Annotated in this window: 46 protein-coding genes and 4 pseudogenes; 19 read left to right on the top strand and 31 right to left on the bottom strand. The window is 42.6% G+C overall.

The genetic code is table 11. The features are described from left to right. Window positions 1-36: 36 nt before the first annotated feature. Window positions 37-489, bottom strand: a complete 453-nt coding sequence (locus tag HWQ40_RS29035; RefSeq protein WP_292785098.1) for a caspase family protein — start codon at window positions 487-489, stop codon at window positions 37-39. A gap of 177 nt (window positions 490-666) precedes the next feature. On the opposite strand from HWQ40_RS29035, the gene HWQ40_RS29030 reads away from it, so the two are divergent. After that, window positions 667-1,209 (top strand): hypothetical protein, encoded by a 543-nt coding sequence (locus tag HWQ40_RS29030; RefSeq protein ID WP_292785097.1) that lies wholly within the window; start codon window positions 667-669, stop codon window positions 1,207-1,209. Further along, a complete protein-coding gene (locus HWQ40_RS29025) occupies window positions 1,206-1,592 on the top strand; it encodes a hypothetical protein (protein WP_292785095.1) in 387 nt (128 codons plus the stop codon). The genes HWQ40_RS29030 and HWQ40_RS29025 overlap by 4 nt, the downstream gene beginning before the upstream one ends. Here the strand turns inward: HWQ40_RS29025 and HWQ40_RS29020 are convergent. The 5 genes and pseudogenes from HWQ40_RS29020 to HWQ40_RS29000 all read right to left on the bottom strand — a co-directional run bounded on the left by HWQ40_RS29020 (window position 1,582) and on the right by HWQ40_RS29000 (window position 6,536). Further along, a complete protein-coding gene (locus tag HWQ40_RS29020; RefSeq protein ID WP_292785093.1) occupies window positions 1,582-1,731 on the bottom strand; it encodes a hypothetical protein in 150 nt (49 codons plus the stop codon). The two genes, HWQ40_RS29025 and HWQ40_RS29020, sit on opposite strands and share 11 nt — an antisense overlap. A gap of 140 nt (window positions 1,732-1,871) precedes the next feature. After that, window positions 1,872-2,873 (bottom strand): annotated as a pseudogene (locus tag HWQ40_RS29015) (GH25 family lysozyme). Between the two features lie 389 nt (window positions 2,874-3,262). Next, window positions 3,263-3,451, bottom strand: a complete 189-nt coding sequence (locus HWQ40_RS29010; RefSeq protein WP_292785091.1) for a hypothetical protein — start codon at window positions 3,449-3,451, stop codon at window positions 3,263-3,265. A 229-nt stretch (window positions 3,452-3,680) separates the two neighbouring features. Then, on the bottom strand, window positions 3,681-4,358 hold the full coding sequence (locus tag HWQ40_RS29005) for a hypothetical protein (RefSeq protein WP_292785089.1): 678 nt from the start codon (window positions 4,356-4,358) through the stop codon (window positions 3,681-3,683). 183 nt (window positions 4,359-4,541) lie between these two features. After that, window positions 4,542-6,536 (bottom strand): heavy metal translocating P-type ATPase, encoded by a 1,995-nt coding sequence (locus tag HWQ40_RS29000; RefSeq protein ID WP_292785087.1) that lies wholly within the window; start codon window positions 6,534-6,536, stop codon window positions 4,542-4,544. A gap of 721 nt (window positions 6,537-7,257) precedes the next feature. Between HWQ40_RS29000 and HWQ40_RS28995 the strand changes: the two genes are divergently transcribed. Then, window positions 7,258-7,638 carry a hypothetical protein gene (locus HWQ40_RS28995; protein WP_292785085.1) on the top strand — a complete coding sequence of 127 codons (381 nt, stop codon included), beginning with the start codon at window positions 7,258-7,260 and terminating at the stop codon, window positions 7,636-7,638. A gap of 450 nt (window positions 7,639-8,088) precedes the next feature. On the opposite strand, the pseudogene HWQ40_RS28990 reads toward HWQ40_RS28995, so the two are convergent. From HWQ40_RS28990 to pipX, 8 genes and pseudogenes are all read right to left on the bottom strand, one after another. After that, window positions 8,089-8,901 (bottom strand): annotated as a pseudogene (locus tag HWQ40_RS28990) (AMIN domain-containing protein); the annotation flags it as partial. A gap of 18 nt (window positions 8,902-8,919) precedes the next feature. Then, window positions 8,920-9,459, bottom strand: coding sequence for an AraC family transcriptional regulator (locus HWQ40_RS28985; RefSeq protein ID WP_292785083.1), 540 nt, complete (start codon window positions 9,457-9,459; stop codon window positions 8,920-8,922). A 207-nt stretch (window positions 9,460-9,666) separates the two neighbouring features. Continuing rightward, a complete protein-coding gene (locus tag HWQ40_RS28980) occupies window positions 9,667-9,966 on the bottom strand; it encodes a hypothetical protein (protein WP_292785081.1) in 300 nt (99 codons plus the stop codon). 546 nt (window positions 9,967-10,512) lie between these two features. Further along, window positions 10,513-13,188, bottom strand: coding sequence for an RNA helicase (locus HWQ40_RS28975; RefSeq protein ID WP_292785079.1), 2,676 nt, complete (start codon window positions 13,186-13,188; stop codon window positions 10,513-10,515). Between the two features lie 145 nt (window positions 13,189-13,333). After that, entirely contained in the window at window positions 13,334-14,152 is an 819-nt protein-coding gene (gene proC, locus HWQ40_RS28970; RefSeq protein ID WP_292785077.1) for a pyrroline-5-carboxylate reductase, read from the bottom strand. Between the two features lie 120 nt (window positions 14,153-14,272). After that, window positions 14,273-14,878 carry a cell division protein SepF gene (locus HWQ40_RS28965; protein ID WP_292785075.1) on the bottom strand — a complete coding sequence of 202 codons (606 nt, stop codon included), beginning with the start codon at window positions 14,876-14,878 and terminating at the stop codon, window positions 14,273-14,275. A gap of 367 nt (window positions 14,879-15,245) precedes the next feature. Continuing rightward, on the bottom strand, window positions 15,246-15,914 hold the full coding sequence (locus tag HWQ40_RS28960) for a YggS family pyridoxal phosphate-dependent enzyme (RefSeq protein WP_292785073.1): 669 nt from the start codon (window positions 15,912-15,914) through the stop codon (window positions 15,246-15,248). Next, a complete protein-coding gene (gene pipX, locus HWQ40_RS28955; protein WP_069068710.1) occupies window positions 15,911-16,189 on the bottom strand; it encodes a transcriptional coactivator PipX in 279 nt (92 codons plus the stop codon). Before pipX ends, HWQ40_RS28960 begins: the two co-directional genes overlap by 4 nt. Before the next feature lie 48 nt (window positions 16,190-16,237). Between pipX and HWQ40_RS28950 the strand changes: the two genes are divergently transcribed. Then, window positions 16,238-16,408: a hypothetical protein gene (locus tag HWQ40_RS28950; protein WP_292785071.1), complete on the top strand. Its 171-nt coding sequence runs from the start codon at window positions 16,238-16,240 to the stop codon at window positions 16,406-16,408. A 614-nt stretch (window positions 16,409-17,022) separates the two neighbouring features. Here the strand turns inward: HWQ40_RS28950 and HWQ40_RS28945 are convergent. Continuing rightward, window positions 17,023-17,943 carry an energy-coupling factor transporter transmembrane protein EcfT gene (locus HWQ40_RS28945; protein ID WP_292785069.1) on the bottom strand — a complete coding sequence of 307 codons (921 nt, stop codon included), beginning with the start codon at window positions 17,941-17,943 and terminating at the stop codon, window positions 17,023-17,025. Window positions 17,944-18,101: 158 nt separating this feature from the next. After that, on the bottom strand, window positions 18,102-19,472 hold the full coding sequence (der, locus tag HWQ40_RS28940) for a ribosome biogenesis GTPase Der (protein ID WP_292785067.1): 1,371 nt from the start codon (window positions 19,470-19,472) through the stop codon (window positions 18,102-18,104). A gap of 464 nt (window positions 19,473-19,936) precedes the next feature. Here der and HWQ40_RS28935 point away from each other — a divergent pair, with 464 nt between their 5' ends. Then, on the top strand, window positions 19,937-23,425 hold the full coding sequence (locus HWQ40_RS28935) for a caspase family protein (protein WP_292785065.1): 3,489 nt from the start codon (window positions 19,937-19,939) through the stop codon (window positions 23,423-23,425). A 336-nt stretch (window positions 23,426-23,761) separates the two neighbouring features. Then, window positions 23,762-28,351 (top strand): caspase family protein, encoded by a 4,590-nt coding sequence (locus HWQ40_RS28930; RefSeq protein ID WP_292785063.1) that lies wholly within the window; start codon window positions 23,762-23,764, stop codon window positions 28,349-28,351. A gap of 170 nt (window positions 28,352-28,521) precedes the next feature. Here HWQ40_RS28930 and HWQ40_RS28925 read toward each other — a convergent pair whose 3' ends face one another. Then, the gene (locus tag HWQ40_RS28925) at window positions 28,522-29,718 is read right to left on the bottom strand and encodes a site-2 protease family protein (RefSeq protein ID WP_292785061.1); all 1,197 of its coding nucleotides are present in this window, start codon (window positions 29,716-29,718) and stop codon (window positions 28,522-28,524) included. Window positions 29,719-30,045: 327 nt separating this feature from the next. Beyond that, on the bottom strand, window positions 30,046-30,303 hold the full coding sequence (gene psaK / locus HWQ40_RS28920) for a photosystem I reaction center subunit PsaK (protein WP_292785059.1): 258 nt from the start codon (window positions 30,301-30,303) through the stop codon (window positions 30,046-30,048). A gap of 121 nt (window positions 30,304-30,424) precedes the next feature. Between psaK and HWQ40_RS28915 the strand changes: the two genes are divergently transcribed. Next, the gene (locus HWQ40_RS28915) at window positions 30,425-31,069 is read left to right on the top strand and encodes a phosphoribosylanthranilate isomerase (RefSeq protein WP_292785057.1); all 645 of its coding nucleotides are present in this window, start codon (window positions 30,425-30,427) and stop codon (window positions 31,067-31,069) included. A 50-nt stretch (window positions 31,070-31,119) separates the two neighbouring features. On the opposite strand, the gene folE is transcribed toward HWQ40_RS28915, so the two are convergent. From folE to HWQ40_RS28890, 5 genes are all read right to left on the bottom strand, one after another. After that, on the bottom strand, window positions 31,120-31,827 hold the full coding sequence (gene folE, locus HWQ40_RS28910) for a GTP cyclohydrolase I FolE (RefSeq protein ID WP_292785055.1): 708 nt from the start codon (window positions 31,825-31,827) through the stop codon (window positions 31,120-31,122). A 115-nt stretch (window positions 31,828-31,942) separates the two neighbouring features. Further along, a complete protein-coding gene (locus tag HWQ40_RS28905) occupies window positions 31,943-32,668 on the bottom strand; it encodes an SDR family oxidoreductase (RefSeq protein ID WP_292785054.1) in 726 nt (241 codons plus the stop codon). Between the two features lie 355 nt (window positions 32,669-33,023). Continuing rightward, window positions 33,024-34,004 carry an acetyl-CoA carboxylase carboxyltransferase subunit alpha gene (locus HWQ40_RS28900; protein WP_094349744.1) on the bottom strand — a complete coding sequence of 327 codons (981 nt, stop codon included), beginning with the start codon at window positions 34,002-34,004 and terminating at the stop codon, window positions 33,024-33,026. A gap of 157 nt (window positions 34,005-34,161) precedes the next feature. Beyond that, on the bottom strand, window positions 34,162-35,181 hold the full coding sequence (locus HWQ40_RS28895; protein WP_292785053.1) for a long-chain acyl-[acyl-carrier-protein] reductase: 1,020 nt from the start codon (window positions 35,179-35,181) through the stop codon (window positions 34,162-34,164). A gap of 159 nt (window positions 35,182-35,340) precedes the next feature. Next, window positions 35,341-36,039, bottom strand: a complete 699-nt coding sequence (locus tag HWQ40_RS28890) for an aldehyde oxygenase (deformylating) (RefSeq protein WP_292785052.1) — start codon at window positions 36,037-36,039, stop codon at window positions 35,341-35,343. 180 nt (window positions 36,040-36,219) lie between these two features. Here HWQ40_RS28890 and HWQ40_RS28885 point away from each other — a divergent pair, with 180 nt between their 5' ends. The 3 genes from HWQ40_RS28885 to HWQ40_RS28875 all read left to right on the top strand — a co-directional run bounded on the left by HWQ40_RS28885 (window position 36,220) and on the right by HWQ40_RS28875 (window position 40,212). Then, window positions 36,220-37,047, top strand: a complete 828-nt coding sequence (locus HWQ40_RS28885; RefSeq protein ID WP_292785051.1) for a carbohydrate ABC transporter permease — start codon at window positions 36,220-36,222, stop codon at window positions 37,045-37,047. 207 nt (window positions 37,048-37,254) lie between these two features. Continuing rightward, the gene (locus HWQ40_RS28880) at window positions 37,255-37,581 is read left to right on the top strand and encodes a hypothetical protein (RefSeq protein WP_292785049.1); all 327 of its coding nucleotides are present in this window, start codon (window positions 37,255-37,257) and stop codon (window positions 37,579-37,581) included. Between the two features lie 168 nt (window positions 37,582-37,749). Continuing rightward, window positions 37,750-40,212: a filamentous hemagglutinin N-terminal domain-containing protein gene (locus HWQ40_RS28875; RefSeq protein WP_292785047.1), complete on the top strand. Its 2,463-nt coding sequence runs from the start codon at window positions 37,750-37,752 to the stop codon at window positions 40,210-40,212. Window positions 40,213-40,254: 42 nt separating this feature from the next. Here the strand turns inward: HWQ40_RS28875 and HWQ40_RS28870 are convergent, their stop codons facing one another. Further along, window positions 40,255-40,722, bottom strand: coding sequence for a hypothetical protein (locus HWQ40_RS28870; RefSeq protein ID WP_292785045.1), 468 nt, complete (start codon window positions 40,720-40,722; stop codon window positions 40,255-40,257). 52 nt (window positions 40,723-40,774) lie between these two features. Continuing rightward, the gene (cobU, locus tag HWQ40_RS28865) at window positions 40,775-41,350 is read right to left on the bottom strand and encodes a bifunctional adenosylcobinamide kinase/adenosylcobinamide-phosphate guanylyltransferase (protein ID WP_292785043.1); all 576 of its coding nucleotides are present in this window, start codon (window positions 41,348-41,350) and stop codon (window positions 40,775-40,777) included. A gap of 402 nt (window positions 41,351-41,752) precedes the next feature. Between cobU and HWQ40_RS28860 the strand changes: the two genes are divergently transcribed. From HWQ40_RS28860 to HWQ40_RS28830, 7 genes are all read left to right on the top strand, one after another. Next, window positions 41,753-42,562 carry a hypothetical protein gene (locus HWQ40_RS28860; protein WP_292785041.1) on the top strand — a complete coding sequence of 270 codons (810 nt, stop codon included), beginning with the start codon at window positions 41,753-41,755 and terminating at the stop codon, window positions 42,560-42,562. Window positions 42,563-42,784: 222 nt separating this feature from the next. After that, a complete protein-coding gene (locus tag HWQ40_RS28855; RefSeq protein ID WP_292785039.1) occupies window positions 42,785-43,717 on the top strand; it encodes a glycosyltransferase family 2 protein in 933 nt (310 codons plus the stop codon). Window positions 43,718-43,741: 24 nt separating this feature from the next. Next, window positions 43,742-44,698, top strand: coding sequence for a glycosyltransferase family 2 protein (locus HWQ40_RS28850; RefSeq protein WP_292785037.1), 957 nt, complete (start codon window positions 43,742-43,744; stop codon window positions 44,696-44,698). Between the two features lie 45 nt (window positions 44,699-44,743). Then, window positions 44,744-45,322 carry a hormogonium polysaccharide biosynthesis acetyltransferase HpsU gene (hpsU, locus tag HWQ40_RS28845; RefSeq protein WP_292785035.1) on the top strand — a complete coding sequence of 193 codons (579 nt, stop codon included), beginning with the start codon at window positions 44,744-44,746 and terminating at the stop codon, window positions 45,320-45,322. A gap of 219 nt (window positions 45,323-45,541) precedes the next feature. After that, the gene (locus tag HWQ40_RS28840) at window positions 45,542-45,706 is read left to right on the top strand and encodes a hypothetical protein (RefSeq protein ID WP_292785033.1); all 165 of its coding nucleotides are present in this window, start codon (window positions 45,542-45,544) and stop codon (window positions 45,704-45,706) included. Window positions 45,707-45,753: 47 nt separating this feature from the next. Continuing rightward, window positions 45,754-46,637 (top strand): IS630 family transposase gene (locus HWQ40_RS28835; RefSeq protein WP_292785031.1). Its coding sequence is split into 2 segments (ribosomal slippage): window positions 45,754-46,092 and window positions 46,095-46,637, totalling 882 coding nucleotides; the frame shifts between segments, so codons are not numbered across the junction. Between the two features lie 212 nt (window positions 46,638-46,849). Beyond that, window positions 46,850-47,326 (top strand): hypothetical protein, encoded by a 477-nt coding sequence (locus HWQ40_RS28830; RefSeq protein WP_292785029.1) that lies wholly within the window; start codon window positions 46,850-46,852, stop codon window positions 47,324-47,326. A 258-nt stretch (window positions 47,327-47,584) separates the two neighbouring features. Here HWQ40_RS28830 and HWQ40_RS28825 read toward each other — a convergent pair whose 3' ends face one another. The 5 genes and pseudogenes from HWQ40_RS28825 to HWQ40_RS28805 all read right to left on the bottom strand — a co-directional run. Beyond that, a complete protein-coding gene (locus tag HWQ40_RS28825; protein ID WP_292785027.1) occupies window positions 47,585-47,983 on the bottom strand; it encodes a nuclear transport factor 2 family protein in 399 nt (132 codons plus the stop codon). A 2-nt stretch (window positions 47,984-47,985) separates the two neighbouring features. Beyond that, window positions 47,986-48,388, bottom strand: a pseudogene (locus HWQ40_RS28820) (hypothetical protein); the annotation flags it as partial. A gap of 21 nt (window positions 48,389-48,409) precedes the next feature. Next, window positions 48,410-48,709 carry a protealysin inhibitor emfourin gene (locus HWQ40_RS28815; protein ID WP_292785025.1) on the bottom strand — a complete coding sequence of 100 codons (300 nt, stop codon included), beginning with the start codon at window positions 48,707-48,709 and terminating at the stop codon, window positions 48,410-48,412. 169 nt (window positions 48,710-48,878) lie between these two features. Then, window positions 48,879-49,958, bottom strand: coding sequence for a M4 family metallopeptidase (locus HWQ40_RS28810; RefSeq protein WP_292785023.1), 1,080 nt, complete (start codon window positions 49,956-49,958; stop codon window positions 48,879-48,881). A 415-nt stretch (window positions 49,959-50,373) separates the two neighbouring features. Further along, window positions 50,374-50,544, bottom strand: a pseudogene (locus HWQ40_RS28805) (SAM-dependent methyltransferase); the annotation flags it as partial. Between the two features lie 153 nt (window positions 50,545-50,697). On the opposite strand from HWQ40_RS28805, the gene HWQ40_RS28800 reads away from it, so the two are divergent. After that, window positions 50,698-50,970, top strand: coding sequence for a BrnT family toxin (locus HWQ40_RS28800; RefSeq protein ID WP_292785102.1), 273 nt, complete (start codon window positions 50,698-50,700; stop codon window positions 50,968-50,970). Continuing rightward, window positions 50,957-51,262, top strand: a complete 306-nt coding sequence (locus tag HWQ40_RS28795) for a hypothetical protein (protein WP_292785022.1) — start codon at window positions 50,957-50,959, stop codon at window positions 51,260-51,262. Before HWQ40_RS28800 ends, HWQ40_RS28795 begins: the two co-directional genes overlap by 14 nt. Here the strand turns inward: HWQ40_RS28795 and HWQ40_RS28790 are convergent. Beyond that, window positions 51,240-51,488, bottom strand: coding sequence for a type ISP restriction/modification enzyme (locus HWQ40_RS28790; RefSeq protein ID WP_366934033.1), 249 nt, complete (start codon window positions 51,486-51,488; stop codon window positions 51,240-51,242). The genes HWQ40_RS28795 and HWQ40_RS28790 overlap by 23 nt on opposite strands. Window positions 51,489-51,560: the final 72 nt, after the last annotated feature.

Genomic DNA, 51,560 nt, shown 5'->3' with positions numbered 1-51,560 from the left:
TAGCCTACATCTAGACTGGGTTTTACCTTCTTACCTTTAACCCGAACTCAGGTTAACTACTTTACCAGCCTCAATAGCTACAGCTTTCTTTATCTGCTTTAACTTCTCACTGCGGATGTCAAATTCTGCCTGAAATGCGTCTAGTTTTTGTTGCGATCGCCGTCGCCCTCCAGCAGTTAAACTAGTAGCAGGTACAAGGAAGTATTCATTGGTGCGCTGGATGCGTCCACCGTGACCAGAGTAGTAAATGATGACAGTTGCATCAGGATTTTGATTTACCTGGGCGATGATTTGGTCAAAAGCTGCGAGGATCTTTTGCCGAGTTGCAGAGGTTTCGGTTAGCAGTGTAACCTGTTCTGATGGATAGGCGGCGTGATCGCCATCAATTAGTATATCTCGTATAGCCGTTGCATCTTTGACTGTGACAGGTAAATCAGCACCTACGCCAATAAGTAATGCATAACCGTTGGTAAAAGTTTGGTTTGTCATACGGTGGGTGAGGAATGCGATCGCCTTTTATACTCTATAACGTGCAAAGAGGTGCTATGTCTACGACGGGCTATTTGGTGATGCACTCTAGCTCACTGATGTGCTAGTTTCAATAATTAGGCGATTACTTTTCTTTTGACTGCTCCACAATCTAATGGGGTACAAAAGGTCTATTCAATGAATTCAAACTCGAAGGAATTGGTAATTACCAAACTTGAGCAAGGATTACCCGCTATCACCCCAGCATTTGGTGCAGCATTAGCAGAAGCCTGTGCTGTCTGCTTAACCGACCAAGGTTATGTTCAAGGTGTACAACTCAAAATTAAAGGAGACCTTACGGCTGTTTTTCAATTATATTGGCAAGAAGTCACCGACCAAATGCTGCGCTGTTGGAACGATAGTGAATATACTACAGAACAAGCTGCCTATGGAATTGCTTTTTTAGTGATACAAGAACTCACAGACTACACAGTTATCGAACGTTCTCGCAAAGGAACAGGATTTGATTACTGGTTGGGCAAAAAAAGTGAGAATAATGAACTACCATTTCAAAATGCAGTTCGGTTGGAAGTTTCAGGCATACGTAAGGGCGACGACAGCCGAGTCAAAGCTAGAGTTAAACAGAAACTTGAGCAGGTAAGTCCCACAGATGGCACACTCCCAGCATATATCGTGGTTGTTGAGTTCAGTAACCCTTTAGCGTTCATAGTGAAAAAATGAGTCAAATTCAAGAGTTACATCAACAGGCAATGGATTTGGCAGAGATGGCACAGGTTGCAAAACTTAGAGGTGACTTCACTTCAGCTTCGCAATTATCCAGGGAAGCGTTTGAAAAAGAACGATTAGCAGCAGAATTAATCGCAGGTGATCTTGAGGCAGAACCAACCCGTTCCGTGTTGCATCGTAGTGCGGCAACTCTCGCGATTGAATGTGGTGAAAATCACACAGCAGAGCGTTTAATTGCGATCGCTTTATCAGGAAATCCGCCGACTGATATTGCCGAAGAACTCAAAGATTTATTTGTGCAAATAAACATTGATAAATATTTTGCGCGTCGGGGTCTTGCATTTGATGAAGCTAAACTTCAAAGCTTCATGGGGTGATTTGTATTAGTGGATAGGCGGCGCGATCGCTATCAATCAGTATATCTTTTAAAGCAGTTGCATCGAGGACTGTGACTGGTAAATCTGCACCTACGCCAATAAGTAATGCATAACCGTTAGTAAAAGTTTGGTTTGTCATGCGTTACATGAGGAATGCGATCGCCTAGCCTTTTGTTGTTTAACACGAGTTACAGTTTCCCGCAGTGATTTTTAATTACACCCACTTAGAGAATTTTAAAGCTTTTAATGACCAAAAATATTAGTATTGACTAGTTTTAGCTATTTTACTTGTGTGGAAGTTGGGCTAACAAAAGGCTCTGTAGTTTTTGTAACTTTTTGTCCAGATATGAGATTACGTAATTGGGATGTCACTTGGAATAGGGATGGCGACTTTACAAAACATTTAAGGTCTTGTACTGAGCCGTTGAAGTAGTTCAAATCAGATTTACCGCTAACGCCAGGTACACCTGATATATCAGTAGCAAATTGATATAATAGATATTTACCGTGCCAAGGGCTACGAATGGATGTTGGCGGCGGCTGAGTTTGGTTTTCGCGACCAATCCATAACGGATAACTATCAAAATCAGAAGGATTACCAAGCTCTTCCCAAAAGTTAGGGTAAGTATAAATAATTGGTTTGATTGTTCTTCCTGTCTGTTGTTTTAGATCTTTTTCTACCTCTGCTAGCCATTGCTTCGCTCCATTAATTACTGCTTGGCTATTTCCTCCTTTATCTATTACTTCTATATCTAAAACTGGTGGTAAATCTCCTGGTTAAAATTTACCAACAGTTTTTAAGAATTCCTTCGCTTGCTCAACCGGGTCAGATGTATGTGGGTGAAAGAAATGATAAGCACCCCGAATCATACCAACAGCTTTCAGAGTGCGCCAGTGTTCAGCAAAAGCAGAATCTTTAATGGAAACACCTTCTGTAGCTTTAGCAAAAGCAAAAGTTTTACCAGAGTTTTTCACGGTTGTCCAATCTACTGTGCCAGATAGGTCATAAACATCAATACCAAGCGCTTTGTCATTGCCTTGTGGCTCAACGAGAGACTGCATACACATTGGAATTGCTTTTGCTGGCTCGTAAAGATACCAAAAACTGACATTAACCAGTGCTAAAGCCACTCCAGAAAAAATTAAAGACTTAGGAAATTTATTTTTTACCAATGGAGGCTCTACAGCCTCTTGATTGCCAGAGGCAAAGCTCCTCATCTTACGAGCATCAATCAGTAGTGGCTCAAATTCTGCTAGTGGCTCTGCGAACGTTTCTACCAATGATGCTAATCGAATTAAATCTGCTCTATCGGTCTGATAGGCTTTTTTGAGAGTAGCTGTTAGTTCACTAGCTGCCTCACTGGGTTTAGTATATGCGATCGCTATCCAAAAAATCAAATCTGGCTGGTTTGTGTCTTTTGGTGTTGCGGTTGGTGTTGCGGTTGGTGTTCGTTGTTTTAAAGTTAGTCCAACACCCAAGACAATTCCTACTCCGACAAACCCCAGAATGAGGTAGCGAGTAATTAGAGATAATTGATGCTGCCGAGAATGTCTAACAACTTTTTCTGACGTTGGCAATAAAACATTAATACTTATTAATTGTTCAAAGTGATATTCAAATAATCGCAACTCCTCAGCCGATTTAATCCACAAAGTCTGGCACAAACGTTTCAAAGCAGCTTAGCCAATTCGTTTAGTTCAGCTTCAGTTTGTTCAATTTGCTTTTCTAGTTGAAAGCGAATAAGAGTATCTGCTGCGATCGCATAATCACGACGCAACCTTTTTAACTTCTCGGCTAACAGGTCATAATGTTCCTGTAGTGCATGGCGTTTGTGCTGTAGATGTTGCTCGGAGGACATCCAGGTACTTTTTAAGTTAATAATCTTTACTCAAGACGACCAGCCAGATTATCGATTTAGCAATCTGGTTTACTGTGTTTGGTTTCAATAGCTGAAACATGATTGCGACATGAGATGTCACTTATGTAATTTCTTCTGTCAGTAATTTACCAGTTCCACACTTAGTATAAGAACGTCGTCTTCATAGTTCCTCTACGCTCTAGCAAGCAAACAGATGTTTAGCATACCACTACTCACTTGCATTCAGTACAACGATAATTTCTGCTAGCCTAATTCCCAAAGATTTCCAGTGAGGATTATTGGAAGAAAAAGTACTATCCCCAGACACTGATTGGTAGTCATTGGGGAACTTTTCAGAAGCATTAGGAGCCGTATCTACTCGTAAAATGAGTTTGCCTTGATAACCAGATAAGTTACTACTATCCAACAAAATAGTACCGCCGTAGTCCCACGCCAATCCATAAAGTTTAAAATCACCTAATTTTTTACGTAATTCGCTCAAAGGGGTTCCCACTCCGATACCTTCGCGGGTTTTCCAAGCTGAACCCAGGTTACACACATCTAGAGGTTTAGTACGAGTATTATCACTCCAAACCACTAAGAGCGATCGCCCCTGAGTTAGATTTAACTGAGTAGCTGCAAAACTACCTATTCCTTCAGCACCAGAGATAGTTTTATCAACGAGATGGGATGCACCAAACAGTTTCACTAAATCCTGCTTGGTAGTTTTGCGTGTGATTAGCCCCACTCGTTCCCCAGGAACAATTAAGGTATCTTTTAAGGGTTGCAATTTAGCAACAGTAACTGGATGATTGATTTTCTGGGGTAGTGCAAAGGCTGGGTTGGCTGAATAGTTTAGTAGTAAAGCTAAACTAGCTGTAGCAATGCCTTTGATTGATGAATTCATAGGTTTTACTATTAGATAGCAGAATATGAGTCACGTCGCTTCGCTTCGCTGCGAATTCAAAATTCAAAATTAATACCCATAAATAAATTTAGGGGCTTGTATCATGAGTGTTCTTCGGTGAGAAGTACTTATACTTTAACTACTACAATTTTCCAATTACAGATTCCCAATTTTAAAAAAATTTTATTTCATCGCTCTAGTTGCATTTAGAATTGCCAGCATTGCTACTCCAACATCAGCAAAGACAGCTTCCCACATTGTCGCTATCCCGAAAATACCCAACCCAATAAATACACCTTTAATTGCTAACGCAAAGCCAATATTTTGCCAAACAATTTTGCGAGTTTTTCTGGCGATTTGGATTGCTTCTGCCACTTTGGATGGTGCATCTGTCACGATTACAATATCGGCAGTTTCGATCGCTGCATCTGAGCCTAATCCGCCCATTGCTATGCCAACATCTGCTCTAGCAATCACTGGTGCATCATTAATTCCATCCCCAACAAAGGCAATTTTACCATGCTTGCTGGCGGTGCTGAGTAACTTCTCAATGGCATTAACTTTTTCTTCAGGTAATAACTCTGCTTCGTAAGTATCTATGCCAAGCTGTTCAGCAATGCGGGAAGCGATCGCTTGATTATCTCCTGTCAACATTACTGTTCTCTCTACACCCATTTGCTTGAGTGCTTGAATAGCTTGTCTAGCATCTTCTTTCAGTTCATCAGCAATGACAATATAGCCAGCATAAATATTATCCACTGCTAGATGAATAACTGTTCCCTCTAACTGGCAATTATCGTGAGAAATCTTCTCTCTATGTAATAGGCGATCGCTTCCCGCTATTACTACCCTATTTTCAACCTTGGCTTTAATTCCATAGCCTGCTATTTCTTCATAATCTCTGATCTCAAATTCATCGATTTTTCTACCATAAGCCTTGCAGATAGATTGAGCGATGGGATGATTTGAGTGCGATTCTACTTTGGCAGCTAATAGCAGCAGTTCTTGTTCATTCCAGCCATTTAATGGTACTATCTCTACTACTTTGAATACCCCTTTCGTTAACGTTCCAGTTTTATCAAAAATAACTGTATTCACTGCATTTAAAGTATCTAAAAAAGTAGAGCCTTTAACCAAAATACCACGTCTAGCTGCACCTCCCACACCTCCAAAGTAACCTAATGGAATACTGATAACGAGTCCACACGGACAGGAGATAACTAGTAAAATCAGGGCACGATAAACCCATTCAGAAGAAGTTGTACCCGAAATGAATAAAGGAGGCAATATTGCAACTGCTAGAGATGTAAAAACTACTATTGGTGTATAATATCGGGCAAATTTAGTAATAAACTTTTCTGTTGCTGCTTTTTTACTTTTGGCATTTTGCACCAAGTCTAAAATCTTGGCTATGGAAGATTCATCAAATAGTTTTGTGACTCTAATGACGAGCGCACCTATTTTATTAATCGTACCAGCAAAAACTGTTTCTCCAATTCTTACCGTTCGTGGTACAGATTCTCCAGTTAATGCAGATGTATCAACTTGCGAATTACCATCTATAATTTCGCCATCTAAGGGAATCTTTTCTCCCGGCTTGACAACGATAATATCCCCAATATTTACTGTTTCTGGCGATACTTTCTTCAGTTCTCCCTCTATTTGGATATTTGCATAGTCTGGGCGGATTTCCAATAATGATTTGATCGAATTACGGGAGCGACTGATGGCAAGATCTTGAAACAATTCTCCAATTTTGTAAAATAACATGACTCCGACAGCTTCGGGTAATTTATGAATTGCGATCGCCCCTAATGTCGCTACTGTCATCAAAAATGTTTCATCAAATACTCTACCTCTGATTATATTGCGTCCAGCAATTTTTAAAACACTCCATCCACTTAATAAATAAGCAGGAATAAAAAGCAGATATTCACCTATTGAGTAGAATGTATTGTGTAATTGATTTTCAAAAATTACACCAGGCGCATATAAACTTAAAATTGCTACCAAAGGCAATATCTCATTTTTCAGATTGAACTCTCCCCCGTGTTCATGATTGTGGTCATGGTTATGATTATCATCATGATTGTGATTATGAACATGGTTATGATTCTCGTGATGGTCATGTTCACAGCTGCAACAATCTGAAGATTCTGAATGTACTTTCTGCTTCATTTTTTCTATGTAGGCTAGTAAATTAATTGAGATATGAGCCTTTTTTTAAATGTAATGAAAAAAAGAAGTTTTTACAAGTTGATATTTTAAGAACGAGAATCTATCTCAATCCGGTTCGGTTAAGGTTTTCTGATGAAAATTCTAGATTGCTAAAGATGCGATGAATCGCCGTCAAGACCAAAGACTGATTATTGTAGAGACGGCGATTCATCGCGTCTCTTGTCTTAACCGAACAATATTGGAATCTATCTCAAATTTATTGCTAAATACATACACTATCTTTTGATTAAAATTAAGATTTATAATCTTGTAAAGATAGCTATAGCGGTTTTCAATTGTATAGAATTATGTAAGATATACCTTTTGTTCGTAGTGAGCGATTTATTGCTCTGTATAAGAATTTAAAGGGCTAGAGCCGCTAATTACTAGCTCTAATTTAATTAAGCTCTTATACTTACATCAAGCAAATAATAAGCGTCTTGAGAATATACAGCGGATTGAAATTTGCTGAATTACATAATGTTGCGTCTAAAAGCTAGACATCAAGCCTGTTTGATTGCTGAATTACAATGTAGTAAATAATTTCCGATCAAACTGGTGAAGAGATGGAACTTTCTTGGGTAATATAGTGTCTATCTAGCTATTCTCAGGGAAAATTCACTTGAAGTTTGAAAGTTAATCGAATACCCTAATCTAGTAGACAATTTTCTCAAGGAAATCTATGAACAAAAAAATTCTTCTGAATTTGCTTTCCAGTTCCTCAATTTTTGTGTCGATGATGTCTACGCTGGTGGCATTTCATCCTGCCCATGCTAGTGGTAGCATTACACAGAGATTATTGCACACACAAGACGGTCGTACCTGTATTACTAACCCACATGGTGGACAAGATTTTGTGTGCATTCGAGATTCGGAGAGAAAACGCCCATATACCTCTACAAGTTCCTCAACTATTGTCACATCAGTATCAGATCGGAATGTTGCCATGTTGAACTTTACTGAAGAGGAAAGCGACGCTGCAATTAGGGTATTTGGTTGCGACTGTCCATTATGTATAAATTCTTTGCGTCAGTTGCAGGGTACTGGAAACTTGGTGTACTAAGATTGAATAGCGCTGATAGCGACTATAACTTTTGTTAGATACACGTGATTAATCACGTATAAAAGATATACGAAACCAAAAAAGCATTTTTAACTACGTACCACTACTATTATTTGGTCAAATGTAAATTGATTGTTAGGGCGGTTTGTAGTACTATTTCCAACCCCCTCAAATGAAAAACTCCATCCCCTTGTGGGTGGAGTTTTTGGGTATGGGGAATGGAGCATAGGGCATGGGGAAGAATCACTAATGCCCTATGCCGGCGAGCGGCTATCCCTCTCCACTTAGAAGGGGATGGAGTTTCCCGCTGACTTTCTATTAAAAATAAAGGTAATGTATAGGAATCCTATCTGATTTCTGAACAGGATTTCAGATGAAACTCTTATAAAACGGGCTTTTTAGTCTCAGTATTTTTTCAAGACTAAAATCGGAGTCCTATAGTTTATTAAATTTAGTGGCAGTTGACGAATCTGGTACATTATACGTATCTTGCTCCCCCGTCACCACCAACTCAATCGGCTTATCCTGCTGTGCTGTTGGTTCTTCTGGCGGTGTCTCGCTTACTGGCTTTTGTTGATCTTCCGGTGTTTGGGGTTGCTGTGGTGGCTGTGTCGCTGTTCCAGCAGATGCTACCGCAAAAACCAGCCCAGCATTATCATCAAATAACTCAACCGTAGGCAAAGCTTTCTCACCCACCACTGTCACTTGCACAGTATTTGAATCAATGTTTGTGACTGTTATTTGAATAATTCCCGTAAGAGGTTTTTCCGAGCGGAAGGTGAAACCCTCGCCTGATGGTAAACTCAATTGTGTGTTAGGAATATCGGTAATAAAATTATTACCAGCACTGCGGTTTATGAGTTGTAATTTTTCCCCTTGAGTGGTTTGTAAAATTACCTCCACACCTTTTTCTGTAGGGTTTGCTTTTACCCCTGTTATTTGTACAATACCCCCCTGTTTCCCCCCTTGGTAAGGGGGGAAAGTTTGCGGTATGGGCAACTGCACTAGCAATTGTTGAGCGCTGGTGATGGAGGTTTCTAAGTCGCTCAGTTGCCGGATTTTTTGATACCCTCGGTTTGTAAGGCGATCGCTCAGTGCAGAAGAATCTATTTGTTGAAGTAAACTATCAATAGCTTTTTGAGACAATTTCTCTCTATTCTCAAGTTTCGTTTCTGCCCAAGCAGGTAGAGTTACCAAAGTGCTGATAATTACGACCACAGTTGCTGCTAGCCATAGATAGATATTGGGCTGCCAACTTTTCATACCGCTCCCCACACCGTTTTAATTAAAATGCTTATTGCATATGTTATTAATTGCAATATTGGCTGAGTATAGAGAAGCGATCGCGGGTGGGTCTATATCCAAAACGGCATTACAGTCGCAAAATGGCATTAAGAGTCGGAAATATTTTTTTCCCTGACAAACATTCACTGGTGTAATGCCGAACTTGCGTTTGAAGGCGATCGCAAAGTGTCCTTGTTGGGCATAACCCACTAAATTGGCAACCTGAGTCACAGTTAACTTACCAGAGCGTAGTAATTGCTCTGCTTGTTCCATACGTTTACTGGTAAGATAACCAAACACCGTTGTGCCAAAGAGTTCTCTAAATCCATTACCGAGAGTGCGATCGCTCACTCCTACAAGTTGCGCCAATTCCGGTATCAATGGCGGATTCTCCAGACGGGAAAGCAAAATATCCCTAGCGTGGTGAATACGGACAATGGTTTGAGCCTTTAGTCGTGGGTATGGTTGCAGTCCATCCGACTGTGCCAGAATGGGAGCTAACTGCAACGCCATTAATTCTTGGATCTTTGCCTGCAAATACATCCGCTTTATCATCCCTTGGTAGGGACAGTTAACGATTTGCTGTGCTACTCCTTGAATAGCGGTTGTAATTTACGGGTAAATTAATGTCTGCCAATCATTACCCTTAACGAGAAACTTCAACTGGGGAGAAATATCTCCATCCTCTGTAGGGAAAAAGGTTCTGAGTAAATTAGGTGTCATCTCGATGTCAACACTTGTGTACTAACCTTTTGGAGTCGCCACTAACCTTGTTCGTTGCACGCCGCTACCAGAAATGAGTGTGTATCCTTCCCCAACCTGTCCTCCGTATTTGTCTAGACTTTTGCCTGAAAGGGTAACTTTAAATTGCACGGGATGTTCCCATTCAGTAATTTTTCTTAGCAAGTCATGGTGAAATTCTATGTCCGTAATACAAAGCGAGAGATTGGGATGCACTTTAATCTCTCGCTCATATCCTTTACCCTCCCAACTAGGCACTTGATAAATAAACTCATCTGGCTCTGGGTTTTGCAGCTTGTTCATCTCAGCTTCTGCCTCCTCCTTCCGTCGCTGTCATGGTAATAGTCATGGTAGGTGGTAGAGATTAATCAAACCAAAACTTATTAAGATTAATTATCACCTGTTTCTTAAACTCATACAAGTTGAACTACTGACCTTTATAGGACAAGGGCAGGGGGAGACAAGTACTAATTCGTAATTAGTAGGGGTAGGTTGGGGAGCCACTGCGCCCTTGCGGTTTCCCGACTTGTACCCCTACGGGGAAGCAAGCTACGCGCAGCGTCTCCCCTTCTCTACGAGACGCCAAGGGCGATGGGAGAAGCAAGTGGCGTTTGAGGAACGAAACCCAACACAAAAAATCCTTGGTTTTGTTAGGTTTCACTTTGTTCAATCCAACCTACATTTTTTCTTTTATCAGAGTCATAAAAGAGCGCTAATTGCTAATTTGTAATTCGTAGTAAAGAATTCAATTACGAATTACGTTAGTGAGTCCGCAAGCATCATTATCAATTACGAATTATTTTAAATGCTGTCTGTGCGTCCCCGTGTAAAAGCGTAAGAGCGTCCTGTTTATTCAACCACCTCATTCACAGGGAATCTATCAATCAACTGCATCGCCCGATAGGCATTACGCTGGAAAGAGTCTCGCAAATGGGGAATGTGGGGTATCTGCGACAATAAATCCAAAGTCCGGCGTAAAATTCTCACTACATCGCCTTCATCCAAGGTAGTGTTCTCGCAGAGTTCTATCCACTCCATTCCCAGCGCCCATTGTTCGACTATGGCAATTAACTCAAATTCCAACCATATCGGCAGCGCTACGTTATACCGCCGTTGTCGTTGGAACATTTGGTGGCGGATTCCCCGCAATTTTTTCAAGGCTTCTGCCACTTCATTACTAAGGTCAAAGTTAACCTTGCTATCTGGACGGGGCGTTTCCATCACTAAAGCTGCTGCTGCTGCTGCTAGATGATGCGGATCTAAGTTGTCCAATTCACCACTAGCGAATACTAAACCCAGCCACAATTCATTTTCCCCGCGAATGGCGGCAGCGATTTGCCCTAATTGTGTGGGGACTAAGTTATCCAAAGCGTCAAAATGTTGCAGAATGGCGATTAAATTGAGAAATTCTTCCCAATGACGTTGTGATTGTTGCTCTACTTGCCCTTGCAACTGTTCGAGTTCGGCTTCTAGTTCGATATAGCGGGCCCGGCGTTTGAAAAGCGTTGCAGCATTGCCTGATTGATGTAGGGGATGAGCTTCTAATTGCTCTTGGACTGCGGTAACGTGACTGAGTTGTTCTGCTACTTCTGGCGCTTGATGCAAAGATTCTATCGGATTGGGAATACGCACAGCGATCGCAAAGCTTTCTTCGTTGCCACGGCGAGACTGTCCTGGCTTCAAAGGCATCTCTGGCGGTGGTAGTACATCAGGCGGCACTTCAATTCGCGGCAGTTCGGCATACAAATCGACTACATCCCTTGTCGTTGCCACATACCAGCGGTTATCGTGCCCCAAGCATACCAAGTAAGGAGCTTGACCAGAACCAGGTGATTTTCCCACTAAAACTGCGGTTACAGGTGAAGACACTGTGATATTTTTGCCCTTGAGACTCAACAGAGTTCCTGACACTGCAAAGCCCAACATCATCACCAATTCTTCTTGTCGGTCTTCTTGTGCTTGCTCTTGCAAGGTTTTCAATATCTGGCGTTCCACCTTCAAGCGTTGCCGCAATTTCTCATAAATAGCCAGTTCATTTTCATTAACTGCGGCGATTTGCTCATGAAGTTGAGCTAATTGGGTTTGCAACTCGGCAATCTCATCGTATTCTGGCCGTAAATGCAAGGTCGCCATGTACTGCCCAAAACTGCGCTCTATCAGTTCCCTAGTTTGCTCTAGGGTATGGGTTTGCAGCAAGTTGAGTACCATCCCATAACTGGGCGTAAACTGGCTTACTAGAGGGTCTGGCTTGGATGTTCCCAAATACGCGGCTTCTTTGGCTCCTTCAAAGGGAGTTTGGACTGTCACCACATGACCTTGTTTATCCATCCCCCGGCGGCCTGCTCGTCCTGCCATTTGCAAAAATTCGGAAGCGTTCAACAGGCGGTGTCCGGTGTCAGTCCGCTTTGAAAGGGTAGAAATTACCGTTGTCCGGGCGGGCATATTAATCCCCGCTGCTAGTGTCTCAGTGGCAAATACGACTTTAATCAGCCCTTGCTGAAATAGTTCTTCTACCAGTGCTTTCCAAGCAGGTAAAATCCCAGCGTGGTGGGCAGCAATTCCGCGATACAGGGGTGCAATTTGTCCAGAACGCCCTGCTTCGGGATTACGGGCTAAAAAGTCATCAATCTGTTCCCGTAAAATTTGGGACTCTTCACTATTTACCAGCCATAAATCACCCACTTCCGCTACCGCTTTATCACATCCCCGGCGGCTGAAGATAAAGTAAATTGCTGGTAGCATATCCCGTTGCTCTAACTGGCTCAAGGTATAAATTATGCCTGGAGCTTCAGGTCTGCCATTTCTCCCCCTATCCCTTTCTCCCCCTTTCCCCTTTTTCTTTTGAAGCCGGGGATTGATTTTGGTTTTGCTATCATTTAGCAGGGGAAATAACCCTTTGGGATTGCAAAAGTGAAATTCTAAGGGGACTGGGCGAAAATCAGAGTAAATTAGGTCTGTTGGCCCGTGAACGCGATTTAGCCAATCAGTGAGTTGATCGCTATTGGCAACCGTTGCTGAAAGGGCTGCCAGTTGCACTTCACGGGGACAATAGATGATTGATTCTTCCCAAACTGTACCGCGCTGGCGATCGTTCATGTAGTGGCATTCATCAAGTATCACCGCTTCAACGTCTACTAATGAGATGCCGATTTGCCCAATGGGTGTGCCATAGAGCATATTTCGGAAAATTTCTGTGGTCATCACCAAAATCGGTGCATCCCTGTTAATGGATGCATCTCCAGTTAACAGTCCGACTCGATCAAACCCGAATTTTTCTCGAAAGTCACGTAATTTTTGATTCGACAGCGCCTTAAGGGGAGTAGTATAAAATACACGTTTTCCTCGCGCTAGGGCGCGATAAATGGCGTATTCCCCGACTAATGTTTTACCCGAACCTGTGGGGGCGCATACGACTACGGAGCGTCCAGCGTTCAGGGACGCGATCGCTTCTTTTTGAAACTGATCCAGTTCAAAGGGAAATATAAACCCTAAGTCAAGTTCTGGAGACGGTGCAGGATAATTCACTCAATCACATTTGCAACCAGATTGTTTACTATACTAACGTTGGGCATTAGGCATTGGGCATTGGGCATTGGATATTGCAAAATTCTACCTACTATTCATTCCCCATTCCCCATGCGCTATGCCCAATGCCCCATTCCCTAGTTTCTCATTTTCCCAGCTCTTGCGATCGCTCTGTGGCAGCTTTGACTGCTTCAATTAAAGCGGAACGAAATCCTGCCTGTTCTAGCTTGGCAATTCCCGCAATGGTTGTACCGCCGGGACTAGTAACACGATCTTTGAGTTCTGCTGGGTGCATTTTGGTTTCCTGCAACAGTTTCGCTGTTCCCAGTACGGTTTGCAAGGCTAGTTGATTGGCAATTACTCTAGGCAAACCTGCGGCTACTCCACCATCTGCAAGTGCTTCTACCACGAGCGCCACGTAAGCGGGGCCGCTACCAGATAGCCCTGTAACTGCATCCATCAGCATTTCTGACACTTCCACTACTTCGCCCACAGCAGAAAAAACTTGCTGTGCTATTTGGTGATGCTTGGCATTGGTATATGCACCTAAACAAATCGCAGTAACTCCTGCTCCCACTGTTGCCGGAGTGTTGGGCATTGCTCTAATCACTGGCAATTGCACAAATGCAGCTTCTAGCTGACTCAAGGGCACACCCGCCAAAATAGAAATGATTAGAGGTGAATGTTCTCTATTAAGAATATCAATATCTGCTAATTCTTGAGCGATCGCACTAAATACCTGCGGTTTCACTGCCAAAAATAGAACTTCTTTTGCTTCGGTGAAAACCTGGCTATTATCTGTCGTCACAGCAACACCGTATTGCTGTTTTAAAAAATCTAGGCGTGAAGATAGCGGTTCGCTAACTATGACTTCTGATGATTGATAAATTCCACGCGCGATAAGGCGGGATAAGAGTGCTTCTCCCATTACCCCACCACCAATTAAGCCAAATTTTATAGTCATTAGTCATTAGTCATTAGTCATTGGTCATTAGTCGTTTGTCATTTGTCATTTGTCACCATGAGCAAAACCCAGGACAAATGACAAAGGACAAAGGACAAAGGACTAAATACTAATTTAACTTTATTGTGCCATCCGGTTAGTTTCGTTGCCCCAGGTTTGATTTGGAGTACCTGTTGTCGGACGAGAAGGACGTACTGGTGGTTGTGGTACTTCATGAAGAACGCCACCTTGGGTACTAACTTGGACACAACTTGGTGTAAACAAAAAGATGCTCTCACCGATGCGCTCTTGATGTCCATCTAGTGCGTAAGTACCACCTGCAACAAAATCTACTGCTCGTTGAGCTTGATCTGGGTCCATAATTGTCAGATTTAATACCACTGACTTGCGTTCGCGCAACGCTTGAATTGCCTGGGGCATTTCTTCAAAGGTGCGTGGTTCGAGTACTAAAACTTCCGAAATTCCGTTAATTGCTCCTGGCATACCAATCACATTCCCCATTGGCTTTTGACCTGCTGTCATATCATCTCCCATTGTAGGCACTGGTTCCCGCCAGCGTCGATTTTGAGCGGCTGTACTCTCTTGCGGTGCTGGTTGGGGATTTTCTTGCTGATACAGATTTTGGTAATTATTATTATCTGTTTCTGGTTCTTCTTCGTAATACTCGTATTCTACTTGCTCATTTAGACCCACAAAGTCTCTGAGTTTGGAAAAAATGTTGTTCATTGTGTGTGTACTCTCCTGGTGCGAATAGCCTGTATTGACTTGGCTGAGGATTAGTTGAGATAGGAGCGCTCGCTACATCGGTGGATACTTCCGCAACTGTATTGCTAGTTGTAGCCCATACTACCGGTTTTGGCGATGAACTGACACTTATTGGAAAGGTCTGTGCATCGCCTAAACATAATAATGAGTCAAGATTATATCCTAAGGTTTATCCGAAGGAAAGTTCTTTATACCCCATTTTCTCTTGGCGATTGCTCTTGTCAATACTATATCCTTTGTTTCCGATTGCACCAGTCTGTTACAAAATTCTTGTCATCAAATCCTTAGCTTTTATTAATACTGAAGAGTAAGGCTGATGATTAATCGGCTAAGAGCGATCGCCAAACAATATGGTTCCTAATCGTACCATCGTTGCGCCTGCTTCCACTGCCAGTTCGTAGTCGCCTGACATACCCATAGATAGATGCTGCATTTTAATCTGCGACCAGTTTTGCTCCTGGATTTCTTTTGCTAGCTCACGATTGAGATTAAACACACTGAGAATTTCGGAATCATTTAATCCTGAAGGCGGAATTGTCATCAAACCTTGAATTTGTAAATTTTTGTATTGATTGAGTGTGGGTAAATCAGCCAAAAGTTCTGGCACACTCCAACCAGACTTGTTGGGATCGGGGAGAATTTTCACTTGCAGACAAACCTGGGGACTCACTCCTAGCTGTTGCGCCAATTGGTCTAAGCGCTGTGCCAGCTTCAAATTATCGACGGAGTGAATCCAAGAGAATTGCTCGATGGCTTTTTTGGCTTTATTGCCTTGCAAATGTCCAATAAAGTGCCAGGTAATATCCGGTAAGTCTTGCAACTCGGCTTGTTTGCTGGCAGCTTCTTGGATACGACTTTCCCCAAAATCACGAATTCCTGCGTTGTATGCAGACCGAATGGCCTGAGCAGAAACTTGCTTGCTAACAGCAATCAATTTGACTGAAGTTGGTAGTGAGGAACGAATAGTAACAATACGTTCGGAAATCGAACTGTTCATTGGAAGGTGCGCTGGAAAACACTCTGAAGCTGATCGTACTCCTGAGAATGCCCACTGCGCCGCAGGGTACGTAAGCGATTTTCCAACATCATTCTCGCCTCAGTACGTCCTAGAGACTGGAATTTAACACCTTTAACGTCATTTGCCACCAAAAAAAATAAGCGCTGGGCATAAAGTGTGGTGAACAAATCCTGGTTCTCATCAACCATACAGATTTTGTAGAGTAAACCCCAAGTTGGATGGTTTATGTAAGTTTCTGCGTTTTCTGGATTCATTTAAGAGTCAAGGTGTAGTCAAGGTGAAAGTATATATATCTTTTCGCAGTGAATTCCAAACATTCAGACGATAATACCAACATTCGTCAGAATATTTTGGTTAAAATGCGAAGTGGCGGTTACGAAGACCTTGATCTAGTTCCTAATGGGCAGATGAAGCTAGTGGTAGTGAAGCGCAATGGTACAACAGAAGCCGCGAAGCGTAGATTCAAAGAGTAGAGGCTGTTCGACAAATATCACCATCTGCTTTGGTGACTTCAATTTACTAATCTGTGGGGACAAGGCACAAAATATTCCTGATCCTCTTGTTGAAAGTTCGACGTGGGAAGGAAAAACACCCTTTGAAGTTCCCAACAGCAACCGCGAATTTTTCAACTTCTTTCCATACTGCCACAACTGTCGCTGAATGGCACAAAATTGGAGAGTGGGGATTGGGAATTGGGTACAGGAAAGAAAACTATCATTTATACAAAAGGTCTATTGATTATCCAGTATTTTCAGTGGTGTAATTGGTGCCTGAGCATTGTGCAGAGATTCATAACGGTACTCGGTCAAAAATCTTGAGATTAGTTTGTAGTGTTCGCGTAACGCTGGTTAATATCTAAAATCTACAGGAAATGCTAGGGGATCAATTTTATGGCTGGGTAGCTATTCAAATTACCCTACCATATTGTTACCTATAGCTCAATACTGTTCGATTAAGGCAAGAGACGCGATGAATCGCCGTCTCTACAATAATCAGTCTTTGGTAGAGACGGCGATTTAATGTTTTACTTCTGACTCCTAAATTCTGGATTCTGCTGTATTACCTCTTACATTTTCTCGATACAAAATTATGCCTGAGTTCCTATAGCTAGCCGTATTCCCCAGAATAAGATTAAAGTTGCGATCGCAAGCCAGTCACGCCCTTTTAATCGTAAGTCGTGCCACTGCACTCGATGCTCATTGGGACTGGTAAAACCCCGTACCATCATGGCATTCGCCATTTGATCGGCTCGTAAGAGCAGATTTTCCAAAAGTCTTTCTGCAACTGTCATCCAAACCTTGAATGCTCCTTTTAATCCCAGCTTTTTCCAATTAATTGCCCTTGTCATCACGGAGCGAAATAAGTTTTGCACTTCTTCTAAAACCAGGGGAATGAAGCGCAAGGACAAGGTTAAAGTTAAAGCAATTTCTGTGACAGGCAACTTGAAGCGTCGCAAGGGTTGCATTAAGCTTTCTATCCCAGATGTGATTTCTTCTGGTGCGGTTGTCAGCAGATAGAGGTTGGTGCTGTAAATTACGGTAAATATAAGTGTACTCAGGCGTACTGCCAAACTCAAGGAGTAGCGAGTTACTTTAACCGGGCCTTTGTGAAATAGCACGTAGCTGTATTCTTTTTTCTCAGCTGCTGGCTCTTGAAGAAGATTATTGGAGAATGCTTGCTGAGTTAAGATTTGTTCATTAGCTGGCAGACGTGATTGATAATCTACACCCAGTCCATCAGGACTGATGGCTGCGATCGCTAAGACAAAAAACGATAGCATTAATAGCCAACCCATTTGCTGCTGCCATACTCGTCGAGGAATTCTCGCAATTAAGGTGGCAATAATCAATATTATCACCAGCAGCACCCGCCAATTGTTGTTGGCTAAAACATAGCTGGTTAAAAAGCTCATCAACCAGGCGAACTTGACTCGCGGATCGATTTTATGCAGCCAAGTTTGGGGTTGTTCTAAATAAAGTCCAAGTGGCAGCGATCGCAATAAATCCATTTTAGAGTTAGGAGTTAGGAGTTAGGAGTGAGGAGTTAGCAGTTTTGAATTTAACTCATAACTTTCACCTTGTACCGCTATCAAACTCAAGTCGATAGGGTTCTATAATTAGCAATTTTGACTTTAACTCATAACTCCTAACTCATAACTCTTAACTCCTAACTTATTTTGACGCGAGTTGCTCTATTAACATTACCACTTTCGGCATCACGGACTTTTTTGCTCCGCCACAGTAAAATAATTGGCGTGCCTTTAAATCCTAGCTGTTGCCGGAATTGGCGTTCAATGTAGCGGCGGTAGTTGTCGTTGAAGCGTTTGGAGTCGTTGACAAATAGTGCGATCGTTGGTGGTTGGCTGCTTACTTGTGTACCATAATAAATCTTGCCCTGACGCCCACCACGGGATGCTGGCGGTGAATGCCAACTGACGGCATCTGTTAAAACTTCATTAATTACTGATGTGCTGACACGGCGTTTGTGTGATTCAGCTGCCGTTTTCACCAATTCTAAAATCTTTTCTACCCGTTGTCCTGACAAGGCACTCACAAAAATTGTTTCTGCCCATTCGGTAAAATGTAACCGTGATTGCAAAGTTTTTTCGTAGTCGTAGATTGTGTAAGAGTCTTTTTCGACAGCATCCCACTTATTAACGACGATGATACAAGCTCGACCTTCTTCGATAATCCGCCCAGCTAATTTTTGGTCTTGCTCGGTGACTCCATCTACGGCATCTATTACTAATAAAACCACATCAGCGCGACGAATCGCTTTGAAAGCACGGTTAATACTAAAAAATTCTGTACCGTATTCGATGTGTTTCTTTTTGCGAATACCGGCGGTATCAATCAAACGGTAGGTTTGTCCGGCTCGTTCAATGACAGTATCAATAGCATCGCGGGTAGTGCCGGAAATGGGGCTGACAATTGCCCTTTCTTCCCCAACAAAAGAATTGAGTAAGCTCGATTTGCCCACATTTGGGCGTCCCACAATTGCTACTTTGATTTCATTCGTGTCTGGAATGTCTTCAATAGCAGGGATGTGATTAACTAACTCGTCGAGTAACTCTCCTGTACCACTGCCATGAATCGCGGAGATTGGGTAAGGTTCGCCCAATCCCAATTCCCAAAATTCGGCAGCTTGCATTAAGCCTTGTTCTGGGGATTCACATTTATTTACAGCTAGTAGCACAGGTACGGGTTGATGGCGCATCCATTCGGCGATTTCTAAATCTGCCGATGTGGGGCCTGTTTGACCATCGACGACAAAAATAGCGCCACACGCTTCTGCAAGGGCTGTCATTGCCTGTTGGCGAATCAGTGGTAAAAATTCGGTATCATCATTAAAAACTAAACCACCGGTGTCTACCACTAAAAATTCGCGACCATTCCAGAAAGCTGGCAAATAAGTGCGATCGCGTGTCACTCCCGGTTCATCATGGACAATCGCCGTTTGTTCCCCGGCGAGTCGATTAACCAGGGTGGATTTGCCCACATTTGGGCGTCCGATAATTGCAACAATTGGCAGTGCCATAAAACCAGGGTAAGTGAGAGGTGTAGTATATCACGTCCTTACATTTTACTCACTTTAAACTTGAAGTTTTAATAATTTCCCAATCATCTGAAGCGATCGCTATACTTCGGGCAAAACTGCTTTTTTGGCGCTCTGCTTCGCGCCTTTGCGACGGACATTTTGATACTTGCTACCCTGCGGGAACGCTAAAAGCGAACAACGGGGAAAATACACACGCAGGTGTTTTTGCCTTGGCGCGAGACACAATATCCGAAAAATACCCGTGGGGGTAATTTTTAAATTTAATTGGATATTTTATACTCATGATAAAGGTTTTGGTGAATGTCCTAAAACCTAGATATCCGGTTATCTTGTGCATAGAATAAAGACTTTCAACCAATATAAAAGTGGGCAAATAAACCAAAATCCCAATCATAATTATCTGAGCAGTTTAGAAATCATAGCTTCAGGAGATACGAATAACTATGACTCGTAACTTATATGCTTTGCTTATTGGTATTGACAATTATCCTGATTTAAATAATCGACTTCAAGGTTGTGTAAACGACATTACAGCAATAGAAGAGTATCTTAACGAACGATTCGATCGAAAAGAATACCAATTACATTTACAAACGCTTAAGGATGACCAGGCAACTCGTCAGGCAGTCATTGATGGTTTCCGAAAGCATCTTAGTCAAGCTGGACAAGATGATATAGTTTTGTTTTACTACAGTGGTCACGGTTCTCAGGAGTTGGCACCAAAAGAATTTTGGCACTTAGAACCCGACCATCTTGATGAAACTTTAGTTTGTTATGACAGTCGTACTGAAAGCGGCTGGGATTTGGCAGATAAAGAATTAGCAAAACTCATTGCCGAAGTAGCAGAAAAAGACCCGCACATTACCATTATTATGGATTGCTGCCACTCTGGTTCCAGCACCAAAGACCCATTGCAAGAAACAGGAATACGTCGCTTACCCACAGACAAGCGAGAACGCCCACTGGATAGTTTTATTTTTTCGCTCGCCGACTTAACGCAACTTTCAGATTCCCGTGACCCGGAAAAACACCCTTCTGGCTGGAAGATACCGAAAGGTCGTCATGTACTTCTAGCAGCTTGTCGAGACTACGAAACCGCGAAGGAATACTACGGGGGTGACAAACATCGGGGTAGTTTCTCTTATTTCTTGATGGATACACTTGCTAAAGCCAGTGGCAAATTGACTTATCGAGATTTGTTTGGGCGGACAAATGCGATCATCCGCAGTAAAATTACAGCCCAGTCTCCTCAGTTGGAAGTGAAGAATCCTGATGATGAAAACAAATTTTTCCTTGATGGAGCGATCGCAGAACGTTACCCCTACTTTATTGTTAAAAATGACCCAAACTATGGCTGGGTAATTGATGGTGATGCAGTCTGCGGAGTGCAACCACCCAAAGACGAGGAAACCACTTTACTAGCACTGTTTTCCTTTGATGCCAATATCCAAGACCTGCGTGACCCAGCAAAGTCTGTGGGTACAGCAAAAGTGACTAGCGTACTAGCAACGCAGAGTCAGGTAGATATCAAAGATGTGCCAAACCTCACTGCTGATGGTACTTGTTTTAAAGCAGTTATTACCAGCCTACCGCTACCACCTTTAGGCGTTCACATTGAGGGAGATGAAGCTGGTGTAACTCTCGCACGCCAAGCACTAGCAACAGCTGGACTTGATGGTAAAGCTTCACCCTATGTACGCGAGGAGAAAGAAGTTGGTAAAGCCGAGTTTCGCCTACTTTGTCGTCATCAACAGTATTTAATTGCCCGACTTACAGATGACCGACCTTTAGTAGCTCAAATTGATGGCTATAGTCCAGATAATGCAAAACAGGCAATTCAACGTTTGGAACATATTTCCCGTTGGACAACAATTGCGGAACTCTCAAATCCAACAACTAATATTAGAGCCAATGATGTAGAGATAAAACTGATCTTTGAAAATGAAGAATCATCTCAATTGCAGCAGATGCGTTTGCAGTACGCGTATAGGGATGGTAAGTGGCAAAATCCAGAATTTCAACTGAAACTCACCAATAAAAGTCAAAACCCGCTTTACTTTGGCTTAGTCAACCTTTCAGACAGTTTCGCTATTAACGCCCCATTTTTTGAAGCAGGTAGCATTAGGCTACAACCAGGAGAATCAGCACTGGCTCTAGACGGCGAAAACTTGATACTCGAAGTCCCAGACGAGTTGTGGTCCCAGGGGATTACTGAGTACAAAGACATAATTAAATTGATTGTCAGTAACGAGGAATTTGATGCTAGATTGCTGATTCAGGATAAACTTGATGCTCCTCGTCTACCTGTCACAAGAGATTTAGAATCTGCAAATCAAAGTAGCCTTGAGCGTTTGATGAATCGAAGTCAAAATCGTGAAATCAAAGCCAAAAGTGCAGCAAAGTATGACGATTGGTATGCACAGGAAATTACCATTACCACTGTACGTCCCTTAGACTCTACACCAGTTTCTCAGACAGAACAAAAATTATTAGGAGCAGGGGTGAAATTACAGGTGCATCCTAGCTTGGTGGCAAATGCTCGCCTAACTACCACACCGCAAGTCAGCCGAGATTTAGGAAATCAAATTTTGCCCCCTATCCTGCGGGAAGATGCAGAAGTTACTCGACCTTTCCAATTTACTACCAGTCGAGGTACCGACCCTGGATTAAGTGTATTGGAATTGAACGAAATTCAAGATTACACAGTTGTCACCCCAGATGCACCTTTGAAGTTATTAGTAGATGCACCGTTAGCAGACAATGAATACCTTCTTGCTGTTGGCTATGATGGGGAATTTTTCTTGCCTTTAGGTCGCGGTAAAACAACTCAAGATAGCAAAATAGAAATTGACATAGAACGATTAACAGCTCCAGTTAGTCAGGGAGAACGTAGCCTACAAGGGTCTATTCGCATCTTCTTTGAAAAAGTAATCAGTCGCCATTTTGGACGGGAATTTAAGTATCCCATTTTAGCAGTGGCTGAGGTAGGAGATGATAACAAAGTAACTTATAAACGCGATGTGATTGATGTTCAGCAGCGAGTAGCAAAAGCACAAAGAATTGCCCTCTATCTACACGGTATTATTGGCGACACCGAAAGTTTAATTAGTAGTATTAATCAACCAGTATTGCAACCAGATGGGCAAAAGCTTTCTATCAGCAAACTTTACGACGTAGTTCTGACCTTTGACTACGAAAACCTGAATACTTCAATTAAAGAGAATGCTGAAAATTTGAAACGCCGACTAACAGAAGTGGGTTTAGGAGCAAACCACGGTAAAGAGCTGCACATTATTGCTCATTCAATGGGAGGTTTAGTTTCCCGTTGGTTTATTGAACGAGAAGGAGGTAATAAAGTTGTCCAACATTTAATTATGTTAGGTACACCAAATGCCGGTTCTCCTTGGCCAGTTGTTGAAGATTGGGTAAAACTCACTTTGGGTATTGGACTCAACAGACTTTCTACAGTTGCTTGGCCTGTAACAGTGCTGACAGGTTTGATGGGAATTCTGGAAAAAAATATTAGAGTAGCTCTAGCTGAGTTAAACCCAAACTCTGATTTTCTCAAATCTTTGGCAGCGAGTGAAGATCCTGGCATTCCCTACTCAATTATCGCTGGCAATACATCTATTATTCCGGCAGCATTGGAGCAACAGCTAGAGAAAAAATCTAGTGTTTTAGAACGGCTAGAGCAAAGTTTATTTAAGAAAGTTGTAAATTTACCTTTCTTTGGTATACCAAATGATATTGCAGTCACTGTAGATAGTATCCAGAATATTCCCAAAGGGCGATCGCTTGCGCCCTTTGTTCAAGAAGTAGCTTGCGACCACCTAAGTTACTTCAGCATCGAATTACCAGAAGTCGGGTTAGACGCTTTGATTACAGCGATCATCGTTCAACAAAAGAAGCAAACAGTTGAAAGGCAAAAATAAGCATTTATTTTTGCTATTGTTGCCTTGATAAATTATATAGCAATACAGTTAACTTAAGGATTGTTTGTAGAGATTTGATATGTGTTGAGACGTTGCAATGTAACATCTCAAAGCGAAGTTATCACTCGTATAAGTTATCTTAATCTAAAAGTATTGTCTTAAAGGCATCAGACTTGACCGAAAACGAAAAGGATACAAGCCCCTGAATTTATTTATGGGGATCAATAATGCAAGAATTTTAAATTTTGAATTCGGAGCAAAGCAACGTGATGCTGTGTCTGTGTATGAGATTTTCATAAGTATTCAACTCGAATTAATATTAGATGAGGTCTACTAATGTCTAAGCATAAGTTCAACCGGAATTTTGCGATTATTATTGGTATCAATGACTATGTAAATGGTATTAGAGAGTTAGAAACAGCGGTTAATGATGCTCACAAACTTGCTCAAATTCTCCAAAAGCAACATCAAAATCTCAAACAGCAATATCAAGCACAAAATAAATATGAAGTCCAGTTGCTATTGAATAAACGTGTTACCCTTAACAAACTCAAACAACTGATTGAAGACTTCAAACAAGGACAAATACCTTTTGACAACGAAAAAGTGGCAATTACCGAGAGCGATCGCATCCTCTTCTATTTTGCTGGACATGGTGTCGCTTTAGAGGCTCTAGAAAATCAAGAGGGGCCAGTAGGTTATTTGATTCCGCAAGATGCCACATTAGGAGATAGTAGTACCTACTTGCCGATGCAGGAGTTACATGATGCCCTGAATGCACTCCCTTGTCGGCACATGTTAGCAATTTTAGATTGCTGTTTTGCAGGCGCTTTTCGTTGGGCGAGCCTCAAGCGAGAGATTCAGCCCAAAGTCACAGTTTACAAAGAACGCTACGATCGCTTTATCAGCGATGCCGCTTGGCAAGTAATTACTTCTGCTGCCGACGATCAAAAAGCTTTGGATTCTTTGGGTGTGCGGGGGGAAGTAAAAGAAGGTAACGAGGTTCACTCTCCCTTTGCCAAAGCACTTTTTGATGCCCTACGCGGAACTGACAAAAAAGCTGACTTGAATGATGATGGCATCGTTACGGCAACTGAACTGTACTCATATTTGCGAGATCAAGTTGAAGTTGTCACAGAAAAGAATTACAAGCGGCAAACTCCAAGTCTGTGTCCCTTGAGAAAACATGACAAAGGGGAATTCATCTTCCTATTACCTAATTTTGACCGAGATAAATTGGAGGATGCACCACCACTTAACCTCGAAAATAATCCTTATCGAGGATTGCAATCTTATGACGAAAAAGACAGTAACTTGTTTTTTGGTAGAGACAACCTAATCAAACAGCTTTATCAGCAAGTCGTTTCCAATAAACAAACGTTGACAGTGGTACTAGGCGCTTCTGGAACAGGTAAATCCAGCTTAATGAAAGCTGGATTATTACCGTGTCTGCGTGATTCCCAGGAGGATAAATTTCAGATTTTAGACCCCATGCGTCCAGGGGAAACTCCTTTGCAGGCTTTAGCACAGGTGTGTTTACCAATTGCAACTACAATTACTGTTGCAGAATTAGCAAAAGACGAGCAAGCTCTAGCAAATATCATTGAACGTTGGAGCCAGACCAATCCCCAGATTAAACTATTGCTAGCAGTCGATCAGTTTGAAGAGTTGATTACCCTGTGTAAGAGTGACGAACAACGAGAGCAATTTCAGAAATTGATCGAGAGTGCGATCGCTAAATATCCCGACAAAATCCATGTAGTTATCACCTTGCGACTCGACTTTGAGGGTCAGTTTCAAACTTCTGTACTCAAAGACTTTTGGAATGATGATACCCGATTTGTCGTCCCACCAATGACCCAAGATGAATTCCGGGAAGCAATTGAGAAACCAGCATCTGAAAAAGTGGTATATTTCGACCCTCCCAGCTTGGTGGATGAACTGATCAACGAAGTCGTACAAATGCCAGGTGCTTTACCCTTACTTTCTTTCACCCTCAGCGAATTGTACCTGAAATATTTAGAGGAACGAAGGGACAACCGCGCCTTAAAAAAGGAAGATTACGAAGAGTTGGGAAGAGTAGTTGGTTCTCTAACCAAACGTGCTAACCAAGAATACGATCGACTAGTTGCTTCATCTCCCGCTTATGAAAACACAGTACGGCGGGTAATGCTGCGAATGATTTCATTGCAGGGTGGCGACTTAGCAAGGCGACAGGTTCCCAAGTCTGAACTAATTTACGCCGATGAACAAGAAAGCGATCGCGTGCAAACAGTCATCAAACGTTTTTCTGAAGCCCGCTTAATCATTGAAGGTTCTAATTCTCAAGGCGAACCCTATGTAGAGCCAGCCCATGATGCTTTAGTGGAGGGATGGGATAAATTACTCAAGTGGAAAAAAGAAGAAGACATAATTTTACAACGGCGGCTAACAGCAGCTGCCGAAGAGTGGGAGAGTGTCGCCAGCAAGGAACAGCCATCAGGTTTGCAAGCCAAAGCTGAAACTGTAATTGATTGGTTAGATCGCAGATTATACGTTGCTGAAAACTTATTTAGCAAAATTCCGACTCGGCCTGTTCAAGGATTACAGCAAAGACAGCATCAACAAGAGGGTTTGAGAGAGAAACCTATACAGTTTCTTTGGAATAGTAATCCTTATCTTGATGTATTGAATCAGGAACTCCAGTTAAATGACAATTGGTTTAATCAGTTAGAAACAGAATTTGTCCAACAAAGTGTTTTACAGAAACGCCGGAACATTAGTTGGCGATGGCGGATTGCGATCGCAGTTATTTTAGGTTTAAGCGGGTTGACTGGCTGGGCAGTGTTTAGTCAAAGTAATGCATTGATGGGTCAAAGCAGGGCTTCTAGAGAAACAGCAGAAGCCAGGCTACAGGAGCAAGGGTTAGATGCATTAATTTCTAGCCTACGAGCCGGAAGGTTACTGCAACACCCACTTTTACAATTATTTCGTCCCAGCGAGCAGCTACAAAATCAAGTGCAAGGAACACTGCAAAAGGCAGTTTATACAGTCAGAGAACGCAACCGCTTAGAAGGGCATCAAGGCACGGTCAGAAGCAGTTTTAGCCCAAATGGGCAGTTACTAGCAAGCGCTGGAGAGGATGGTATTGTTCGCTTATGGAACTTACAGGGTCAGGAGCAGGCTGTATGGAATACAAATCTGGTCAGAAGCCTCAGTTTTAGCCCGAATGGGCAACTACTGGCTACAGCTGGAGAGGACGGTATTATTCGCTTATGGAACTTACAGGGTCAACTGTTAGCAGAATTGAAAGGGCATCAAAATCGGGTTAGGGGTATCCGTTTTAGCCCAGATAGTCAGCTAATCGCTAGCGGCGGCGATGACGATACAATCCGCATTTGGAACTTACAAGGTCAGCAGTTGCGAGAATGGAAAGCAAATCAAAACTCGGTTAACAGCGTCAGTTTTAGCCCCAATGGGCAGATGCTAGCTACAGCTGGAAAAAACAGTACTATCCGCTTGTGGAACTTGCAGGGTCAACAATTAGCACAATGCAAAGGACATCAACAACCTGTTAGCAGTGTCAGTTTTAGCCCAGATGGTCAGTTACTGGTCAGTGGTGGACAGGACAGAACTGTTCGCGTGTGGAACTTGCAGGGTCAGCAGTTGGGGAAACCTTTTACAGGGCATCAAGGCCGAATCTGGAGTGTGCAATTTAGCCCAGATGGTCAACAAGTAGCTAGTGCAGCCGGAGATGGCACTGTCCGTTTATGGGATTTGCAGGGTAAGGAGTTGGAGAAATTTGCTGGGCATCAAGGCCCAGTTAGAAGCGTTAGTTTTAGCCGAGATGGTCAACTACTAACTAGCGCCGGAGATGATAAAACTGTCCGCGTGTGGAACTTGCAGGGTAAGCAGCTGACAGAATTACAAGGGCATCAAGATCGATTTCTCAGCATTAATTTCAGCCCAGATGGTCAACGAGTAACGACTGGGGGAGATGATGGCATCATCCGCTTGTGGAACTTACAGGGTCAACAGTTGCTAGGATGGACAGCACATCAAGGTAAACGAGTCCAGAGTGTCAGTTTTAGCCCGGATGGTCAGTTAATGGCTAGCGCCGGAGATGATAGCAATGTCCGCGTGTGGAACTTGCATGGTCAACAGTTGACAGCATTATCAATGGCAGAATTTTCTGGTTATCCAAAGCATATATGCGATGTCAGTTTTAGTCCGGATAGCAAACTAGTAGCTAGTGTGGAAAACAACGGTGTTGTTCTTGTGTGGGACTGGCAAAAGCGGCGGCAGTTAGCAAAGTTCTCTATGGTAAAATTCCCTAGTGAAAAGCACTTCTGCAAAGTTAGTTTTAGCCCAGATAGCAAGCTGCTGGCTAGCGCCGGAAATGACGGCATTATCCGTGTGTGGAATTGGCACAAACAGCAGTTGATCACAAACATTCCGGGTCATTTAGGCCCTGTCTATAGTGTGGCATTCAGTCCCGATAGTCAGCGACTAGTTAGTGCTGGAGATGATGGCACTATTCGCTTATGGAACTTGCAGGGTAAGCCATTGCAGGAATTCGTGGCGGCAGTAAATTTTGGGGCGGCGGTGAATTCAGTAGCATTCAGCCCCGATGGCAAGATGATTGTCAGTGGTGACCAAAAAGGTAATGTGCAGTTGTGGGACTGGCAGAATAGGGAGCAGTTTGCTGCCTGGAAAGCACATCAAGGCGAAGTCAGGAACGTCAGTTTTAACAAGGATGGTAAGATACTGGCTAGCGCGGGAGATGATAGCATTGCTAAGTTGTGGCCGATTCAATCATTCGATGAGCTGATACAAGGGGCTTGCGATCGCGCACGTGACTATTTGCAGAATAACCCTAATGTTGTGGAGAGCGATCGCCATCTCTGTAATAATTTACCATCAACCCCTGCAAATCCAGACAAGTAAGGTAAAAGCGATGTATAAGACGAGCTACGCCTACACTACATTTTGATAAATAAAAAAGGTAGGAAATCCTACCTTTTACCCAAAAAAAGCATTTTGTAACCAAATACCAAATTAAATATCGCACAAGCTTTTGACAAATCTATTGCAAAACTATGACGAGTGTATGACGTTTAATTTGTAATTGACTTCGCTATTCCTCCCAGTTGCAACCCAGGCGGATAGCTACCTTCTTCCTTGATGCGCTTAATTTCAGCATCGGTTATCTGCAAATTTAACTTTTGTACCAACGCCCTTACAATATCACCCCGATCAATTACACCAGCTACGGCACCAGAGGGAGAAAGTACGGTAATTCTAGGTAACTGCTCATTTTCTAATTTGTTAATTACCTCAGCTATTGATGTTGATTCTGCAACGGTAGGTATTTCTGTCAGCGGATGCACTATCCTGTGTAAAGTTTCAGTTTCCCATTCACTCCTTTGGGTTAAACGAAAATCGTCAATGGAAACTAGACCCCGATAACGTCCATCAGAAGCAGCAAAATAAACCTGTGAGGGAGCGGTTTCCAACAGGTATAAATCAGCAAAGGAACGCAATGTCTGGTCAGCATCAATTACGCGAAAGTCACGAGTCATCGCATCGGCCGCCACCACCTTGAGCAAGCTTTCTTGCAATGTAGTCATGTTGTCATAGGTGTTAGCGTTGCGGACAGCAAACCAACCTAACAGCGCAATCCACAAACCAACTACTAACTCTTTGGTAACAAAATCTACAACAAATCCAAAAACGATCGCACTATAACCCAATATTTGTCCCGCCTTTGCAGCCCAGTGTACGGCTTGAAAACGATTACCTGTGATTTGCCATAGTGCTGCTTTTAACACTTGCCCCCCATCTAGAGGTAAGCCAGGAATCAGGTTAAATAGAGCCACTACTAAGTTAATTCTCGCCAAATCTCCGACCATGACACTGAGGGGATTCGTATCAGGTATCGCAAAAGCTGCCAGACGGAGGAGGAAAAATAGTATGATACTCACCAAAGGACCAGCGATCGCTACTTGAAAGGCTTTGAAAGGAGTTTTAGATTCTTCTTCAATGGCAGCAATCCCGCCAAACATAAATAGAGTAATTGAATTAACTCTAATGCCTTGCGATCGGGCTACCAAGCTATGACCCAACTCATGCAATAGCACCGAACCAAAAAGCAGCAGTGCCATAACTATTCCAGCACTCCAAGCTATAACACTTCCCCATTCCTGGTAAGCTACCCCAAAGTTCAGGGTTGCCAACCCTAAAATCACAAACCATAACGGGTCTAAAAACAGGGGAATTCCAAATAATGACCCAATTCTCCAATTTGTTTGCATTACATTGCCCTAAAACTAGATATCGTCAGTACTTTTTATACCTATATACTATGCATATTCGTATACACATCTATTGCATATTCGTATACACATCTATATTGAGCATCAATTCGGTAGTAACAAGTGACGAAATGCTCTTATTTCTAGAATAGACAATTAATGCCTATGAGCAAAACTCTGGAATTGGGAATTGAGTATGGGGCATGGGGCATTGGGCATGGGTCATAAGTTATTTCTTTCCTACTCCCCCTACCCACTGCCCAAAATCATTTTTAGGAGTTTTGTATTGATAGTGGCGTTACAAGTAACACCTCTGTCATCACAAAACTACAGACGACCGATGTAAGTTAGTCCTAGAACTATGCCAACGCCAATAATATGACCAAAAGCCATCGCAGCAACAAATGTTGGAATACTAATCGGCAAAATAGGGAACTTGGGGCCAACTAAGGGTTTTTCAATCCTAGTACTTAGCAAAACAACTACTAAGCTACTGATGCTGATGATGATTCCTACTGTGGGATTCCACACAGGTGTTGCGGGAACAGATGCAGCGGCGGCTGCTAGTAAAATAGAGGAAATCAAGGTTTTGTCTCCTGAATGGAAAAGTTAATGTAGACCTACAAGATTATAAAATTACAAGGCCCAAAAATTTTTTAGATAGTTTAGACTTTTCAGATGATTAGTTTAAATTTGTTAAATATTCATGCGCGTTAAGATTTGCGGCATTACTCAACCACAGCAGTCTATAGCGATCGCCTCTCTAGGCGCAACAGCACTAGGATTTATTTGTGTACCAAATTCACCTCGTTACGTTACCGCATTGCAAATTCGGGCAGCAGTGGCAGAACTCCCGGCAAATATTGACACAATTGGGGTTTTTGCCAACGCTAGTATCGCTGAAATCAGTCAGATAATTGCTGATTCTGGGTTGACTGGTGTGCAGTTACACGGAGATGAATCACCAAATTTTTGCTACCAACTACGTCAAGCTTTACCCAATATTGAAATTATTAAAGCACTGAGAATTCGTAGTCTTGAGCATCTTGACACAGCGGTTGATTACACCAAATTTGTCGATACTTTGCTACTTGACGCTTACCATCCGCAACAACTGGGTGGTACAGGCAAAACTTTAGATTGGAAGATGCTAGAACAATTTAGCCCTAGTTGTCCTTGGCTTTTAGCAGGGGGACTAACAGCCGATAATATTGTGGAAGCCCTAAATCAGGTTAATCCTAGCGGCGTTGATTTATCTAGTGGTGTGGAACGGACACCAGGAGATAAGGATTTAGATAAAGTAGCACTCCTATTTCACAGTCTAAAAAACATTGATTTACTTAGAAGTTAGGAGTAATGAGTTGTGAATTAACTCCTAACTCCTAACTCCTAACTCAGCATTTAAAAGAACGCTGGTTGGTGGCGAATTAAGTTAAAAAATTCTTCGCGGGTTTTGTGTTCCTCTTGGAACACACCAACCATTGCGCTAGTGACAGTCCAGGAACCTGGTTTCTGAACGCCACGCATTACCATGCACATGTGGCTAGCTTCCATCACTACAGCAACGCCTTGAGGTTCTAGAACGGTCTGGATTGCTTCGGCAATTTGACGAGTTAACCTCTCTTGTACTTGTAAGCGACGGGAATACATCTCAACAATCCGGGCCAGCTTACTCAGTCCGACAACTTTTTGGTTGGGAATATAAGCAACGTGCGCTCTACCCATAAATGGCAGCATGTGGTGTTCGCACAAACTAAAGAAATTAATATCTCTAACTAGCACCATCTCGCTATGCCCTTCATCAAAGATGGCATCGTTAACGAGTTCTTCAAGAGATTGGTTGTACCCACTGGTAAGAAACCGCATTGCCTCGGCTACTCGTTTGGGTGTTTTCAGGAGTCCTTCGCGTTCGGGGTCTTCGCCAACTCCCAGTATTAGTGTCCGCACGGCGTCCTTCATTTCCTCCATCTGTTCCTCTGTTGGCGGGAACACATCCGGTTGTCGCCCGTTATTAGTATTGCGATCGGGTCTGGGAGTTATGGCTTCTGCCAAGTCGGGAATCAGAGGCGATTGAGAGCAATTGGAACCGTTGGAACTAGCAATAGTCATGATTCAGTCTTGGTTATGGTTTTAATTTAGTTATGAGTTATGAGTTATGAGTTAGGAGTTATAAATTTATAACTCCTAACTTTTAACTCATAACTTCTAACTCCTAACTTCGCAATTAGAGTGCGCCAGCGCTGGGCATCAAGGTCAATTCATCAATCACTGCCTGTTGTGGTAACAGAACTGTATAGAGAATTGACTGAGCCACAATTTCCGGGGTTAACATTTTAGAACGGTCTAAGTTGATATGGACTGTTTCTGTATCCCAAAGTTCGGTATTGACTGCGCCAGGACAGATAGCTGTGACACGAATGCCATGAGTGCGTTCTTCTTGTGCCAGGGTTTGAGAGAGGGCTATCAAACCAGCTTTGCTGACGCTGTATGCTCCCCAACCGGGAAAGGGTTGCTTGGCGGCAATTGAGGCGACGTTGATAATTGTGCCTGCGCCTTGATCGCGCATTGAAGGTAAAATCCCCACAATGCACTGAAACACGCTGGTGAGATTCAAGTCAATTACCTGCTGCCAGCCCTCTAGTGAAATTTCGCTCAAAGTTCCTGTATAGGCAATGCCAGCATTGTTTACCAGAATGTTTATATCACCAAAGTCAAGAGCGATCGCTTGGATCTTTTCTTTGACTTCCAAGATCCGCGCTAAATCTACAGCGTAAGCTTTCGCTTCCACCCCAGTATGCTCTACGGCTTCTCTTACCGCCTCCAATTTATCCAAAGAACGGCTGACTAAGGCGACATCTATTCCCGCTTTGGCAAAGGCTAAAGCCGTTGCTTTCCCAATTCCACTACTTGCCCCAGTAATCAGGGCGCGTCGTTTTTGCTCAACATTCATGGTGTCTCCCAATTTTTTGGCAGTTCCCAAAGCCTATTACCATCCCATTATTCACACTTCTCGGTTTGGATAGATTAAAGGAATCTAAAAATCTGATGATTTTCATTAAGCAAATGCTATGATGCAGCACAACAGTTCCCATATTGTGGGTTTTAGCAGTGAAGACAACAAGTTGTTGCCTGGAAAACCACGCCGTACATTCAAATTAGATTATTTACATAATACAAAACCCACTCAATTAAATTGAGTAGATTTGCCAAATATGCGAATGCCTATGGCTAGATTGTTAAAAATCTTTAAGCACATAGGCAATTATAGCATTGCTGCTTTACTAATAAATCATTATGCAGTGCCGTTAGTGAGCAACTTCTGTAAAAACACCAATTTTGCGGAATTTTTCATAGCGCAGTTGGCGGCGTTCTGGAGCGGTTAAACGATTGAGTTCGTCTAAATTTTCCATTAGCACTTGCTTGAGAGTGGTAGCGGCTTTTAAGGGGTCGGAATGAGCGCCACCAGTGGGTTCAGGCAGTATTTGGTCGATAATTCCCAACTTTTTCAGGTCATGGGAAATAATTTTTAGCGCCACAGCGGCTTGGGGAGCCTTACCAGCATCTTTCCACAAAATGGCGGCGCAGGCTTCGGGAGTGGCGACGGTGTAAACGGAGTGTTCAAACATGAGTAGGCGATCGCCTACTCCAATACCAAGTGCGCCACCAGAACCACCTTCACCGATAACTGTGCAGATAATTGGCACATCCAAGCAAAACATTTCCCGTAAGTTGTAAGCGATCGCTTCTCCTTGACCTTGGTGTTCTGCTTCTACCCCAGACCAAGCTCCGGGCGTGTCGATAAAAGTTAGTATCGGCATACTAAACTTGTTGGCGTGTTCCATCAACCGCATGGCTTTGCGATAGCCGCCAGGGTAAGGCATTCCAAAGTTACGGGCAATATTGTCTTTAGTATCGCGTCCTTTTTGATGACCCAACATTACCACAGGTTGCCCACTCAGACGACCAACACCACCAACTAAAGCTGGATCGTCACCACCACAGCGATCGCCATGCAATTCCATCCATTCATCACTAATTGCCTGAATGTAATCGAGAGTACTAGGGCGACGCGGATGACGAGCGACTTGTAATCGCTGGGACGGGGATAGACTAGTGAAAATTTCCTCACGTAGTTGCATGGCGCGTGCTTCTAGTTGACGAATTTGACCAGAAACATCGACGCCATTTTCTTCTGCAAGTTGCCGAATTTGATCGATTCGGGTTGCAAGTTCTGCTAGGGGCTTTTCAAAATCTAACAGTAGCGGTTTACGCTCGGTAGTTGCCATCGTAGGGGTTATAAGTTACGAGTTATAAGTTTTTCAGAGTGAGGGATGAGGAGTTAGGATGTTAGGAGTTATGAGTGAGGAGTTAGGTATTAGAAGGCGTGTACTGATGAAAGTTATTAACTCTTAACTCCTAACTTTTAACTCCTAACTCTTACAGTTAAACCAGCAGCGGTCTAAATCCATGCTTCACAGATACCTTACCAATCTGCTCCATTTTGTCTACGGTAATCTGATTCCGTCCCCACGAAAAGTTCGTGTATAACTTCTCAAATTCCAGCAGCATTGATTCGGCAAAACAAGCAAACAACTGGCGGGCTGGCACGTCCATATTGACGATTTTCATAATTTTCCAGTCAATATCCAGGGAATGCTCTACAATCCCACCATTTAACACATATACACCAGGATGCTGAACTTTTGTTGCTAAGTTTTTAGGATAGCCACCATCAATCAATAAACAGGGTTGTTTCAAAGTGGTGGGGTCAATTTCCACGCCTCTGGGCATACTAGCAACCCAAACTACAACGTCAGCTTCAGGCAATGCTTCTGTCAAACCCATGATTTTTCCTCGTCCCAGTTCGCCTTGCAGTTCTTTGAGGCGTTCTTGATCGCGGGCGATTAATAAAAGTTCTTTGACATCTGTTTTTGCATCTAGCCAGCGGGTAACTGCACTACCAATATCCCCAGTTGCCCCACATATTGCAACAGTCGCTTTTGACAGATCGATTCCCAGTTGTTTTGAGGCTTCTTCTACCTGCTTACAAATAATGTAGGCAGTATGTGTGTTTCCTGTGGTGAAACGTTCAAACTCTAGTTTAATGTTGCGGACTTGGCTAAACTGGTCTAACTTAAAGTTTTCAAAAATAATCGACGAAAATCCCCCTAAAGCTGTAATGTTAATGCCATGCTTTTGTGCGTGAGCCATCGCGTTGAGGATTTTGCGCGTTGCGGCTTTGATGCGCCTACTGGCCAGCATCTCCGGCAAAAAGCAAGATTCTACATACCGTCCTTCAATTTTTTGCCCAGTTACACTGGTGACAATAATGGTATCGACAATTTGCGGTGGGGCGCTGCACCAAAAGTCTAGCCCTTGATCGGCATATTCTGGGTATCCCAATTCTTGAGCTACCGCTTGAGCGTGTTCTAAACTAGTCAGATGTCCAATTAGACCAAACATGTAGTGATTATTAGGCTTATGCTGTCTTGAGGGGGTGGAATTTATTAGAGTTGGGAGTTAGGAGTTGGGAGTTAGGAGTTGGGAGTTAGGAGTTGGGAGTTAGGAGTTAGGAGTACGACTCATAATTTCTCACTGATCATTCCTCACTCCTAACTTTTTTTAAGCGGCTATGAGTCCGTAGGCTGACAAGCGCATGATGTCGCGAGTCGTGAAGCCTATGTTACTTAATGCTTCACCGTATTGAATCATAAAGTCTTCTACCAAAGCATCTTTTTCCATTGCCATTGTGTGGGCATCACCCTCTACTTTATTAAGCATTTTCCAGACGATAGGTAAGTTCTGGCGATTTGCTTGTTCTAGTTCAGCTTTGGATTCTGTGAAATGCTCTTTTAACCAAACTTCTCCAAAGTTGAGGTGGCTGTATTCTTCTTTTACTACTCCTTCCGTGATTTTGCGGGCAAAAGCGTCAGCGACGGGGATGTAAATGTTATATGCTGCGATCGCAAAACATTCGATAATCAAAGACTGAATCAACAGACAAGTGACGACCTTTCCGGACGCCGCTGCTGTTTGGAAATTTTGGTGTAGTCCAGAGAAAAATTCCTTGGCAAATTGCAAATCTGGGGTGACTTCCAAGTTACGCCCACAAGCTTCAAATCCTTTCTTGTGGCGGCTTTCCATCTTGGACAGGCGAATCAATTCATCATGAGATTCTGGCAGCAGTTTGGCTAATGTGATGTAATTTTCATGGGCTTCTTGTTCCCCTTCAATCACGATCGCATTAATCCGGCTATAAGCATCTTTGTATGTTTCGCTCTTGAAATCTAATTCTTTAAATTGGTCTGCAAGCTGCTGCATGGTTATGTTTACTCCTGTAAACTTGAATTATTTGACACCAGGATTGAATTTACCCTATGAACTGAGGGTAACAATTACTGTGGTTTAATTTAACTTAACAAGTAGACTATGTTTATAGATTAATGGTTGCTGGGGGCAATGCTCTAGTACTAGCGAAATAAATGCTTTGCGGCTCAAGTTATGTCTAAACCAAACCCGAATCTAAAATCTGGTGATTTTTTGAGCCTAGTAATCTTACTGCTAGGGGTATTTATCGTTCTACTACCGCTGTTTGTGGTCTTTCTCACCTCCTTTGCACCGACAGCCGCCAGCCCAGAAAATTTGTCCAAAAATAACTGGTCTTTAGCAAATTACCGCGTTGCGTGGCAACAAGGGAAATTTTTGCTGGCGTTTGCTAATTCTACCTTGGTAGCGATCGCTGTGACGGCGTTTCAGATTGTCACTTCTGCTTTGGCTGGTTACGCCCTAGCACGGTTGAAGTTTCGGGGACGCCAAGCACTGCTACTAGTCGTTTTAGCAACTTTAGTAATTCCCTTTCAGTTATTGGTGATTCCCATCTTTTTGGTGTTGAAGTGGGGACACCTGATAAATACATACTGGGCGCTCATTCTACCCACTGCGGTTAGCGGATTTGGGATTTTCTTATTACGTCAGTATTTCCAGACAATTCCCCTGGAGTTAGAGGAAGCCGCAGCGATAGATGGGGCGAACCGACTGCAAATTTTGTGGCGGGTGATGTTACCTTTAGCCCGTCCGGCCTTAGTGACACTGTTTTTGTTCACCTTCATCGGTGAGTGGAATGATTTGTTTAAGCCTCTAGTATTTACGACAAGACCAGAATTAAGGACGGTGCAACTAGCATTGGCTGAGTTTCAGGAGCAATTTACAAATAATTGGCCCTTGATGATGGCAGCAGTGACAATAGCGACAGTTCCAGTGATGGTATTATTTCTCATCGGTCAGCGTCAATTTCTTCAGGGTATTGCTGCGACGGGGATTAAGAATTAGTGGGGAAACAGACGGGAAATGAAAGCCCGATTTTAGTTACTAGACGAGATGCCCACTCTACAATAAATAATTTGAATTGGTGTTATCGCAAAATAAGCTGCAAAGGAAATCCCGCAGGAAAACATGAACTTTTATGACACTTAGCGTAATCATTGCTAACTAAACTGAAGCAATAATTATACACATTCCGTCAGGAAGGAAAACAATATGAGTTCTCAACAAGTTATAGACCCTCAATTATTACAGCAGTTACAAGAAGAGATTCAGCAGAAAATGGATCAAAGCCTAGAAAACGCTGACTTACATTCAGTGCTTGAAAAGTACGGCTTATTAGAATATAGAGTCTTGAGAATTCATTGGCAGTGTAATCTCGACCCCAATCAACTCAAATCTGATGATGCAGTTGATGAACAGCAACCCAATGCATTATTGGCAGAAACTCCAACAGCTTCAATACCAGAAATTGTGTTAGTCAAAAAAGCATTGTGTATCCCTTGCCCGTCAACTGGCAGCCCTTTAGGCTGTTACTGCTAAATAATTTAATCTTCGGACTGCAAAGAGTTTATTCTAGTGAATGTAAAAATACTAAACTTTGCTTTTATGTAGTAGTTAGGCTACAGAGATCACATCAGCGTACTAACATCACTAATTAGCAAAAAGCAGTATTTTAATAAACTCTTATTTTTTGAGCGCAAGTTTTTCATGTCTCAAAACCGAAGCAGTTGCCAGTGCAAGTTAGGAATAGTGAGTACTTTAGTAATTGCTGGAGTGCTCACTTTTGCTGAGAGTTTTGCCTTAGCTCAAATTCAAACAGATACCACGCTCGGATCTGAAAGCTCAATAATTACACCAAAGCTAATTGATGGTCAGCCTACAGACCAGATTGATGGTGGAGCAGTTCGTGGTACAAACTTGTTCCACAGCTTTGAACAGTTTTCTGTCTCTGCGGGAAGGACAGCCCATTTTAACAATGCAATCGATATTCAGAACATCATCAGTCGGGTGACAGGCAATTCTGTTTCTAATATAGATGGCATTCTTAAAGCTAACGGCACAGCCAATATATTTCTGATTAATCCTAACGGCATTGTTTTTGGGCCCAATGCTTCTTTAAATATTGGCGGTTCATTTGTGGCTAGTACGGCGAGTAGTTTGAACTTTGCTGATGGTACAAACTTTAGTGCTACATCTGGTCAAACTGCACCTCTACTCACAGAAAGTGTTCCTATAGGTTTACAATTCGGAACAACTGCTCGACCTATCCGCAATCAATCCCAAGCAAGTCCAAATAATGCAATTAATACCTTCGGACAAGGTGTTGGTCTACAAGTGCAGCAAGGCAAAACCTTAGCACTTATAGGCGGTGATATAACGCTAGAGGGCGGAAATATAACGGCAAGTGGGGGAAGAATTGAGTTAGGAAGTGTTGCTGGCAATAGTTTGGTTGGTGTAAGTTCAACGAATCAAGGTTGGGCATTCGGATATGAAGGTGTTCAAAATTTTCAGAACATCCAACTAACCCAGCAAAGTGAGATTCCGTCTACTATCGATACCAGTGGCCAAGGTGGCGGTAATATCCACTTGCAAGGACAGCGTGTACTGGTAACTGACGGTTCACAAATTTTGGCTCTTACCCTGGGAGCGCAACCAGGAGGAAATTTGACAGTGAACGCTTCCGAGTCTGTAGAACTTGGAATAAATGCATTCTTGTCTACTGGATCTTTCAACACTGGAAACTCTGGAGATATAAATATCACTACCAGAAAGTTGATTGTCAGAGATGGAGCGCAAGTCTTAATGTTCAATGTTGGTTCGGGATTGGCAGGGCAATTGACCATAAATGCCTCAGATTCCGTAGAACTAATTGCAGGCATCCCCATTTCTCCTTTGCCAGATGGTAGTGATTTAACATCCAGTGGATTATTTAGTGCAACTTATGGCGCTCCAAATGCTGGCAGCATAATAATTAATACTGGAAAGTTACGTATCGAGGGAGGTGCAGCAATATCAACAAGTTCTGAAGGTATACTTGGGCGTTTTTCTAACCAATTTATACCAGCTACAGGAAATGGAGGAGATTTGATAGTGAACGCCTCTGAGTCCATAGAATTAATGGGAACCTCAGCAAATGGTTCTAGGCTCAGTAACTTATTCGCTGGCACTCAAGGGCCTGGAAATGGCGGCAACTTGACCCTAACTACAGGGCGATTGGTTATCAAAGATGGGGCAGCAATAACTGTGAGCAGTGAAGCTCGAAAAAATGTTAACTATCAAGGGGGTATACCCAATTTAGGTCTAGCAGGCGAACTCAATATAAGCGCTCGTTCCATCCTGCTGGATAAAGGAAAACTCACATCTGATAGTGAGTCAGGTAAGGGCGGTGACATTGCGGTACAGGTGCAGGACTTATTACTGATGCGTCGCAACAGTCAAATCTCTACTAATGCTGGAGGTGATAAAACTGGCGGTAATATCACCATCAATGCACGTAATGGCTTTCTCGTCGCCACTCCTTTCGGAAATAGCGATATTACCGCCAACGCCAACTTTGGTTCTGGTGGTAAAATTGCGATCGCCGCTAAGAATACCTTTGGGTTTGTGTCACGCACTCGTGCAGAGGTGGAGAGGCTCGATCCAAAAGATATAAACCCGAATAACATACCAACAAGTGACATTACAGCATTTTCTCAACAAAACCCTTCATTAAGTGGCACTGTACAAATCAACTCACCAGATGCTGACCCCAGTAAAGGATTAGTGGAACTACCCGTAAATCTGGTTGATGCTTCGCAGCAAGTTGCTGCTAGTTGTAGTTCTGGTGGAAAAATAGCAAGAGGTTCATTTGTTACTACTGGGCGTGGAGGAATACAAGCCGATCCCACAGAGCCATTGATAGCTGATGATGCGGTGCTGGTAGGTTGGATCGCCCTCCCTCCAGAGAGTCAGAATCGTGCTGAGGGTATTCAGAAAAGAGTGGTTATTCAGGCGCAAGGATACACAGAAGAAAAATCACAGAAGGTTAATTCTGTCAATGAGCCTACTCAAATTGTAGAAGCCCAAGGGTGGATTCTAGATGCCAATGGAAACGTGGTTTTGGTTGCTCAAGTACCCACTGCATCGCCCCATAACTCCTCGCTCGTCCCTACATCTTGTGCTGCTAATTAAAATTTGAGATTATCGTAACTTTTGTTGGTGCGTTGGCGGAGTTTATGTAATATTCTTTACAAGCCGATCGCGAATTATTTGGAGTTGGTCTTGAGTCTTAATTGGCTCTCGCGGTGCTGGCAATTCAGTATTCGGCCAGTTAGGTAAATCATTGCAGGGACATAACAACGCCGGCATCCCGACGTTTCGCTTGGCTACTGGCATACTACAACGGCCACAAGGCATAATATCCCATGCTGGTGTCAACAATTCAGCAATGGTTTCGTATGTACCCTCAAGGTAACAATCACCCGATTCCGGTGAAATAATTTTTTGCCAGCACTCTTCAAATTCTTGACTATAGCGATCGCCATTTAGCACCGATAGCGGAGCGTTAGCGAGTCCGCGTTCGCGCAGCGTCTCGCAGAGAGCGTCTTGGGGCAAAATTGCCTCACCGTTGCCCGTAATCACTTTCTTACCCAACTGAAACCAGTAGGCAAGGTATCGTTTAAGTTCTTGTTTGGTTGCCATATTACAATTCTAGATTTTAGATTTTAGATTTGGGATTAATTTGAATCAACAGTTAAGAATCTTGACTCCTAAATGTTCCAGCATCACCTCTATTTGGCAATGGCGAACCAAGAATGCTGAGATTGAGAACATGGCCGCCAGTCACTAAATAAACAGTTTCGCTAAGTGTTGCTAGCTGGCGTACTAAAGAACCGAGGCGATCGCGGAACGTTCTCCCAAGGGGATAAGCTGGGATCACACCCCAACCCACCTCTTCTGCTACGAACAGCATATCAGCAGCAACCAGTTCCACCGTCTCCAAAAACTCTGCAAGGGCATTTTCCCAGTTAGATTCGTCCTGTTCTAGGAGATTAGCAACCCAAGTTCCTAAAGAATCAACTAAAAGACAGGTATAGGGTTTGGCATCAGCAAGGGTAGCAGACAGTTCCACGGCTACAGATAAAGTTACCCAGTCTTGAGGACGACGTTGTTGGTGCTCTAAAATGCGTTGATGCCACTCTTGATCGTCTAGGTTATCGGTGGCTGTTGCTATATAAACAACTGCTTTTCCTGACTGCATAGCTAAAGTTTCTGCCCATTCACTTTTACCAGATCGTGCTGGCCCTGTTACTAAGATGATTTTACCCAAAGTTTTTTACTGAGTATTTTAACAAGAGAGGCAGGAGGCAGAGGGCAGGAGGCAGAAGGAATATTGCCGTTGCCTCTTGCGGTTATTATCGCAAATGAGCTTGTAGTTTGAGTCCTCCACCAAAATCTACGATTTCGTGGCTTGGAATTAGATGGGGTTGAGAGCAACAGATAAATTCCAACCTCCTGCCTCCTGCCTCCTGCCTCCTCCACATACCCACGGTTACAATTTATTACCACAATTTTTTACTTCATCGGTGAGATTTTTGGTTTCAAATAACTTTTAAGGGATAAAATTAGCACCAGCATCATTGATGCTACAACTGGCAAAAGTCAAAAATCCCAACAACCCCATTCTCAATTATTCAATACCACTGGGGAAAGCAAACTTTAGGATATCTTTATGAACGCAGGCTTAAAACGCATTGAAGCAACTCTACACGATTTAGGGAATCGCGGCACTGCCTCTACTGCCGAAACAGGTGATTCGACGACAAAACGGCCTTTCTCTTTTAGAATCAGCGTCGGAGCCAACGAACCCACAGAAAGTACACAAATTCCATCCTCTCAGGATGAGAAACTCGTTGAATTGAGCAAAGAAACTGAGAGTGATTATCCTTCAGAACAAAATTTCTTTCCTCACCATGACTCTGTGCAGACCTTTCAAGCAGAAGATAATGGTGGCAAAACACCTAGCCTACCCAAGTTGAAAACTCCGAGCTTTAGTAGCCATCGCAACGGAGCGAATCCAGCATTGGCGATGAATCTATTGCAAGAAATTCAGGAAACCGTCGCCGATTGGGAAACAGAATTGCAAAATATTTTGAAGCAAATTCAGGATATTTACTTAGAAGGGCCAATTGTCAATGGCTGGTTAGAATCCAATCCCACCGAACCAGAACCGGGAGGAACCGCGACACTGCGCCATGCAGAAGTTGACCGCCTGATGAACTACGTAGAAGAAATTTGCGCCACTGGTGGAAAAGTATCTTATCAATCATCTATTACTGGCTATCGCCTCTGTGGTGTAGACGATACTGGTAAAGTTTGGTCGCGCCCATGTCCACCGGATCAGGTTCCCAATGTTAGTATGGCGATCGCTCGTTACCAAAAGTTACGTCAACTGCTAGGACGCAAGCAATCTTTGGAAACCCGCCTTAGTCAACTGGCGCAAACTCTTGTAGTTTTACACGGTCATATTCAACAAACGTAAAGTTTTAAAGATTATTTCCGAAGAAACTCGGTTGGTAGGTCGGTAACTTTTGGTTTAGATTAACTCTCAGCAGTTATAGCGTTGGATTTAAGATTTTAATCTAAAATCGTTCGACTGAGCGTAGCCGTACCCCTTCGTGGAAGCAAGCTACGTGTAACGTTCCGTTCGCGCAGCGTCTCGTAGAGAAGGAAAGTCCCAAATCTCAAATCCAAAATTCAATCTATGCCAGACATCCAAATTTCTGCCATTATCTGTACTTACAATCGAGATACCTATTTAGGGGCTGCAATTGATAGTCTTTTAGCACAGGATTTTGCTGCTGACTTTGAAATTGTAGTAGTTGATAATGGATCTAGCGATCGCACTCGTGAGGTTGTAGAACAAAGAAGCCACAATCCGCGCCTGAAGTATGTTTTTGAACCCACCATTGGTTTATCTGTCGCCCGTAACACAGGTGCAAAGGTAGCCAGTGGTGATATTCTTGCTTATCTAGATGACGATGCCGTTGCCAGTAAGGGCTGGCTACAAGTTTTATATTTTGCCTATTACAATAATTCTAAGCTAGCGATCGCAGGTGGCAAAGTCACTCTCCTGTGGCCCTCAGGAATTCAACAACCACGGTGGCTATCTCCGGGGCTAGCTGCAAATCTGGGTGCATACGACTTAGGTGAAAGTAACATCTACATTGAGCAACCTGGCTCAACACCCAGAGGCTTAAATTACTCCATCCGTCGCAGTTTCCTAGAAGAAATTGGCGGTTTCGATCCTCATCTCGGTCGAGTGGGTAAAAATTTATTATCTAACGAAGAACTGCAAATGACCGAATTCGCCCTACAGCGTGGTTGGCAAGTCGCTTATCTTCCCGAAGCACTCGTTGCTCACAATGTAGCCCCAGAGCGCCTCCAACGCTCCTGGTTTTTAAACCGAGGCTGGTGGCAGGGTATCAGTGAATGCTATCGAGAACAACTCGCTGGTAAGGCTGGGATCGCTCAATTGCAGCGAGGTAGCGAACGGTTTTTGCGAGGCTTGTATAAAGCATTACAATATTTCTCCGATCCAGCAGAACGGTTTGACAAACTGGTGTATGCTTACGGTCAGATTGGTTACTTAAATGCTGCTATTCAAGGTCTTTTATCTACATCAAATAAGAAATAACCAGTAACATAATTTCTACTCAATATGTCATCTAAAATACCAGTTTCAGTACTAATTCCGGCAAAAAACGAACAAGCTAACTTGCCTGCTTGCCTTGCTAGCCTCAGCAGAGCAGATGAAATATTTGTAGTAGATTCTCAAAGTACCGACAACAGCATTGAAATTGCTAAAAGTCACGGTGTAAATGTCGTACAATTCAACTTCAATGGACGCTGGCCTAAAAAGAAAAACTGGTCTTTGGATAATCTCCCTTTTCGTAATGAATGGGTGCTAATTGTAGATTGTGATGAGCGCATCACTCCCGAACTTTGGGAAGAAATTGACCAAGCAATTCAAAATGGTGAATATACAGGTTATTATCTCAACCGCCGCGTATTTTTCTTAGGAAAATGGATTCGTTATGGTGGTAAATATCCTGATTGGAATCTACGTTTATTTCAACATAAAAAAGGTCGCTACGAAAATCTAAATACAGAAGATATTCCTAATACTGGTGATAACGAAGTTCACGAACATGTAATTTTGCAAGGGAAAGTTGGGTATCTCAAAAATGATATGCTCCACGAAGACTTCCGCGACCTTTATCACTGGTTAGAACGCCATAACCGCTATTCAAACTGGGAAGCCAGGGTTTATTTTAATATTCTTACAGGTAAAGATGATAGCGGTACTATCGGCGCTAATCTATTTGGTGATGCCGTACAACGCAAACGATTTTTGAAAAAAGTGTGGGTACACCTACCATTTAAACCCATTTTGCGATTTGTTTTGTTTTATATAATTCAGCGCGGTTTTTTAGATGGCAAAGCAGGATATATCTATGCACGTTTGCTGAGTCAATATGAATATCAAATTGGCGTTAAACTTTACGAATTACGCAACTGTGGTGGTCACTTAAATACTGCAACTATCCCGAAGGATGGAGCAGAGGACCAGGGGAGCAGAGAAGCAGAAGCAAAGCTATTGACCATTGATTCCTAACTAATAACTAATGACAAATGACCAATGACAAATGACCAATGACCAATGACTAATGACCCGTTCGTAGATTTACGCAAATATGACCAATCTTGGTTTGACCGGGGGCGTCCAAGTTGGTATGTTTTATTATGGTGGTTTGTACAAGCGATCGCCTTTCCTCTAACTCCTCAACCGTTAAATATTCTGCGTTGTGCTTTGCTACGATTATTTGGCGCTCGTATCGGCAAAGGTGTATTAATTCGACCCACAGCCCGCTTTACCTACCCCTGGAAAGTCACTATTGGTAACTACAGTTGGATTGGAGATAACGTAGTTTTATATAGCCTCGATCAGATCCACATCGGTGAACATTGCGTAATTTCACAAAAGAGTTACCTGTGTACTGGTACTCACGATCTCCAAGATCCTGCCTTTGGGTTGAAAACAGCGAGTATTACCATTGACAATGGTGCATGGGTAGCGGCAGATTGTTTTGTTGGGCCAGGAGTGCAAATCGGGGCTAATGCTGTGATTGGCGCTCGGAGTAGTGTTTTTACTAATATGCCTTCTGGGCAGGTTTGTTGGGGAAGTCCTTGTCGTGCTAAAACGGCTCGGCTAAAACTCGATGCTTCCACAACGCCGTGATTTTTGCGATCGCACTATATACAAAATATCAACAAGAAATTAGTAGACCTCTTGCACAAATGCAAAATTCGCCCTCATCCCCCAACCCCTTCTCCCAATTTTGGGAGAAGGGGAGCCAATTTCAAAGTCCCTCTCCCAAGCTTGGGAGAGGGATTTAGGGTGAGGGCTTTTGATTCATGTAAGAAGTCTAGTGTGTTGTTGGTTGATATGATGCCATGTATGGATAGACCAACGACTATCAATGTGTTGAAAAAAATTAATCCAGACATCAAAATTATTGGTGTTAGTGGATTAGCATCCAATCAGGAAATGATTAAAAACCTTGGTAATAGTGTTATAGCAACCGCCAAGGCGATTAGGACAAACAGTATACTTGATGAGTAAAGTAACAAATATTGATACTGCTCAAGCGGACAGTAGAGGAATAGATAATGCCAAAACCCTACAGTTACGACCTACGTCAGAAAGTAATTCAAGCAATTGAGTTAGACGGGATGAGCAAGAGTGAAGCATCTCAAGTTTTTCAAATCAGTCGAAATACAATCAACCTATGGCTTCAACGTAAAGCCACCACTGGAGATTACCAAGCTTTACCAAATCAACCATTAGGGAATGGTGATAAAATTACTGACTGGGAAAAATTTGGGAAATTTGTCGAGGTTAATGGGGATAAAACCCAAGTAGAGATGGCCAAACTATGGTCAGTAGAAATTAAAGAAATTAGCGCTCGCACAATATCAAGAGCCTTACGGAAAATTGGGTTCACTCGTAAAAAAAAACTTATGGTTATCAAGAACGAGATGAAGTTAAACGACAAGCATTCAGTGAAGAGATAGCGATGTATAAACCAGAGTCAATAGTCTATATAGACAAAGCTGGACTGGATAATAGAGAAGATTATAGGTATGGTTGGAATCAAAGAGGCAATCGCTTTCATGCTCTTAAAAGTGGCAGGAGGCAAGGGCGAGTTAATATGATCGCCGCTTGTTGTAATGGGAAGTTATTTGCTCCGTTTACTGTTGAGGGAGCAAGGAAGCGAAACGTATTTGAAACTTGGCTTGAAACTTGTTTAATTCCAGCGCTTAAACCCGGACAAATAGTGATTGCAGATAATGCTACATTTCACCGAGGCGGATGTATTCAAGAATTAATTGAAGCGGCAGACTGTCACTTAAAATACTTACCGCCTTATTCGCCTGATCTTAATAAAATTGAGCGATGTTGGTCATGGTTGAAGAGTCGAATTCGTAAACAACTCATTCAATTTGACTGTCTTCGAGATGCCATAGAAGATGTTCTTCGCACAGCGTCCTAACTGCCTTGGCGATTGCTATAAAACCCTTTTGTCCAAGCCCTACACCTCAAGCGATTTGTTAATAAATTTACAGATAGTTATTAGCACAAAGTAGAGTTTGTCATTAGTCATTAGTCATTTGTCATTAGTGAATAACCAATGCCCCATGCCCAAGCAAAATGGTAAGTAGCAGTGGTAATATGTTTTCATGGCTGCTCTAATCCTTGCTATTAATGAACAAACTATTGGATGAAACGCTGTCAATCAAAATTGCTGAACAGATAAACAGCAAAGCTAGCACTCCGTTTGATAATGCTTATAAAGCAGCATTATCTACTGAGGGAGCAAAGTATATTCAGGGATTTTTAGCTTTTGCTGGGAAGCCATATAGACCTATTGAACACAGTTGGATTGAGCTAGACGACGCCTCCGATGTCCGCATTATCGATCCCACATTACCTTACCTGAACAAAAATCCCCAAGAAATCTGGTATTTTGCAGCACATAGTCTGACTGTTAAAAAACTGAAAGCCATCATTGAAGAATCAAAAGAAGATTATCCAGAAGATGATCCATTGCCAATTTATGGCGATCCACCTTATGAATATTACGGTGATGTAATGTTGGGTGGTCAAGACTATCTGGCAGCATATCAAGCCGCAGAGGCTAAGTGCAGAGAAATCAACGAACTCAACCCTGAGAGTAACTAATAAAAATCAATTAAATAATTCATAATTACCGAAGAAAGGCAGAGGGCAGGAGGCAGGAGGCAGGAGGAAGAAAATATATTTTTTGCCCTCTGCGAAACGGGTTTAGAGCAAGTAAATTTATTTATGAAAAACAAAGAAATATGTATTTCGAGACGTGTAGCGCAAGAAATACAGCGTCCTTATTAAATTCCCTAAATTTATTTATGGGGATTCCAACTGAGCCTCCTGCCTTCTGCCTCCTGCCTCCTTAAGAATTATTTAATACGATTTACCATCGCTGCCAAAGTATTCTCTATAGCCACAAATTTTGTCTTCACGCACATCAAAAGAAACCGCTACCCGATTTCTGTAAGGCTGTCCGAATAAAAGACCCTCGTCCCGAAACTCAAAGACAGCAGTCGTTTCATTACTGGTAACACGGTCTAGACCAGTCAGCTTCAACCCAGGACTAAAGGATTCAGAAACGTACTCGAAAAATTCTCTAGCTCGCTCTTTTCCCACGTTTAAACCGTGGAATTTTGCCATTGGAAACCAAAGGGTGAAATCTTCTGTGAGCATATCTAACAATGCTTCCCACTCTCCTGTTGCCATTCCATGTGTAAGATGCTCAAATGCCTGTTGAGCAACTTTTAAAGTATTTTCTGAATTTTGTGTCATTCTCACCACCCATTGAGTATAAGCTGATACCATGTTACTTGAAATTTCACAACTACTTTGCCACAATTCTGACCACTGAGAAGATATTCTACAGCGTCGGGTATTGATTGTATGCCTTGAAACTGTAGCAACTTTGAGTTTGCCTGTATAGAAGAGGTAAAAGATGCGATCGCGTGCCTCTGCCATATATTCTTTATAATGAGGCATGAGAAAGCCTCTCACAGAAGCAGCTTTCCAAAATAGCTGGTGATCAAAGCGTGGTTGTGTCATTTGTGCTAAATTATTTGCGTATTTGGAGATAAAACCAGCCACTACTAAACCTTCCCGTACCGTCAAGTTTGCAACACAGGTATCAAATACCGCTTTACTTACACACTCAAAAATTAAATTAATCCAATTGAAATGGAGACTTATAAGTAATTCTTTTTACTTTTTCTGTGCAACTGTCTGTAGCCATTCAATTAGGGGTTTTAAGGTTCCTGGCAATGCTGACTCACTGACAGTCACTGTATGCTGCTTGCCGTTATCTTCTACTGTTAACTTATACTGAAAGCGATCGCTCTGGGGATTTGGTGAAGTAATTAGTTCCGGTAGCCTAAATAAATCAGCAACTTCCACTAATTGGGGAAGTGTCGCAGCTTCATGTGCCGGGAGAGTGTCTGTATCAACGGTTATCTTCTTGGTAATTCCAGCAAAGCCGCCCGTGCGTTCAAATGATACCCGCATTTTTTTGCTCTCCGTTGTGTTATTTAGTTGGAATACATACTAAGACTGGGAGATGATAGTTATCACGTCCCAGTTTAACAACAACAAACAACAGATTAATCAGTCCTGAGTCTTGAGTGAGGCAGTGGAAGGTATTGAACATTTATTCCTAACTCCTCACTCATCACTCCTAAATAACTCCTACCTTTTGCCAGGCATTTCGCACAGCTTTTTGCTCATTACTGTCATTACCGTAGAGTTCGCCAGCAACTTGAATGGTGACGTTGGCAGCTTTTTTAAAATCTGCTTTGGCACGCAAGCGATCACGTAAAGCTATATACCATATTTTGCCAGCTTTTTCCCAAGCATACCCACCAATCTCCACAGCCGCTAGATAAAAGGCATGGTTAGGGATTCCTGAGTTTATATGCACTCCAGCATTATCTTCAACACCAGTATATTTATCTTTCATGTGGGCTGGTTGGGGATCTTTACCCAATACCGAATCATCATAAGCTGTTCCCGGTACTTTCATTGACCGCAGGGCAACACCTTTGACAGTTGGTACTAAAAGACCTTCACCAATCAGCCAGTCTGCTTCTTGTGCAGTCTGATTTTTGGACTTTTGTTTCACCAAGGAACCAAAGACATCAGAAAACGATTCATTTAGTGCCCCTGGTTCGCCATAATACTGCAAACCCGCTTCATACTGAGTTATCCCATGAGCTAACTCATGCCCAATTACATCAATTGATTTCGTAAAGCGCTGAAACATTTCTCCATCGCCATCACCATAAACCATTTGGTCGCCGTTCCAAAAGGCGTTGTCATATTTAACGCCATAATGCACGGTGGAGTCTAAACGTAGTCCTTTGTCGTCAATAGAATTGCGATCGAATATTTCATGAAATAAGTCATAAGTAGCACCAGCCGCATCGTAGGCTTCATTTACTGATGCATCACTGCTTGGCGGATCTCCTTCAGCACGTACTAATGTGCCAGGGAGTTGCTGTCCATATTTGGCATCGTAGATGGTGCGGCGCTTCTCACCTGGAGAAGGTGCAAAGGAGATACTACCTATGACATCTCTGCGTCCACGAAGCTGTGCTGAAATATTTAATGTATGAAAAGCCCAACTCCGCTGCTGAGGATTGCCATTCACCACGACATTTTCCAGCATGTGGGGCGGGATAATACAACAAATAGGGCATCTAGAGACGAGTGGATGCTCATACTTAAACCCGGCTGATTTCTTTTTATTTCGAGCCATCCAAGATATTCTCCTTTTAAAACTAAGTGATGGCAAACAGTGGCTTTAACTCCACTGGAGAAAGGAGCAGAAAAACGAATCCAAATCGCGTGTTTCTGGTTTCTTTTCTGAAGGAAATTTTCTACTCTGTATTTTCGGATAGGTCTGTAGAGGATTGATAGTATCCTCATCGGTACTTATGATGTGGAAATATTGTATAAAAACACAAAGCCAGCTTAATTAGCTCAAGTTTCAGTCAAAACCCTTGTGTGAGTTAGCAAAACCTCCTTTACATACCTAATGCGTTTATATATTAGTTCTTATCAAGATAAATAATATTATTTATTGCTGTTTTGTTACTATCAAGTTGTTAATGCTATAAATGCCTATTGGAGACAGGCGAATCTCAAATCTAGGCATCCAAAACCGAAAATTTTCACAAACAGCCACCAAATACCGCCAGACCATAATATTTCCAAGGTACTGCGACTGTCTTAAATCCAGCTTTGCTCAACATTTGGAAATGACTATCTAAGCTAGCTAGCTGGTCTTGGCTAGAGTAACCTTCAGTAGTGCTGGTGGCACGTTTAGCGCGAATCTCTGTCAATTAATCATCCATCATTACCGAGGTATATGGTACATCGGTGGGAGGAACTTTTAGTATTAAAATATATGGACGAAAATATACTTTTTCAAAAACAACGTACAATATTATTGAGAGGCTTGCTAAATTCGTCATAGTGAGGGTAATTCTGTGGAATTGGGGTTTGAATGGCATGAAACAAAAGCCAAAGAAAACCTCAAGAAGCATGGAATTAGCTTTGAGGAAGCAAAAACTGTATTCAATGACCCGTTTTCGATTACTATCACTGATCCTGACCACTCAATTGAGGAAGAACGATACATTGATATTGGTCTTTCTTTACGAGGAGAGTTACTCGTTGTAGTTTATACAGAACGTCAACCCAATATTCGCATTATCAGTTGCCGCCAAGCCACAAAAGCAGAACGGAAAGTTTATGAACAAAGTTAATTCTGAGCAGCCTGATATCACGGATAACGATATGCTTCCAGAGTACGATTTCACTGATGGTGTTCGTGGAAAGCATTACCAAGCTTATCGGCGTGGACATACTGTTACCATTCATCAAGCTGATGAGACAACTGTTGTACAGCACTTTACCCTTGAAGATGGGGCAGTAATGCTTGATCCCGATGTACAGGAATATTTTCCTAATGGAGAAGCTGTCAATCAGGCTTTACGCACATTGATTAGTCTGTTCCCGAAAAATAACGAATCGATTACAACTCAATCTGTTGAATAATCTGCATTGTTTCCACACTGACGGTGCAGACTCTTTGTAGTAAATCAATCACTTGTTCTTTGTAATCTGCAAAGCGATATGTATTGAATTTTTCAGCAATTGTCGGGTCTTTAGGTTTCTTTTCTTTGTATTGATCTAATATCCACTCTAAAGCACAACGGTTGCCAAGGCGATATTCCCAAGCAATTTTGGGGACACCTTCTAAAGTTGTGACATCATCTAAAATTATGGTTCCATTGGCTGTAAGTAGTTAGACATGATTAAATATAAAACGCTCAACGGAGTAATTACTTTTGTC

This window comes from Nostoc sp. NMS9 (assembly GCF_017114995.1).
Lineage (GTDB): Bacteria > Cyanobacteriota > Cyanobacteriia > Cyanobacteriales > Nostocaceae > Nostoc.
This window is presented reverse-complemented; position numbering and strand designations above follow the sequence as displayed.

Coding starts and splice junctions, on each gene's coding strand:
- HWQ40_RS29035 (WP_292785098.1), bottom strand. CDS start 489: ATGACAAACCAAACTTTTACCAACGGTTATGCATTACTTATTGGCGTA.
- HWQ40_RS29030 (WP_292785097.1), top strand. CDS start 667: ATGAATTCAAACTCGAAGGAATTGGTAATTACCAAACTTGAGCAAGGA.
- HWQ40_RS29025 (WP_292785095.1), top strand. CDS start 1,206: ATGAGTCAAATTCAAGAGTTACATCAACAGGCAATGGATTTGGCAGAG.
- HWQ40_RS29020 (WP_292785093.1), bottom strand. CDS start 1,731: ATGACAAACCAAACTTTTACTAACGGTTATGCATTACTTATTGGCGTA.
- HWQ40_RS29010 (WP_292785091.1), bottom strand. CDS start 3,451: ATGTCCTCCGAGCAACATCTACAGCACAAACGCCATGCACTACAGGAA.
- HWQ40_RS29005 (WP_292785089.1), bottom strand. CDS start 4,358: ATGAATTCATCAATCAAAGGCATTGCTACAGCTAGTTTAGCTTTACTA.
- HWQ40_RS29000 (WP_292785087.1), bottom strand. CDS start 6,536: ATGAAGCAGAAAGTACATTCAGAATCTTCAGATTGTTGCAGCTGTGAA.
- HWQ40_RS28995 (WP_292785085.1), top strand. CDS start 7,258: ATGAACAAAAAAATTCTTCTGAATTTGCTTTCCAGTTCCTCAATTTTT.
- HWQ40_RS28980 (WP_292785081.1), bottom strand. CDS start 9,966: ATGAACAAGCTGCAAAACCCAGAGCCAGATGAGTTTATTTATCAAGTG.
- proC (WP_292785077.1), bottom strand. CDS start 14,152: ATGACTATAAAATTTGGCTTAATTGGTGGTGGGGTAATGGGAGAAGCA.
- HWQ40_RS28965 (WP_292785075.1), bottom strand. CDS start 14,878: ATGAACAACATTTTTTCCAAACTCAGAGACTTTGTGGGTCTAAATGAG.
- HWQ40_RS28960 (WP_292785073.1), bottom strand. CDS start 15,914: ATGAACAGTTCGATTTCCGAACGTATTGTTACTATTCGTTCCTCACTA.
- pipX (WP_069068710.1), bottom strand. CDS start 16,189: ATGAATCCAGAAAACGCAGAAACTTACATAAACCATCCAACTTGGGGT.
- HWQ40_RS28945 (WP_292785069.1), bottom strand. CDS start 17,943: ATGGATTTATTGCGATCGCTGCCACTTGGACTTTATTTAGAACAACCC.
- der (WP_292785067.1), bottom strand. CDS start 19,472: ATGGCACTGCCAATTGTTGCAATTATCGGACGCCCAAATGTGGGCAAA.
- HWQ40_RS28935 (WP_292785065.1), top strand. CDS start 19,937: ATGACTCGTAACTTATATGCTTTGCTTATTGGTATTGACAATTATCCT.
- HWQ40_RS28930 (WP_292785063.1), top strand. CDS start 23,762: ATGTCTAAGCATAAGTTCAACCGGAATTTTGCGATTATTATTGGTATC.
- HWQ40_RS28925 (WP_292785061.1), bottom strand. CDS start 29,718: ATGCAAACAAATTGGAGAATTGGGTCATTATTTGGAATTCCCCTGTTT.
- HWQ40_RS28915 (WP_292785057.1), top strand. CDS start 30,425: ATGCGCGTTAAGATTTGCGGCATTACTCAACCACAGCAGTCTATAGCG.
- folE (WP_292785055.1), bottom strand. CDS start 31,827: ATGACTATTGCTAGTTCCAACGGTTCCAATTGCTCTCAATCGCCTCTG.
- HWQ40_RS28905 (WP_292785054.1), bottom strand. CDS start 32,668: ATGAATGTTGAGCAAAAACGACGCGCCCTGATTACTGGGGCAAGTAGT.
- HWQ40_RS28900 (WP_094349744.1), bottom strand. CDS start 34,004: ATGGCAACTACCGAGCGTAAACCGCTACTGTTAGATTTTGAAAAGCCC.
- HWQ40_RS28895 (WP_292785053.1), bottom strand. CDS start 35,181: ATGTTTGGTCTAATTGGACATCTGACTAGTTTAGAACACGCTCAAGCG.
- HWQ40_RS28890 (WP_292785052.1), bottom strand. CDS start 36,039: ATGCAGCAGCTTGCAGACCAATTTAAAGAATTAGATTTCAAGAGCGAA.
- HWQ40_RS28885 (WP_292785051.1), top strand. CDS start 36,220: ATGTCTAAACCAAACCCGAATCTAAAATCTGGTGATTTTTTGAGCCTA.
- HWQ40_RS28880 (WP_292785049.1), top strand. CDS start 37,255: ATGAGTTCTCAACAAGTTATAGACCCTCAATTATTACAGCAGTTACAA.
- HWQ40_RS28875 (WP_292785047.1), top strand. CDS start 37,750: ATGTCTCAAAACCGAAGCAGTTGCCAGTGCAAGTTAGGAATAGTGAGT.
- HWQ40_RS28870 (WP_292785045.1), bottom strand. CDS start 40,722: ATGGCAACCAAACAAGAACTTAAACGATACCTTGCCTACTGGTTTCAG.
- HWQ40_RS28860 (WP_292785041.1), top strand. CDS start 41,753: ATGAACGCAGGCTTAAAACGCATTGAAGCAACTCTACACGATTTAGGG.
- HWQ40_RS28855 (WP_292785039.1), top strand. CDS start 42,785: ATGCCAGACATCCAAATTTCTGCCATTATCTGTACTTACAATCGAGAT.
- HWQ40_RS28850 (WP_292785037.1), top strand. CDS start 43,742: ATGTCATCTAAAATACCAGTTTCAGTACTAATTCCGGCAAAAAACGAA.
- hpsU (WP_292785035.1), top strand. CDS start 44,744: ATGACTAATGACCCGTTCGTAGATTTACGCAAATATGACCAATCTTGG.
- HWQ40_RS28840 (WP_292785033.1), top strand. CDS start 45,542: ATGGATAGACCAACGACTATCAATGTGTTGAAAAAAATTAATCCAGAC.
- HWQ40_RS28830 (WP_292785029.1), top strand. CDS start 46,850: ATGAACAAACTATTGGATGAAACGCTGTCAATCAAAATTGCTGAACAG.
- HWQ40_RS28825 (WP_292785027.1), bottom strand. CDS start 47,983: ATGACACAAAATTCAGAAAATACTTTAAAAGTTGCTCAACAGGCATTT.
- HWQ40_RS28815 (WP_292785025.1), bottom strand. CDS start 48,709: ATGCGGGTATCATTTGAACGCACGGGCGGCTTTGCTGGAATTACCAAG.
- HWQ40_RS28810 (WP_292785023.1), bottom strand. CDS start 49,958: ATGGCTCGAAATAAAAAGAAATCAGCCGGGTTTAAGTATGAGCATCCA.
- HWQ40_RS28795 (WP_292785022.1), top strand. CDS start 50,957: ATGAACAAAGTTAATTCTGAGCAGCCTGATATCACGGATAACGATATG.